This window comes from Streptomyces sp. NPDC046303, from assembly GCF_055588085.1.
This window is the reverse complement of sequence record NZ_JBVJFA010000027.1, coordinates 56767-105416: the sequence shown is the minus strand read 5'-3', so window position 1 is coordinate 105416 and position 48650 is coordinate 56767. Positions and strand designations below refer to the sequence as shown.

40 protein-coding genes (1 of these 40 running past the window's edge) are annotated in these 48650 nt (G+C 72.4%); 11 read left to right on the top strand and 29 right to left on the bottom strand.

The genetic code is table 11. The features are described from left to right. Window positions 1-409 precede the first annotated feature (409 nt). The 3 genes from ACZ6I1_RS25935 to thyX form a co-directional block, all read right to left on the bottom strand. A complete protein-coding gene (locus ACZ6I1_RS25935; RefSeq protein WP_469290989.1) occupies window positions 410-2095 on the bottom strand; it encodes a ribonuclease J in 1686 nt (561 codons plus the stop codon). Window positions 2096-2207: 112 nt separating this feature from the next. Continuing rightward, window positions 2208-3107: a 4-hydroxy-tetrahydrodipicolinate synthase gene (gene dapA / locus ACZ6I1_RS25930; protein ID WP_469290987.1), complete on the bottom strand. Its 900-nt coding sequence runs from the start codon at window positions 3105-3107 to the stop codon at window positions 2208-2210. 200 nt (window positions 3108-3307) lie between these two features. After that, window positions 3308-4048 (bottom strand): FAD-dependent thymidylate synthase, encoded by a 741-nt coding sequence (gene thyX / locus ACZ6I1_RS25925; protein WP_469290985.1) that lies wholly within the window; start codon window positions 4046-4048, stop codon window positions 3308-3310. Between the two features lie 165 nt (window positions 4049-4213). On the opposite strand from thyX, the gene ACZ6I1_RS25920 reads away from it, so the two are divergent. Next, a complete protein-coding gene (locus ACZ6I1_RS25920; protein WP_469290984.1) occupies window positions 4214-4453 on the top strand; it encodes a hypothetical protein in 240 nt (79 codons plus the stop codon). Between the two features lie 48 nt (window positions 4454-4501). Beyond that, window positions 4502-5062, top strand: a complete 561-nt coding sequence (locus tag ACZ6I1_RS25915; protein WP_469290982.1) for a PH domain-containing protein — start codon at window positions 4502-4504, stop codon at window positions 5060-5062. A gap of 57 nt (window positions 5063-5119) precedes the next feature. Here ACZ6I1_RS25915 and ACZ6I1_RS25910 read toward each other — a convergent pair whose 3' ends face one another. The 6 genes from ACZ6I1_RS25910 to eccD all read right to left on the bottom strand — a co-directional run bounded on the left by ACZ6I1_RS25910 (window position 5120) and on the right by eccD (window position 12250). Then, a complete protein-coding gene (locus ACZ6I1_RS25910) occupies window positions 5120-5566 on the bottom strand; it encodes a hypothetical protein (protein WP_469290981.1) in 447 nt (148 codons plus the stop codon). Between the two features lie 15 nt (window positions 5567-5581). Continuing rightward, window positions 5582-6334: a 4-hydroxy-tetrahydrodipicolinate reductase gene (gene dapB, locus ACZ6I1_RS25905; RefSeq protein WP_469290979.1), complete on the bottom strand. Its 753-nt coding sequence runs from the start codon at window positions 6332-6334 to the stop codon at window positions 5582-5584. A 28-nt stretch (window positions 6335-6362) separates the two neighbouring features. Further along, window positions 6363-7742, bottom strand: a complete 1380-nt coding sequence (locus ACZ6I1_RS25900) for a M16 family metallopeptidase (protein WP_469290977.1) — start codon at window positions 7740-7742, stop codon at window positions 6363-6365. Further along, entirely contained in the window at window positions 7739-9970 is a 2232-nt protein-coding gene (locus ACZ6I1_RS25895; protein WP_469291000.1) for a polyribonucleotide nucleotidyltransferase, read from the bottom strand. Before ACZ6I1_RS25895 ends, ACZ6I1_RS25900 begins: the two co-directional genes overlap by 4 nt. A gap of 303 nt (window positions 9971-10273) precedes the next feature. After that, window positions 10274-10561, bottom strand: coding sequence for a 30S ribosomal protein S15 (gene rpsO / locus ACZ6I1_RS25890; RefSeq protein ID WP_007266917.1), 288 nt, complete (start codon window positions 10559-10561; stop codon window positions 10274-10276). A gap of 171 nt (window positions 10562-10732) precedes the next feature. Then, window positions 10733-12250, bottom strand: a complete 1518-nt coding sequence (eccD, locus tag ACZ6I1_RS25885; protein ID WP_469290975.1) for a type VII secretion integral membrane protein EccD — start codon at window positions 12248-12250, stop codon at window positions 10733-10735. Between the two features lie 196 nt (window positions 12251-12446). Between eccD and eccCa the strand changes: the two genes are divergently transcribed. Further along, window positions 12447-16415: a type VII secretion protein EccCa gene (gene eccCa / locus ACZ6I1_RS25880; protein ID WP_469290973.1), complete on the top strand. Its 3969-nt coding sequence runs from the start codon at window positions 12447-12449 to the stop codon at window positions 16413-16415. Window positions 16416-16492: 77 nt separating this feature from the next. Further along, on the top strand, window positions 16493-16738 hold the full coding sequence (locus ACZ6I1_RS25875) for a DUF397 domain-containing protein (protein WP_351288755.1): 246 nt from the start codon (window positions 16493-16495) through the stop codon (window positions 16736-16738). Window positions 16739-16825: 87 nt separating this feature from the next. Here ACZ6I1_RS25875 and ACZ6I1_RS25870 read toward each other — a convergent pair whose 3' ends face one another. The 4 genes from ACZ6I1_RS25870 to eccB form a co-directional block, all read right to left on the bottom strand. After that, window positions 16826-17134: a WXG100 family type VII secretion target gene (locus tag ACZ6I1_RS25870; RefSeq protein WP_469290971.1), complete on the bottom strand. Its 309-nt coding sequence runs from the start codon at window positions 17132-17134 to the stop codon at window positions 16826-16828. 42 nt (window positions 17135-17176) lie between these two features. Continuing rightward, the gene (locus ACZ6I1_RS25865; protein ID WP_469290969.1) at window positions 17177-17527 is read right to left on the bottom strand and encodes a WXG100 family type VII secretion target; all 351 of its coding nucleotides are present in this window, start codon (window positions 17525-17527) and stop codon (window positions 17177-17179) included. A gap of 213 nt (window positions 17528-17740) precedes the next feature. Next, complete coding sequence (gene mycP / locus ACZ6I1_RS25860; RefSeq protein WP_469290998.1) at window positions 17741-18982, bottom strand: type VII secretion-associated serine protease mycosin; 1242 nt, start codon at window positions 18980-18982, stop codon at window positions 17741-17743. Window positions 18983-19002: 20 nt separating this feature from the next. Then, complete coding sequence (eccB, locus tag ACZ6I1_RS25855; RefSeq protein WP_469290967.1) at window positions 19003-20592, bottom strand: type VII secretion protein EccB; 1590 nt, start codon at window positions 20590-20592, stop codon at window positions 19003-19005. Between the two features lie 276 nt (window positions 20593-20868). Between eccB and eccE the strand changes: the two genes are divergently transcribed. The 3 genes from eccE to ACZ6I1_RS25840 all read left to right on the top strand — a co-directional run bounded on the left by eccE (window position 20869) and on the right by ACZ6I1_RS25840 (window position 25058). Next, window positions 20869-22143, top strand: coding sequence for a type VII secretion protein EccE (eccE, locus tag ACZ6I1_RS25850; protein ID WP_469290965.1), 1275 nt, complete (start codon window positions 20869-20871; stop codon window positions 22141-22143). Continuing rightward, window positions 22140-22838: a hypothetical protein gene (locus ACZ6I1_RS25845; RefSeq protein WP_469290963.1), complete on the top strand. Its 699-nt coding sequence runs from the start codon at window positions 22140-22142 to the stop codon at window positions 22836-22838. Before eccE ends, ACZ6I1_RS25845 begins: the two co-directional genes overlap by 4 nt. 111 nt (window positions 22839-22949) lie before the next feature. Further along, window positions 22950-25058 carry an SCO5717 family growth-regulating ATPase gene (locus ACZ6I1_RS25840; RefSeq protein ID WP_469290961.1) on the top strand — a complete coding sequence of 703 codons (2109 nt, stop codon included), beginning with the start codon at window positions 22950-22952 and terminating at the stop codon, window positions 25056-25058. Window positions 25059-25137: 79 nt separating this feature from the next. Here ACZ6I1_RS25840 and ACZ6I1_RS25835 read toward each other — a convergent pair whose 3' ends face one another. The 9 genes from ACZ6I1_RS25835 to rimP all read right to left on the bottom strand — a co-directional run bounded on the left by ACZ6I1_RS25835 (window position 25138) and on the right by rimP (window position 37007). Continuing rightward, on the bottom strand, window positions 25138-26094 hold the full coding sequence (locus ACZ6I1_RS25835; protein WP_469290959.1) for a bifunctional riboflavin kinase/FAD synthetase: 957 nt from the start codon (window positions 26092-26094) through the stop codon (window positions 25138-25140). A gap of 137 nt (window positions 26095-26231) precedes the next feature. Continuing rightward, window positions 26232-29696: a serine protease gene (locus ACZ6I1_RS25830; RefSeq protein ID WP_469290957.1), complete on the bottom strand. Its 3465-nt coding sequence runs from the start codon at window positions 29694-29696 to the stop codon at window positions 26232-26234. Between the two features lie 257 nt (window positions 29697-29953). Next, complete coding sequence (truB, locus tag ACZ6I1_RS25825) at window positions 29954-30862, bottom strand: tRNA pseudouridine(55) synthase TruB (RefSeq protein ID WP_469290955.1); 909 nt, start codon at window positions 30860-30862, stop codon at window positions 29954-29956. After that, the gene (rbfA, locus tag ACZ6I1_RS25820; protein WP_469290953.1) at window positions 30859-31311 is read right to left on the bottom strand and encodes a 30S ribosome-binding factor RbfA; all 453 of its coding nucleotides are present in this window, start codon (window positions 31309-31311) and stop codon (window positions 30859-30861) included. Before rbfA ends, truB begins: the two co-directional genes overlap by 4 nt. Window positions 31312-31345: 34 nt before the next feature. Beyond that, window positions 31346-31639 (bottom strand): DUF503 domain-containing protein, encoded by a 294-nt coding sequence (locus tag ACZ6I1_RS25815; RefSeq protein WP_030651158.1) that lies wholly within the window; start codon window positions 31637-31639, stop codon window positions 31346-31348. Between the two features lie 159 nt (window positions 31640-31798). Beyond that, window positions 31799-34909: a translation initiation factor IF-2 gene (gene infB, locus ACZ6I1_RS25810; RefSeq protein ID WP_469290951.1), complete on the bottom strand. Its 3111-nt coding sequence runs from the start codon at window positions 34907-34909 to the stop codon at window positions 31799-31801. A 151-nt stretch (window positions 34910-35060) separates the two neighbouring features. After that, entirely contained in the window at window positions 35061-35348 is a 288-nt protein-coding gene (locus ACZ6I1_RS25805) for a YlxR family protein (RefSeq protein WP_469290949.1), read from the bottom strand. Between the two features lie 148 nt (window positions 35349-35496). Then, on the bottom strand, window positions 35497-36507 hold the full coding sequence (gene nusA / locus ACZ6I1_RS25800; RefSeq protein ID WP_469290947.1) for a transcription termination factor NusA: 1011 nt from the start codon (window positions 36505-36507) through the stop codon (window positions 35497-35499). Between the two features lie 2 nt (window positions 36508-36509). Next, the gene (rimP, locus tag ACZ6I1_RS25795; RefSeq protein ID WP_469290945.1) at window positions 36510-37007 is read right to left on the bottom strand and encodes a ribosome maturation factor RimP; all 498 of its coding nucleotides are present in this window, start codon (window positions 37005-37007) and stop codon (window positions 36510-36512) included. Window positions 37008-37162: 155 nt separating this feature from the next. On the opposite strand from rimP, the gene ACZ6I1_RS25790 reads away from it, so the two are divergent. The 4 genes from ACZ6I1_RS25790 to ACZ6I1_RS25775 are packed head-to-tail and all read left to right on the top strand — an operon-like array spanning window position 37163 to window position 40161. Beyond that, complete coding sequence (locus tag ACZ6I1_RS25790; RefSeq protein WP_469290943.1) at window positions 37163-37711, top strand: hypothetical protein; 549 nt, start codon at window positions 37163-37165, stop codon at window positions 37709-37711. Further along, on the top strand, window positions 37708-38148 hold the full coding sequence (locus ACZ6I1_RS25785) for a ferritin-like domain-containing protein (RefSeq protein WP_469290941.1): 441 nt from the start codon (window positions 37708-37710) through the stop codon (window positions 38146-38148). The genes ACZ6I1_RS25790 and ACZ6I1_RS25785 overlap by 4 nt, the downstream gene beginning before the upstream one ends. Before the next feature lie 44 nt (window positions 38149-38192). After that, entirely contained in the window at window positions 38193-39095 is a 903-nt protein-coding gene (locus tag ACZ6I1_RS25780; RefSeq protein WP_469290939.1) for an aminoglycoside phosphotransferase family protein, read from the top strand. Between the two features lie 43 nt (window positions 39096-39138). Next, complete coding sequence (locus ACZ6I1_RS25775) at window positions 39139-40161, top strand: slipin family protein (protein ID WP_469290937.1); 1023 nt, start codon at window positions 39139-39141, stop codon at window positions 40159-40161. 26 nt (window positions 40162-40187) lie between these two features. On the opposite strand, the gene ACZ6I1_RS25770 is transcribed toward ACZ6I1_RS25775, so the two are convergent. The 7 genes from ACZ6I1_RS25770 to ACZ6I1_RS25740 form a co-directional block, all read right to left on the bottom strand. Next, complete coding sequence (locus tag ACZ6I1_RS25770; protein ID WP_469290935.1) at window positions 40188-41882, bottom strand: proline--tRNA ligase; 1695 nt, start codon at window positions 41880-41882, stop codon at window positions 40188-40190. Between the two features lie 45 nt (window positions 41883-41927). Beyond that, window positions 41928-42470: a GNAT family N-acetyltransferase gene (locus tag ACZ6I1_RS25765; protein ID WP_469290933.1), complete on the bottom strand. Its 543-nt coding sequence runs from the start codon at window positions 42468-42470 to the stop codon at window positions 41928-41930. Between the two features lie 50 nt (window positions 42471-42520). Continuing rightward, on the bottom strand, window positions 42521-43366 hold the full coding sequence (locus ACZ6I1_RS25760; RefSeq protein ID WP_469290931.1) for a GNAT family N-acetyltransferase: 846 nt from the start codon (window positions 43364-43366) through the stop codon (window positions 42521-42523). A 139-nt stretch (window positions 43367-43505) separates the two neighbouring features. Next, window positions 43506-44663, bottom strand: coding sequence for a flavodoxin-dependent (E)-4-hydroxy-3-methylbut-2-enyl-diphosphate synthase (ispG, locus tag ACZ6I1_RS25755; RefSeq protein WP_469290929.1), 1158 nt, complete (start codon window positions 44661-44663; stop codon window positions 43506-43508). 178 nt (window positions 44664-44841) lie between these two features. Further along, window positions 44842-46143 carry a M50 family metallopeptidase gene (locus tag ACZ6I1_RS25750; RefSeq protein ID WP_469290927.1) on the bottom strand — a complete coding sequence of 434 codons (1302 nt, stop codon included), beginning with the start codon at window positions 46141-46143 and terminating at the stop codon, window positions 44842-44844. After that, a complete protein-coding gene (gene dxr, locus ACZ6I1_RS25745; RefSeq protein WP_469290924.1) occupies window positions 46140-47393 on the bottom strand; it encodes a 1-deoxy-D-xylulose-5-phosphate reductoisomerase in 1254 nt (417 codons plus the stop codon). The genes ACZ6I1_RS25750 and dxr overlap by 4 nt, the downstream gene beginning before the upstream one ends. A gap of 21 nt (window positions 47394-47414) precedes the next feature. After that, window positions 47415-48650, bottom strand: partial view of a hypothetical protein gene (locus ACZ6I1_RS25740; RefSeq protein ID WP_469290922.1) — the 3' portion only. 78 nt of this gene lie beyond the right edge of the window; 1236 of the gene's 1314 nt are visible here — the last part of the coding sequence; its start codon lies off the right edge, out of view; the stop codon is at window positions 47415-47417.

Sequence of the window (48650 nt, the reverse complement as noted above, 5' to 3'; positions counted from 1 at the left end):
GGAACGGACGCTTCCTTTGTACTCACCCTCTCGGGCTTTCCTCCGGGCTTTCGTTCTGTTCTTGCGTTTCCGACTCTATCAGACTCTTTCGGGCCCGATTTCCTCGGTGCTTTCCAGGTCCAGACGCTTTCGCGCTTTTCCTTTTCGGCGGTTCCGACTCTATCAGATTCATTTCCCTGCCGTTTCCGGCTGGATTGGAATTCCGATGGCCTTCGGGGGGCCTTTCCCTTTCGGGTGGACCAGACTTTATCAGGTCTCCTTGGTCTGGATTCCCACGCGCCCGCATGACGCGGCCGGACACACGTGTGCGCCCGGTTGTCGTGCTGGGGTGGAGACGTAAACGTACTGGAGCGGGGCCCCCGGATGCAAATCCGGTTGCCCCGCTCCGGTGACGTCGCTACGGCGGGGGTCAGACCTCGACGACGACGGGGAGGATCATCGGGCGGCGGCGGTAGCTGTCCGACACCCACTTGCCCATCGTGCGGCGGATGAGCTGCTGGATCTGGTGCGGCTCGGCCACGCCGTCGGCGGCGGCCCTGGCGATGGCTTCCTCGATCTTCGCGACGACCGGGCCGAAGGCCGAGTCCTCGATGCCGGAGCCGCGGGCCTGGATGTTCGGGCCGCTGACGACCTTGCCCGTGGTGCTGTCGACCACGACGTAGACCGAGACGATGCCCTCGTCGCCGAGGATCCGGCGGTCCTTGAGCGAGGCCTCGGTGACGTCGCCGACCGAGAGGCCGTCCACGTACACGTAGCCGGCCTGCACCTTGCCGGAGATCCGGGCCTTGCCGTCGATCAGGTCGACGACCACGCCGTCCTCGGCGATGACGATGCGGTCCTTCGGGACGCCCGTCATGGCACCGAGCTCGGCGTTGGCGCGCAGGTGGCGCCATTCGCCGTGGACCGGCATCAGGTTCCGCGGCTTGCAGATGTTGTAGAAGTACAGCAGCTCGCCCGCGGAGGCGTGGCCGGAAACGTGCACCTTGGCGTTGCCCTTGTGCACGACGTTGGCGCCCCAGCGGGTCAGGCCGTTGATCACGCGGTAGACCGCGTTCTCGTTGCCCGGGATCAGGGACGACGCCAGGATCACGGTGTCGCCGGGGACGATCCGGATCTGGTGGTCGCGGTTGGCCATGCGGGACAGGGCCGCCATCGGCTCGCCCTGGGAACCCGTGCAGACCAGGACGACCTCGTGGGCCGGCAGGTCGTCGAGGGTCTTGACGTCCACGACGAGACCCGGCGGGACCTTCAGGTAACCCAGGTCGCGGGCGATGCCCATGTTGCGGACCATCGAGCGCCCGACGAAGGCGACCCGGCGGCCGTACTCGTGGGCCGCGTCGAGGATCTGCTGGATGCGGTGCACGTGGCTGGCGAAGCTGGCCACGATGATCCGGTTGTGGGCGTTCGCGAAGACCGTGCGCAGGACGTTGGAGATCTCCCGCTCCGGCGGGACGAAGCCCGGGACCTCGGCGTTCGTCGAGTCGGAGAGGAGGAGGTCGATGCCCTCCTCGCTCAGACGCGCGAAGGCGTGCAGGTCGGTGAGGCGCTTGTCCAGCGGAAGCTGGTCCATCTTGAAGTCGCCGGTGGCCACGACCAGGCCCGCGGGCGTCCGGATCGCGACGGCCAGGGCGTCGGGGATGGAGTGGTTGACGGCGATGAACTCGCAGTCGAAGGGGCCCAGGTTCTCGCGCTCGCCTTCCTTCACCTCGAGGGTGTAGGGGCGGATGCGGTGCTCCTGGAGCTTCGCCTCGATGAGGGCCAGCGTCAGCTTGGAGCCGATCAGCGGGATGTCCGGCTTCTCCCGCAGGAGGTAGGGGACGGCCCCGATGTGGTCCTCGTGACCGTGCGTGAGCACGATGCCGTCGATGTCGTCGAGACGGTCCCGGATGGACGTGAAGTCCGGCAGGATCAGGTCGATGCCCGGCTGCTCCTCCTCGGGGAAGAGGACGCCGCAGTCGACGATCAGCAGACGGCCGTCGAACTCGAAGACGGTCATGTTGCGGCCGATCTCGCCGAGGCCGCCCAGGGGGGTGACCCGCAGGCCGCCCTTGGGCAGCTTCGGCGGCGGACCGAGTTCAGGATGCGGATGGCTCAAAAGTCTCTCCTCACCACACGCGCCACGTGCCTGAAGGCACGTGGCGCGCATGACATTCGTGCACTTGCTGTTGTCTGTTTCGGTCGTGCTTGTTCAGTTGTGAAGTCTGTTGTCAGAGCTGTACCCCGCCGGCGGCGAGATCGCGCTTGAGCTGCTCCGTCTCCTCGGCGGTCAGCTCGATCAGCGGGAGCCGCAGCGGGCCCGCGGGCAGGCCCTGCAGGTTCAGCGCACTCTTGGTGGTCATCACGCCCTGGGTGCGGAACATGCCGGTGAAGACCGGGAGCAGCTTCTGGTGGATCTCGGTGGCCTTCTGGACGTCTCCGCCCAGGTGGGCCTCCAGCATGGCGCGCAGCTCGGGGGTGACCACGTGGCCGACCACGGAGACGAAGCCGGCCGCGCCGATCGACAGGAGCGGCAGGTTCAGCATGTCGTCGCCGGAGTACCAGGCCAGGCCGCTCTGCGCGATGGCCCAGCCGGCTCGGCCGAGGTCGCCCTTGGCGTCCTTGTTGGCAACGATACGGGGGTGCTCGGCCAGCCGGACGAGAGTTTCCGTCTCGATCGGGACACCGCTGCGGCCGGGGATGTCGTAGAGCATGACCGGCAGGCCGGTGGCGTCCGCGATCGCCGTGAAATGCCGGTAGAGGCCCTCCTGCGGCGGCTTGCTGTAGTACGGGGTGACGGCGAGCAGGCCGTGGGCGCCGGTGCGCTCCGCCTGGCGGGCGAGCTCGAGGGTGTGGCGGGTGTCGTTCGTGCCGATGCCGGCGACCACGTGGGCGCGGTCTCCGACGGCTTCGAGGACGGCTCGTACGAGGTCGTTTTTCTCCGCGTCGGTGGTGGTCGGCGACTCACCGGTGGTGCCGTTGATGATCAGGCCGTCGTTGCCTGCGTCCACCAAGTGGACGGCGAGCTGCTGCGCGCCGTCGAGGTCGAGTGCGCCATCCGCCGTGAACGGCGTGATCATGGCGGTGAGGACCCGCCCGAAGGGGGTCTGCGGAGTCGAGATCGGAGCCATGGGTAACACGCTACTCGCTGCCATGCTCGCAGTGTCCCCTCGGGGGACGTGGGTCCGAGTGTTGGACACCGGCACTGCCTGCTCGGGGGTTCAAGCAGTGCCGGGTCCGTTTGATCAGCCTAGATGAACTTTACGAAACGCCGCAATACGGACACTTAGGACTTGAGTCGCACATGCGTGCGTTACGCATGTATCAGGCCTTACGGGGCAACGCGACCGTTGGCGTTGAAGGCCGCGTACGTGAGCGGCATGAGCTTCGCCCAGTGCCGCTCCATCTTCTCGCCGACCATCTCGATCTCCCGCTGCGGGAAGGACGGCACCTTCGCGAGCTCGTGCTGGGTCCGCAGGCCGAGGAAGTGCATGAGCGAGCGGGCGTTGCAGGTGGCGTACATCGAGGAGAAAAGCCCGACCGGCAGGACCGAACGGGCAACCTCGCGGGCCACGCCCGCGGCGAGCATCTCCTGGTAGGCCTCGTAGGCCTGCCGGTACGAGTCCTCCATGACCCGGCCGGTCAGCTCCTGCTGCGCCTCGGTGCCCTCGACGAAGACGTACTTGCCCGGGCGGCCCTCCTGGACGAGCTTGCGCTCGGCGTCCGGGACGTAGAAGACCGGCTCGAGCTCCCTGTAGCGACCGGATTCCTCGTTGTAGGACCAGCCGACGCGGTGCCTCATGAACTCCCTGAACACGAAGATCGGGGCGCTGATGAAGAAGGTCATCGAGTTGTGCTCGAAGGGGCTGCCGTGGCGGTCCCGCATCAGGTAGTTGATCAGGCCCTTGGAGCGCTCCGGATCCTTCTGCAGCTCCTCGAGGGACTGCTCGCCGGCCGTGGAGACGCGGGCGGCCCAGAGCACGTCGGAGTCGGCGGCGGAGTGCTTCACCAGCTCCACCGTCACCTCGCTGCGGAAGCTGGGTTTCAGATCTGAAGCGGTGGTCTCGCTCACCGGGGGTCCTTCCAAACGTGCGTCCTGGGGCGCGCCCACTCTACGTCGCCGCCTGCGGCCCTCGGTGCCATGGATTTTCGTTAATGTGCCCAAACCCGGCACCGATTGGGCCTCTGGGACGTCCTACGTAAGAGAACGCACACCGATCGTGAGGAGAGTGGCCCCATGTTCCGCCGACGGGAAGCCGTCCCGTTCGCCTTCGTCGCCGAGGCCGACCGCTTCCGCAGCAACGTCACTCCGCCGCCGCGCGAGCGCCTGAGCAAGACCCAGCTCGCCGCCCGTAGTCTGGTCGGGCTGACCGTGGTTGCCGGGCTGGCCGGCTCGCTGGTCTTCGGCATGCCCGCACTGCAGCCGAGCAAGGCACCGGAGAAGTCGCAGCAGTCGGAGGCCTCCCAGGGGCGGTAGCCTCACGGTCACAGCCCAACCGAACGTGCATGTGAGTGAGGTCCAGCCGTGCCCCTGCCCTTCCTGACGGCCGACGGTGTGTCCCAGACGGACGACTACGGCGATGAGGTGCCGGACCATGCCGACCACGACCGCTGGCGGCGCCCCTACCGGCCGGGCCCCTGGCGGGTGGGCGTCGCCGCGCTGCTGCTCCTGCTGTCGGCGTTCATGCTGCTGTCGACGATGATCGTCGCCTTCGCCGGCGCCTGGGGCGGGGCCACGGTCTGCCTCGTCGCCGCTCTCGCCGTCATCGGTTCGGCGCTGCGGCTGCTGCGCGCGGGCGTCTGGGTGAGCCGTACGGGACTGCGCCGGGTGGGGTTCTTCGGGACCCGCTCGATCGCGTGGAGCGAGATCACCGAGCTGCGCACGGTGCAGCAGCCGGTGCGCTGGCTGGGTCTGCCGCGGACCGTGCAGGGGCAGGCCCTGACCGTGGCCACGCGCGGGGGCTCGGAGCTGCCGGCGCTGCTGACCGACCACAACGCCGATTTCCTGTCGCGGGCCGAGGCCTTCGACCGGGCCGCCGACACGGTCGGGGCCTGGGCCGACGAGTACCGGCCCGCGCTCGCCTGATCCGACGCCCCACGCGCACGGGAAGCCCGTACGGCCGTCAGGCCCGTACGGGCGGACTCACCGGGCCGGGCTGTCATGCAGGGCGATCGCGCGCTGCATGGCCTTGCGGGCCCGCGGGGTGTCACGGGCGTCGTGGTAGGCGACGGCGAGCCGGAACCAGCTGCGCCAGTCCCCCGGCGCATCCTCGGTCTCGGCCTTGCGGCGCGCGAAGACCTCGTCGGCGGAGTCCCGCAGGATCCGCCCGTACTGGTCCCGCTCCAGCTCGTCCACGGGCAGCCCGCCCTCGGCCTCCAGCTCGGTCGCGAGCTGGTTGGCCCTGGTGACGAACTGGGTGTTCTTCCAGAGGAACCAGACGCCGATGACCGGCAGGACCAGCACGGCCGCACCGAAGGTGACGGTGAGCCAGGTGCCCTGCCGGATCAGCATCAGGCCCCGGCTGCCGACCAGGACGAAGTAGACGACCAGGACGGCGGCCGTGAGGAAGTACGTGATCTTCGCGCGCATGGGAGGACTACCGGATCAGCCGAGGTCGAGGAAGTGTTCCAGGCCGAAGGTGAGGCCCGGGGTCTGCGTCACACGGCGGGCGCCGAGCAGGATGCCCGGCATGAAGCTGCTGTGGTGCAGGGAGTCGTGACGGATGGTCAGGGTTTCGCCCTCGCCGCCGAGCAGCACCTCCTGGTGGGCCAGCAGGCCGCGCAGGCGGACCGCGTGCACCGGGACGCCGTCGACGTCCGCGCCGCGGGCGCCGTCGAGTGCGGTGGCGGTGGCGTCGGGCTGGGCGCCGAGGCCGGCCTCGGCCCGGGCGGCCGCGATGAGCTGCGCCGTGCGGGTCGCGGTGCCCGAGGGGGCGTCGACCTTGTTCGGGTGGTGCAGCTCGACGACCTCGACGGACTCGAAGTAGCGGGCGGCCTGGGCGGCGAACTTCATGGTGAGGACCGCGCCGATGGAGAAGTTCGGCGCGATGAGCACACCGGTGCCGGGCGAAGCGGCGAGCCAGGTGTCCAGCTGGGCGAGGCGGTCCTCGGTCCATCCGGTGGTGCCGACCACTCCGTGGATGCCGTGGCGGATGAGGAAGTCCAGGTTCTCCATCACCGAGGCGGGGGTGGTCAGCTCGACGGCGACCTGGGCGCCGGCCTCGGCCAGCGTCTCCAGTTTGTCGCCGCGGCCGAGGGCGGCCACCAGTTCCATGTCGTCCGCGGCCTCGACCGCCTTGACCGCTTCGGAGCCGATGCGGCCCTGTGCGCCGAGGACTGCCACGCGCAGCTTGCTCATGTTGCTTGCTTCCTTACGTGCGTACGGACTAGGCGACCGCTTCGTCGAGACGGGCCGCCTGCTTCTCCTTCAGCGGGCCGATCGCCGCGAGCGAGGGCCGTTGGGCCAGTACATCCTGTGCGACCGCGCGGACGTCGTCCGGGGTCACGGAGGCGATCCGGGCCAGCATGTCGTCGACCGACATCTGGTCGCCCCAGCAGAGCTCGCTCTTGCCGATCCGGTTCATGATCGCGCCGGTGTCCTCCAGGCCGAGGACGGTCCCGCCGGAGAGCTGGCCGATGGCCCGCTTGATCTCCTCGTCGCCGAGTCCGTCGGAGGCGACCTTGTCGAGCTCGTCTCGGCAGATCCGGAGCACGTCGTGGACCTGGTTGGGGCGGCAGCCCGCGTAGACGCCGAAGAGGCCGGTGTCGGCGAAGGCCGAGGTGTACGAGTACACGCTGTAGGCCAGGCCCCGCTTCTCCCGGACCTCCTGGAAGAGGCGGGAGGACATGCCGCCGCCCAGGGCGGTGTTCAGCACGCCCATCGCCCAGCGCCGCTCGTCGGTGCGGGCGAGGCCGGGCATGCCGAGGACCACGTGGGCCTGCTCGGTCTTGCGGCCCACCAGCTCCACGCGGCCGGAGGTGCGGATGCGCCGGGTGCCGGTGCGCGGGCCGATCGGCTCGGCGTCGGTGCGGGTCAGTGCGCCGGCCTTCTCGAAGGCGGCGCGGACCTGGCGCACCACCTTGTTGTGGTCGACGTTGCCGGCGGCGGCCACCACGAGGTGGGTCGGGTCGTAGTGCTTCTTGTAGAAGCGGCGGATCCGGTCGGCGCCCAGGGCGTTGATCGTGTCCACGGTTCCGAGGACGGGCCGGCCCAGGGGGGTGTCCCCGTACATGGTCTGCGCGAACAGGTCGTGGACCATGTCGCCCGGGTCGTCCTCGGTCATCGCGATCTCTTCGAGGATGACGCCGCGCTCGGCGTCGACGTCCTCCTCGCGGATCAGCGAGCCGGTGAGCATGTCGCAGACCACGTCGATGGCCAGCGGCAGGTCGGTGTCGAGCACCCGGGCGTAGTAGCAGGTGTACTCCTTCGCCGTGAAGGCGTTCATCTCGCCGCCGACCGCGTCGATCGCGGAGGAGATGTCGAGGGCGCTGCGCTGGGCGGTGCCCTTGAAGAGGAGGTGCTCCAGGTAGTGCGTGGCGCCGTTCAGGGTGGGCGTCTCGTCACGGGAGCCGACGTGCGCCCAGATGCCGAAGGTGGCGGAGCGGACGGAGGGCAGCGTCTCGGTGACGATGCGCAGTCCGCCGGGCAGGACGGTGCGCCGGACGGTGCCGATGCCGTTCTGCCCCTTGAGAAGGGTTTGGGTACGGGCGACGGCCCGCCCCTCCGAAGAGGGGCGGGCCGTCACACGGGAACTACGCGACATCACTTGTCGGAGTCGTCCTTGTCAGCGTCATTGTCGGCGTCACCTGCAGATTCGCCGTCGATCACGGGGATCAGGGAGAGCTTGCCGCGCTGGTCGATCTCGGCGATCTCCACCTGGACCTTGGAGCCGACCGCGAGCACGTCCTCGACGTTCTCCACGCGCTTGCCACCGGCGAGCTTGCGGATCTGCGAGATGTGCAGCAGGCCGTCCTTGCCCGGGAGCAGGGAGACGAAGGCACCGAAGGTGGTGGTCTTGACGACCGTACCCAGGTAGCGCTCGCCGACCTCCGGCATGGTCGGGTTGGCGATGCTGTTGATCGTGGCGCGGGCGGCCTCGGCGGCCGGGCCGTCGGAGGCACCGATGTAGATGGTGCCGTCGTCCTCGATCGTGATCTCGGCGCCGGTGTCCTCCTGGATCTGGTTGATCATCTTGCCCTTGGGGCCGATGACCTCACCGATCTTGTCCACCGGGATCTTGACGGTGATGATCCGGGGGGCGAACGGGGACATGGCGTCCGGGGTGTCGATCGCTTCCATCATCACGTCGAGGATGTGGAGGCGGGCGTCGCGGGCCTGCTTGAGGGCCGCGGCCAGGACGGAGGCCGGGATGCCGTCCAGCTTGGTGTCGAGCTGGAGCGCGGTGACGAACTCCTTGGTGCCGGCGACCTTGAAGTCCATGTCGCCGAAGGCGTCCTCCGCACCGAGGATGTCGGTGAGGGCGACGTAGTGGGTCTTGCCGTCGATCTCCTGGGAGATCAGGCCCATGGCGATGCCGGCGACGGGGGCCTTGAGGGGCACACCGGCGTTCAGCAGCGACATGGTGGAGGCGCAGACCGAGCCCATGGACGTCGAACCGTTGGAGCCGAGGGCCTCGGACACCTGGCGGATCGCGTACGGGAACTCCTCGCGGGTCGGGAGGACCGGCACGATCGCGCGCTCGGCGAGCGCGCCGTGGCCGATCTCGCGGCGCTTCGGCGAACCGACGCGGCCGGTCTCACCGACGGAGTACGGCGGGAAGTTGTAGTTGTGCATGTAGCGCTTGCGGGTCACCGGGGAGAGGGTGTCCAGCTGCTGCTCCATGCGGAGCATGTTGAGGGTGGTGACGCCCAGGATCTGGGTCTCGCCACGCTCGAACAGCGCCGAGCCGTGCACGCGCGGGATGGCCTCGACCTCGGCGGCGAGGGTACGGATGTCCGTGATCCCGCGGCCGTCGATGCGGACCTTGTCCTTGATGACGCGCTCGCGCACCAGGGCCTTGGTCAGGCTGCGGTAGGCGGCGGAGATCTCCTTCTCGCGGCCCTCGAAGGCCGGGAGGAGCTTCTCGGCGGCGATCTCCTTGACGCGGTCCAGCTCGGTCTCGCGGTCCTGCTTGCCCGCGATGGTCAGCGCCTGGGAGAGCTCGCCCTTGACGGCGGCCGCGAGGGCCTCGTACACGTCGTCCTGGTAGTCCAGGAAAACCGGGAACTCGCCCTCGGGCTTGGCGGCCTTGGCGGCCAGGTCGGCCTGGGCCTTGCAGAGGACCTTGATGAACGGCTTCGCGGCGTCGAGACCCGCGGCCACGACCTCCTCCGTCGGCGCCTCGGCGCCGCCCTTGACGAGGGCGATGGTCTTCTCGGTGGCCTCGGCCTCGACCATCATGATCGCGACGTCGCCGTCCTCCAGGACGCGGCCCGCGACGACCATGTCGAAGACGGCGTCCTCGAGCTCGGTGTGCGTCGGGAAGGCCACCCACTGGCCGCGGATCAGCGCGACGCGGACGCCGCCGATCGGGCCGGAGAAGGGCAGGCCGGCCAGCTGGGTGGACGCGGACGCGGCGTTGATCGCGATGACGTCGTACAGGTGGTCCGGGTTGAGCGCCATGATCGTGGCGACGACCTGGATCTCGTTGCGCAGGCCCTTCTTGAAGGACGGGCGCAGCGGGCGGTCGATCAGGCGGCAGGTGAGGATCGCGTCCTCGGAGGGCCGGCCCTCGCGGCGGAAGAAGGAGCCGGGGATCTTGCCGGCGGCGTACTGCCGCTCCTCGACGTCCACCGTCAGGGGGAAGAAGTCGAGCTGGTCCTTGGGCTTCTTCGACGCGGTGGTCGCGGAAAGCACCATCGTGTCGTCGTCCAGGTAGGCAACGGCGGAGCCAGCGGCCTGGCGGGCCAGACGGCCCGTCTCGAAGCGGATGGTGCGGGTGCCGAAGGTGCCGTTGTCAATGACGGCCTCGGCGTAGTGGGTCTCGTTCTCCACTAGCGTTTTCTCCATATTCGTCGTCTCCGTCCGCCGCCCGTGTGGCGGTGGACGGTGCGGAGAAGCGCGCCTTGGGTGCGGGCCGGTCTTCGATCGAAGCACCCGGTTCGGTGCCCGTGGGGCATTCCGGGTGCCACTACCGAGGACCGGCGGCGTAGGGAGGGCGCTCCTCCTCTTCAGTTGTGCGCGTCTGACTCAGACGCGCACGTGCGTCGTTTCCAGACTACAAAGGGTCCGGTGCGGTCCGCACGTACAGCAAAGGGAGCGGCCCCCGGATGTGGGAACCGCTCCCTTCACAGCGCTTTACTTGGCGCCGGCCGCACCGCGGCGGATGCCGAGGCGCTCGACCAGCGTACGGAAGCGCTGGATGTCCTTCTTGGCCAGGTACTGCAGCAGGCGGCGACGCTGGCCGACCAGGATCAGCAGACCACGACGGGAGTGGTGGTCGTGCTTGTGCGTCTTGAGGTGCTCGGTCAGGTCAGAGATGCGGCGGGACAGCATCGCGACCTGGACCTCGGGGGAGCCGGTGTCGCCCTCCTTGGCACCAAACTCTGCGATGATCTGCTTCTTCGTAGCGGCGTCGAGCGGCACGCGTACTCCTCGTTTAGGTCTTCGTTGCCACCGAGTGCCCCAGGTCGAATTCTCTGGGGATCTTCCGTAACTCGGGAGGCGGGGTCCGCTGAGCGCAGCCTCCAGAGAGTTCCGGGGGCGCGTACACAAACGGCCGTCACACAGCGTACCAGGCTGCCGGGTCGCGGCGTCTCAGCTGGTGAGAGCGCGGGCCCGGGAGTAGACGTCCAGCACGGCCAGGGCCAGGGGGACCAGGCTGAGCAGGACCGCCGCCTCGGTGAGGTCGAGCAGCCTTCCCCAGAAGGGTGACAGGCCCTTGCGCGGGATGACAAGCGCAATTCCCGCGAGGAGGGCCGCACCGGCGGCGACGGCGGCGGTCAGCCAGATCGTGCGGAGCTCCAGGCCGCTGTGGTCCTGCTTCAGGACCAGGGCCTCCATCAGGTCGGCCGGCGGGTGCAGGGCCAGGCCCAGGATCAGCAGGGCTACGGCGACGATCCCGGCGGTCAGCGCGCACACCACCTGGGAGGTGTAGCGGAAGAGCCGGGCGCGCAGCAGCATGGCGAGGCCGGTGGCGAGGGCCAGCAGCCGGCCCCAGGTGTTGTCGGAGAAACCGAGGACGGCGGCGGCCCCCACGGCGACGGCGGCGCAGCCGCCGACCAGGCCGAGGAGCATCTCGTGGCCGCGGCGGGCCTGGGCGGCGATCGCCTCGGCGTCGAGCGGGGCGCCCTGGTCGTGCTGGTCGGGACCGGACTGGTCGCCGTACGGGTCGGCCTCGTAGCGGTCGGGGGTGCCTGCGTGGTCGACGTACTCCTCCGTGGCGCTCCGCGGGGCGGCGTAGCCGATCGGCAGGCGGGCGAAGCGGGCGGAGAGGCCGGGCAGGAAGGCGACGAGGCCGATCGCGACGGGTGCGCACGCGGCGGCGGTGGCGGTCGCGGAGGCCTCGGTGGCGATGGCCGTGAAGGTGGCCAGGGTGCCGGTGGCGGCGACGAAGGTGGCCGCGACGAAGGGGGCGTCGCCGCTGGGGGTGAGGGCGACCAGGGCCACGGAGGCGACGAGGACGCAGACGCAGCCGAGCAGGAACTGGAGGCGGCCCGGTCCCTGGCCGGCGGCGGGGGCGATGATCCCGCTGCCGGCGATCAGCAGGTGCGGGAGGGCGCTGAGGCCGAGGGCGACGGCGGAGCCGCGGTCGCGGTAGACGCGGGCGCGGACGCCGGCCACGGCGGTGAGCAGGACGCCGACGGCGGCCGCGATGATCCCGGGCAGGCCGTGCATGTCGTGGCGCAGGGGGTCGGCGTACCAGAGGACGAATCCGAGCATGACGAGGAGCAGTGCGGCTCCGGCGAGGCCGGCGCCGCGCAGCATGTCGTCGCTCCAGCGGTGCCGGTCGCGGACGACGGCCGAGGCGACGGCGTCGGAGACGTCGTCGAAGACGGCGGGCGGCAGGGACTCGGCGAAGGGGCGCAGGCTGAGCACCTCGCCGTCGAGGACCTGCTGGGCGGCGAGGGTGCGGGCGCCGTCGAGGACGGTGCCGGAGCGGCGTACGAGGTGGAAGCCGGTCGGTGCGCCGACGGGCTGGGTCTGGCCGGTGAGGCGCAGCAGCTCGGGGTAGACGTCGGCGACGGCGATGTCCTCGGGGAGGGCGACGTCGATCCGGCTGTCGGGAGCCACGACGGTGACCCTGCAAAAACCCGTCGCCCCGGCCGTACTCACCTGTGTGACCCCCCGTGTAGGTGCCCGCGGAGGCGGGCGATTCGCGGATGCGCATGCTGCGCGCGTCACCCTACCGGGCTCTTGCCCGACTGTCGGCAAGTAGGATCACCGTCGCGTGGAGGAGACCCCCTCCGCGCCCGGGACTTGGGGGCGCCGGATGCGGTGTCCCGTCCGTTTTCGAGGGATTGATGCTCCGGTGAGCCAGATCGTCGTCAAACGACCGCCGCGGTCCCTGCCGCCCGAAGTGCCTTCGGACGAGCTGCGGCTGGAGGCGCCGCCGGAGCTTCCCCGGGGGCAGCAGGAGGGCATGCTGATGCAGCTCCTGCCGATGCTCGGCATGGGCTCTTCCGCCGTGTTCTTCTTCATGCCGGGCGCCGCGCCGTTCATGCGCATCATGGGTGTGCTGATGCTCGCGTCGACGGTGGCGATGGTCGTGGCGCAGCTGGTGCGGCACCGCCGGGGTACGCAGGGGCAAATGGCCGATGTGCGCCGGGACTACCTCAAATACCTTGCGCAGACGCGCCGTCAGGTGCGCCGGACCGCGCGGGCGCAGCGCGACGCGCAGTTGTACCTGCACCCTGCTCCGGACCAGTTGTGGTCGGTGGTGGCCGAGGGGTCGCGGCTGTGGGAACGGCGGGTGGGCGACCCGGACTTCGGCCAGGCGCGGCTCGGGCTGGGCTCGCAGCGTCTGGCGACTCCGCTGGTGGCGCCGGACACGGCGCCGGTGGACGAGCTGGAGCCGTTGACGGCGGGCGCGATGCAGCGGTTCCTGAAGGTGCACTCCTCGCTGGACGGGCTGCCGATGGCGGTGTCGATCCGGGCGTTCTACCACGTGACCGTGTCGGGTGAGGCGGAGTCGGCGCGCGGTACGGCGCGGGCGCTGGTGGCGCAGCTGGCGACGCTGCACTCCCCCGAGGACCTGGTGGTGGCCGTGGTGGCCGCGCCGGGCGCGGTGCCGTCGTGGGACTGGACGAAGTGGCTGCCGCACACGCAGGTACCCGGGCAGGTGGACGGGGCCGGTACGAAGCGGCTGTTCGGCGACGACCTGGGTGAGCTGGAGGGGCTGCTGGCGCCCCGGCTGGAGGGGCGGCCGCGGTTCAGCCGTGAGGTGTCGCCGGTGCTGGACCAGCCGCACCTGGTGGTGGTCCTGGACACCAACTCGCCCCGCGGCGGTCTCGTGCCGCCGGACTCGGTGTTCGCGGCCGCGGAGGGTTTGCAGGGTGTGACCATCGTGGAGGTGGTCGCGGGCGAGCTGGACGAGCCGCGCGGGGGGCTGTCGGTCGTGGTGCGGCCGGGCCGGCTGCGCCTGGAGTCGGGCGCGGGCGTCGCGTACGAGGGCACGCCGGACACCCTGTCGCTGCCCGCGGCGGAGGCGCTGGCCCGCCAGCTGGCCCCGCTGCGCACGGGCGGCGGGGACGACGACGAGCCGCTGCTGGCCAACCTGGACTTCACGGACCTGCTGAACCTGGGCGACGCGGCCGCCGTGGACGTGGCCCGCACCTGGCGGCCGCGGTCGGCCGGCGAGCGGCTGCGCGTGCCGATCGGTGTCGGCGAGGACGGGACCCCGGTGATGCTGGACCTCAAGGAGGCCGCGCAGGAGGGCATGGGTCCGCACGGCCTGTGCGTGGGTGCGACGGGTTCCGGCAAGTCGGAACTGCTGCGCACCCTCGTGCTGGGTCTGGCGGTCACGCACACCTCGGAGACGCTGAACTTCGTCCTCGCCGACTTCAAGGGCGGTGCGACCTTCACCGGCATGGGGCAGATGCCGCACGTGGCGGCCGTCATCACCAACCTGGCGGACGATCTGACGCTCGTGGACCGGATGGGCGACTCGATCCGCGGCGAGCTGCAGCGCCGGCAGGAGCTGCTGCGCGCCGCGGGCAACTACGCGAACATCCACGACTATGAGAAGGCCCGCGCGGCCGGCGCCCCGCTGGAGCCGCTGGCCTCGCTGGTACTGGTCATCGACGAGTTCAGCGAGCTGCTGACGGCGAAGCCGGACTTCATCGACATGTTCATCCAGATCGGCCGGATCGGCCGGTCGCTGGGCGTGCACCTGCTGCTGGCCTCGCAGCGGCTGGAGGAGGGCAAGCTGCGCGGGCTGGACACGTACCTCTCGTACCGGATCGGTCTGCGGACCTTCTCGGCGGCGGAGTCGCGGACGGCGATCGGTGTGCCGGACGCCTACCACCTGCCGTCGGTGCCCGGTTCGGGCTATCTGAAGTTCGGTACGGACGAGATGACCCGCTTCAAGGCGGCGTACGTCTCGGGCACCTACCGCTCGGGCGGGCCGGACCTGTCGGTGGGCCTGTTCCCGGTGGAGCGGCGGCCCGCACTGTTCACCGCGGCGCCGGTGCCGGTGGTGTACGCGGCTCCCGATCCGGCGTACCTGGCGGCGCAGTCGGCGCGGGAGGACGACGCGCTCGCCGACACGGTGCTGGACGTGATCGTGAGCCGGCTGGAGGGGCAGGGCGTGCCGGCGCACCAGGTGTGGCTGCCGCCGCTGGACCAGGCTCCGCCGCTGGACCAGTTGCTGCCGGCGCTGGCGCCGAGCGCCGAGCGCGGGCTGCACGCGGAGGGGTACACGCGGCCCGGCGGGCTCGTCGTACCGCTCGGCCTCATCGACAAGCCGTTCGAGCAGCGGCGCGAGGTGCTGTACCGGGACTTCTCGGGTGCGGCGGGCCACATGATGGTGGTGGGCGGTCCGCAGTCGGGCAAGTCCACGCTGATGCGGACGCTGATCTCCTCGTTCGCGCTCACGCACACTCCGCGCGAAGTGCAGTTCTACGGCCTGGACTTCGGCGGTGGCAGCCTGTCGTCGGTCGCCGAGCTGCCGCACGTGGGCGGGATCGCCTCGCGGCTGGACCCGGAGCGGGTGCGCCGTACCGTCGCGGAGGTGGGGGGCATCCTCAACCGCCGCGAGGAGTTCTTCCGCGCGAACAACATCGACTCGATCGGTACGTACCGGCGCCGGCGGGCGGCGGGCGAGCTGCCCGGCGAGCCGTGGGGCGACGTGTTCCTGGTCGTGGACGGCTGGGGCGGTTTCCGCGGCGAGTACGAGGGCCTGGAGCAGGTGGTCACGGACATCGCCGCGCGCGGCCTGGGCTACGGCATCCACGTGGTGATCACCGCGGCGCGGTACATGGAGGTGCGCGCGGCGCTCAAGGACCAGATGCTCAGCCGCCTGGAGCTGCGGCTCGGCGACGTCATGGACTCGGAGTTCGACCGGAAGGTCGCGGCGAACGTCCCCACCGGGATGCCGGGCCGCGGCCAGGTCCCGGAGAAGCTGCACTTCCTGGGCGCGCTCCCGCGGATCGACGGCTCGCACGACCCGGCGGACCTGTCGGAGGCCACGGCCGCGTTCGTGGACGCGGTGAAACGGCACTGGGCGGGGGCCGCGGCCCCCGGGGTGCGGCTGCTGCCGCGGCTGCTCCATGCCGACCAGCTGCCCAGGGGCGGGGACCAGCCCGGCCGCGGGATCGCGATCGGCATCGACGAGACGGACCTGGAGCCGGTGTTCGTCGACTTCGACACCGACCCCTTCCTCCTCGTCTTCGGCGAGAGCGAGTCGGGCAAGACGAACCTGCTGCGGCTCATCGCCCGGCAGATCTCGGAGCGTTACACGCCGGAACAGGCGCGCCTGGTCGTGGGCGACTACCGGCGGGGCCTGCTCGGGGCGCTTCCGGAGGCGCATCTGCTGGAGTACGCGCCGATGGCGAGCTCGCTGCAGATGCACATGGAGGCGCTGGGCGGGGTGTTCTCCCGCCGGCAGCCGCCGAACGACGTCACTCCGCAGCAGTTGCGCGACCGCAGCTGGTGGACGGGTCCGGACGTGTTCATCCTCATCGACGACTTCGACCTGGTGGCCACGAGCCAGGGCAATCCGCTGGCACCGCTGGTGGAGTTCCTGCCCTTCGCCCGGGACACGGGCGTGCGCTTCGTCATCGCGCGGAACTCGGCGGGCGCCTCGCGGTCGATGTACGAGCCGTTCATGCAGCGGATCAAGGAGCTGGGCGCGCAGGGCGTCGTCCTGTCCGGCGATCCCTCCGAGGGCGATCTGATCGGCACCGTGCGGCCGCGTCCGATGCCGCCGGGCCGGGCGTACTTCTCCTCGCGCCGGCGCGGTACCTCGCTGGTGCAGCTCGGGCGGATGCCGGGGATGTGAGCAAAGCCGTCCCCCCGGGCGGCGCAGGGCCGATAATCGGCGGTGAAGACCGCGCCACCGAGGGGAAAGGCCGCACCATGGGCACCCAGCAGGAGAAGGACGAGCTGTACGCGCTCGACATCAGCGGCGTGGAGTGGGAGGGCCCGCCCGGGACCAGCCCCGACGAGGAGCGGGTCGAGATCGCCCGGCTGCCCGAGGGTGCGGTGGCCATGCGGTCCTCGCTGGACCGGGAGACGGTGCTGCGGTACACCGCGGCGGAGTGGGAGGCCTTCGTGCTCGGCGCCCGGGACGGCGAGTTCGACCTCGACCGCCACCGGCCCTGAGCGGCCCGGCGGGACGGCAGTGCACGGCGAAGGGGCGCGCCCGGTGCGGGCGCGCCCCTTCGGCGCGTACGGGCTCGGCGGCGAGGCTCAGTAGGCCTCGGTGAACAGGCGCGAGGCCTTCACGTCGGTGGCGCGGTAGTCGCCCTTGCCCTGCTCGATGAGCTTGGCGACCGTCTCGAGCTTCTTCTGCATCTCGTCGGCGATGCGCTTGTACTTGGTCTGGAGGGTGACGTACTCGCGGTGCGCCTCACCGTCCCAGGTGTCGGTGACCACCTTCACGGCCTGCTCCATCTCGGCCAGGTCCTTGATGATGTTGTTCGACACGACGCGGATGCGGTCCGCCATCTGCTGGACGGTTTCGTACCGTACCCGGGTGTTGCCGTCGTTTGCGGACATGCTCTTCTCCTTCGCTCGGGTGGTGGCTGGGAACGACGCCGGTCAGATGCCGTCGAGGCCGGAGCGGGCGCCGCCCGTGCCGCCGCCGGAGGGGGCCACGGCGCGGAAGGCCGCGCGCACGTCCTCGTCCTGGGCGTTGCTCAGGTTCTTGGTCTGCGAGACGGCGTTGTGCAGCACGCCGAGCAGCCGGCGGATCTCGTCGTGCTCGACGTTGAGGTCCGACTGGGCCTTGGCGAATCCGGCGGCGCCGACACCGGTCCAGCCGGCGCTGACGGTGGCGATGATGTCCGCCAGCTCGCGGGCCTGGGTGGTGACGGCGTTGGCCGTCTCGGAGATCCTGTTGGCCGCCTTGACGACCGGATCGTCCGCGAGACCGAAGGTGTTCATGGTCATCCGATGCTCCTCACTTCTCAATTCGCCGGCAGAACCGGCGGATTGCGTGGCGGAGCGGAGGTTCCCGGCACGGCGTTGAGTCACGCGCCCCGGACATCCCCCTCCGCTTCACGCGATCCCCCGATCACATTCGTGAAGCCTGCCGTCACTCTAGTCAGTTCAGCCTCACGGCCCAACACCAGTGGGTTGCTTCCGTAGACGAACTGTGACCGTTCACTGCAAACGGCGTCGGCGGTTCCGGGCATCCCGGACGACGGTCGCCGTCCCCGCGGTCACGGCGATCAGGACGGCGCCGATGCCCAGAGCGTACGTGCCCAACCGCTCCTCCCGCTCCTGGGCCGTCTCGGTGACCTGGAGCGCGGCCGCCTCCGGGGCGGCGGCCGGCGGCGGGCCGGGGTCCGGGACGGGCGCCTTGGGAGCCTCGCGGTCCTGGCTGAGCGCGCGCACCGGGTCGACGATCCCCCAGCCGACGTAGTCGTCGCGGCCCTTGACCGAGCGTTCGGCGGTGTTCTGGATCTGCCAGACGATCTGCTGCGCCGTCCAGTCCCCGTGCTTGGCGCGGAGCAGGGCGGCGACCCCGGCGACGTACGGGGCGGAGAAGCTGGTGCCGTTGTCGATGCACTGGCCGAAGCCCGGGACCGTGGAGACCATGTCGACGCCGGGCGCCGCCACCCCGATGAAGTCGCCCGGCTGGGAGAACGCGGCCCGCTCGTTGTTGCGGTCCGAGGCGCCCACGGCGAGCACGCCGGGGAAGGCCGCCGGGTAGGTCTTGCGCTTCTCGCCGCTCATTCCGTCGTTGCCCGCCGAGGCGATCACCACGACCTTGGCGTCGATGGCCTTCTGCACCGACTTGCCGAGCTCGGAGTCCGCGGTCAGCGGCACGTCGGTGTCCTGGGAGATGTTGATGACCTGGGCGCCCTTGGCGACCGCGTGGTCGATCGCCTGGCTCAGGGAGAGGGCGTTGCCCTTGCCCTGCCCGTCGTTCTGCCGGATCGGGATGATCGTGGCGTCCGGGGCCAGGCCGACGAAGCCGGTGCCCTCCTGGGGGCGGGCCGCGATCAGCCCGGCGACCTTGGTGCCGTGGCCGACGGTGTCGGTGGTGCCGTCGCCGCCCTTGGGGTCGATCAGGTCCTTGCCGGCGCCGATGTCGAGGGCGCCGCTCAGCTGCGGGTTCGCCCGGTCCACACCGGTGTCGATGACCGCGACGCGGACGCTGTTGCCGTTCTTGTCCTTGCCCTTGGTGTGGGCCCACAGCTCGTCGAGGAGGAGCCGCTGCAGGGCCCAGGGGCGGTCCGCGATCTGCTTCTTCATGGGGAAGGTGCACTCGCCGGCGCCGTCGGGGCGCAGGGTGTGCGGGGGCTCGGGCGGGGCGGCGGAGGCCGCGGGCGCGGCGGCGCAGACCCCGACGAGGGCGAAGGCTGCGGCGGCGAGCGGAGCGCGCCGCCGCCAGGGCATCCGGTTCATCGGCGGCTACCTCACGAACCCTGCGGCTGGCGGGCGGAGTTGGTGTCCAGCCGCGGGCCCTTGGAGAGGAACTCCGACCAGGCGATGGGCACCATGGCCGGGGTGACGCCCGCGTAGCCGAGCCGGATCTGCGCCTGGCTGGGCTCGGGGGCGCCGGGGGTGCCTCCCGCGGCGCCCTTCGCCTGCTGGTCGGGGGCGCCGATCTTCGACTGCTCGGCGTCGCTGTCGCCGTTGGCCTGGACGGCGTAGCGCAGGCCCGTGTCGGCGACCAGGAAGAGGGAGCCGCCGGCGGTGGTCTGCTTGCCCTGGATCTGCGTGTAGAGCAGCCCCGAGCCCGGGGTGACGTACGCGCTGGTGCCGCTGGCGGTGATGTCGATGGGGAAGCCGGTGCCGGCCCAGGTGCTCAGGGTCTGGTTGCCCTGGCCGTCGACGGTGCGCAGGACGTTGCAGACGGTGTCGCGGCCGCCGGGGCCGCCGGCCTGGGACGCGGCGGCCGGTGCGCTCTGGTTGACCCGCTCCGTCTTCCGCTGCGGCCACTTGAGGTCTCCGCCGAACGGGGCGGGGTCCGGGCTGAGGGCCTGGAGGTCGACCTCGCGGGCCTTGCCGTGCATGTTGAGGCCGTCGGTCGCGGGCGCGGAGATCAGCAGCCACGCGACGAACTCGGAGACCGGCGCGACCTTCCCGGGCAGGACGACGTAGTGCTGGGTGCCGGAGCCCGTCTGGGCGCTGAGCACCATGCCGACCTTGTTGTCCGCGGTGACCAGGCCCTTGACGTCGGCGTTGGCGCCGGCCTTGCCGGGCAGCTGCGGGAAGGACAGGTCGTCGCCGGAGTTGAGGGTGGCCAGCCACTGCTCGGTGACCGGCTGCGGGGTGGCGCCCGTACCGACGAGGGCGTTGGTCATCGTGCCCGCGGCCGGGGTGCCCTCGGGGAACTTGTACTTCGTGCCGGTCGCGTCGACGACGTAGCGCTCCTTGCCCGCGCCGGTGCTCTGCACGTACAGCATCTGGGTGTCGGTGAGCCTGCGCGGGTCGTCCGTCAGGTGCGCCTCGCGGTCGGCGAGCACGAACGTGGCGGTCTGCACTCCTCGGTTGTTGCCGCCCGGCTGCTGGCAGACGGCCCAGCGCTTGGGCTTGCCCGCGTCCTCCTTGGCGGGGAGCCGGTCGGGGGCGTACGGGATGCCGATGATGGGGCCGCGTGGCGGCTTGCCCGCGTCCAGGACCTTGTCGTCCACCTGGATCACCTTGAACTTCGAGGGATCCAGCAGCAGTCGGGCGGAGGCCAGGTTCAGGACCGGGTGCAGGCGGGTCTGGTCCTTGCCGTTCACCTTCGTCGTCAGGACCACGTAGCGGGTCGTCGACTGCTTGCCGACGATCACCTTGGTTCCGGGCTCCGCCCAGCCCTTGGGGGCCGTGGGCTTGAACATGCCCCAGGCGCCGAAGGCGGCGAGCAGGACGGCGGCGATGACCACGCCCGGGACGACCGCGCGCAGCGGGCGCGGAGCGCCCTCCTCGGTGCCCGTCGCGGACGGCTGGAGGAACGCCGCCACCGTGCGCCGCTTCGCAAAGGTGTACGCGTTGAGCTCATCACGTCGTGATGCCATGACCGTCTGCTTCTCCCCGCACGGCCCGGTCGGTGAGTACGGTCCCCGAGCCTCGTTTGTCGGACCGGGCACCTACTATGCCTCTTGACCGACGGTATGCAGGGGCCGGGTAGGGTGAGGTTGCCGCTCAGCGCCTTCCGCACCGCAGCATTCAGGGGTCATCAGGGCATCAGGGCTTGTTGGGGTGGATTGGGGAGGTTCCGGGGCCGTGCGGCTGCCGTCGCGCCGGGCCGGAACTCACGGGGTCTGGCCCTGGAAAGGGGAAGTGCGCGAGTGATGGCCACGGCAACGCAGCCGCAGACCGGCGCGGCCGCACCCGCACGCGGCGGAGTGACGCCGCATCCGAAGTCCAGCCCCGGCCGCTTCGGCCCGTTCCGATTGCAACAGCTCGTTCTGCTCCAGGTGGCCGCGGCCGTGCTGCTGGTGGCCTGGGTGGTCGAACCGGTGCTGCTGGTTCCCGCCGGCGCCCTCGCGCTCGTGCTGGTGATGCTCGCGGTCGTACGCCGGCACCAGCGCTCCCTGCCCGAGTGGATCGCCGGTGCGCTCGCCCTGCGCGCACGGCGCCGCCGGGCCGCGTCCCTCACCGTGCCCGCCGGTACGGAGCCCGGGCTGGCCCCGCTCGTCGAGGCCGATCCGGCGCTGCGCACCCTGACCTTCAGCGACCGCGACCGGCGGCCGGTCGGCATGATCGGCGACGGGACCTTCCTGACCGCGGTCGTCCAGGTGGACACGGACGCCACCGCGCTGCGGCCCGACCGCGGGGCGCGGCCGCTGCCGCTGGCCGTCGTACGGGACATCCTCGAAGTGGACGGGATCCGGCTGGAGTCCGCGCAGCTGGTGCAGCACACGCAGCCCGCGCCGGCCCCGCACCTGCCCGCCCAGTCGATGGCCACGCGCAACTACGCGCCGCTGCAGGCCCGGACCGGCACCCCGGCGGTGCGGCTCACCTGGATCGCGCTCAAGCTCGACCCGGAGCTGTGCCCCGAGGCGGTCACCGCGCGCGGCGGAGGGCTGGCGGGTGCCCAGCGGTGTGTGGTGCGGGCGGCCGACCAGTTGGCGAGCCGGCTGGCCGGGGCCGGTTTCACGGCCACCGTCCTGACCGAGCAGGAGCTCACCGCGGCGCTGGCCACCTCCTCGTGCGCGAACCCGATGGCCATCACCCAGGCAGGGCGCTCGGCCAGTACGGGACGGCGTACGGAGGAGACCCCGCGGACCTGGCGCTGCGACGACCGGCGGCACACCACGTACTGCATAGGCCGCTGGCCGCAGCTGGGCGGCGCGGGGGCGGCTCCGCTGCCGCAGTTCGTGGCGCTGCTGACCTCGCTGCCGGCCCTCGCGACGAACTTCAGCCTGACGCTGGCCCCGGCGGAGCGCCAGGGCGTGACGCTGACCGGGCACGTCCGGGTGACGGGACGCAGCGACGAGGAACTGGTCGCCGCCCGGCGCGAGTTGGAGCGGACGGCGCGGGGCGTGAAGACCGGGCTGGTCCGGCTCGACCGGGAACAGGTGCCGGGGCTGCTGGCTTCGCTGCCGCTGGGAGGTGCGCGATGAGGGGCGGTTTCGGGCTGGTCGGCCCGCGGCGGGAGCGCCATGTGGTGCCCGCGGTGGACCTCGACCTGCTCTCGCTGCCCGTCGGTGACGACGGGGTCGTCATCGGCGTGGACGCGGAGGGGCGGTCCGCGGTGCTCGGCGTCAACCGGCCCACACCGTACGAGGTGACGCTGATCGGCGGCCTGTGGACGGCGCAGGTGCTGGCGCTGCGCGCGGCGGCCACCGGTGCCCGGGTGGCGGTGGAGACCGGGCGCGCGCACGTATGGGCCGGACTGGCCCGCACGGCGGGCGGCGGGCAGCAGTGCGTGACCCTGCACGAGGTCGGCCGGGTGCCTCCGCAGGGCGCGTCGGCGGGCAGCCCGGTGCTGGTGATCCGGGACTGCGGGATGCGGCCGCCGCGCGGGCGCGTGGTGGCCGGGCCCTGGCAGTCGGTGCTGACGCTGCTGCCGTATCTGAGCCCGACGGCGCCCCGGCTGCTCCAGCAGTCCTCGCTGGTGGGCGTGCAGCGGGTGTCGCCGGACGAGGCGGAGCAGATCGGCCGGCTGATGAGCCTGCCGCGGCCCGCGGTGGATTCCCTGCCGACGCTCGGCGACGGGGTGACCCTGTGGTGCACGCCACGGGACCGGCAGTTCGTGATGACGCAGGGGACGGAAGCGGAGACGGGCTTGTTGGGCACGGCCCGGCGGATCGACTGAGCGCGGACAGGGCAGACGGGGGCGGACACCGGTACCGGGCCGCGATTAGGCTGAGCGTGGGCGCGGCGCGAGGTGGGCGCCGGACCAGTGTTCGACAGACCAGGAGGACCAGTGAACGGCGATCGGAACGAGAGGCGCGGCGGGACGTGGGACGTCCCGACGGACGATCAGTCCGACGCGGAGCCCGAGCTGACGGGCGAGTTCACCATCGACTACACCCCGCCGGCCTGGTACACGCAGGGCGCGGCTCCGGCCGCGCAGGTACCGGGGCTGCCCGAGGGCAGCGGCTTTGAGCCCCACCGCCCGTCGGACGTGGCCTCGCCCCCGACGATGCGGATGGCTCCGCCGGCTCCGCGGCCCCCGTCCGACGGTGCGGGCCTGCCCACCCCGGTGCCGCCTCAGGCCCCGGCCCCGGCCCCGGCCCCGGTCGAGCCTCCGGCTCCGGTCGACGCGGCCCCGCCGTTTCAGGCTCCGGCCATGACCCCGGTCGAGGTTCCGGCGTTCCGGGCCCCGGCCGAGGCCGAGGAGCCGGCACCGGCCGCTCCCCAGGCACCGGCGGAGGTCCCGGCCCGGATCGAGGCACCGGCGTACCCGGCGCTGGCGCTGCCTCAGGCCGAATCGCCCGCGCCCACGCCCGTCGAGGCCCCGGCCCCGGCCCCGGTCGAACCTCCGGCGTACCAGGCCCCGGCCCTTCCCCCGGCCGACGCACCCGCGCCCGTCGAGGCCCCGGCGCTGCCGCAGGCCGAGGCCGAGGCGCCCGCGCCCGCCGTGGAGCAGGCTGCGCCGGTCAGCCCTTCGGACGTACCGCACGCCGGTGCCGAGAACCCGTTCGGGGGACCCGGCGCTCAACTGCCGCCGCAGCCGCCCTCGTTCGCGGCCTCGGACGACTACACGTTCCAGCCGCCCGCTCCGGCTCCGGTCCCCCCGGCCCCGGCCCCGGTACCGCAGCACGATCCCCGCTCCGGCGTCCAGTGGCCCACGGGGGGACCGCAGCAACCACACCCGCAGCCCCCGCAGCCGCACGACCCCCGCTACTCCGGCCAGCCGGCCGGCGGGGCGCCGCTCGGCTACACGGCCGCCGTCGAGCTCTCCTCCGACCGCCTCCTGCGCAACAAGCAGAAGCCCAAGAGCAACAACAACAACGCCGGCGGCCGGTTCCGCTTCGGCGGCAAGGCGGCCGAAGCGGAGCGCCAGCGCAAGCTGGAGCTGATCCGCACCCCGGTCATGTCCTGCTACCGCATCGCCGTCATCAGCCTCAAGGGCGGCGTCGGCAAGACCACGACCACCACCGCCCTCGGCGCCACCCTCGCCACCGAGCGCCAGGACAAGATCCTGGCCATCGACGCGAACCCCGACGCCGGAACCCTCGGCCGTCGCGTGCGCCGCGAGACCGGGGCCACGATCCGGGACCTGGTCCAGGCGATCCCGTACCTGAACTCGTACATGGACATCCGCCGGTTCACCTCCCAGGCGCCCTCCGGCCTGGAGATCATCGCCAACGACGTGGACCCGGCCGTCTCGACGACCTTCAACGACGAGGACTACCGCCGCGTCATCGAGACGCTCGGCCGCCAGTACCCGATCATCCTCACCGACTCGGGCACCGGACTGCTCTACTCCGCCATGCGCGGGGTCCTGGACCTGGCCGACCAGCTCATCATCATCTCGACCCCGTCCGTGGACGGCGCCAGCAGCGCCAGCACCACCCTCGACTGGCTGTCCGCCCACGGGTACGCCGACCTCGTCTCCCGCTCGCTCACCGTCATCTCGGGGGTCCGCGAGACCGCCAAGATGATCAAGATCGAGGACATCGTGCAGCACTTCGAGACCCGCTGCCGCGGCGTCGTCGTCGTGCCGTTCGACGAGCACCTCGCGGCCGGGGCCGAAGTCGATCTGGACATGATGCGGCCCAAGACCCGCGAGGCCTACTTCAACCTCTCGGCCCTCGTGGCGGAGGACTTCCTGCGGGCCCAGCAGCAGGCCCCGCAGGGCCACTGGGGAGCCCCGCACCAGCAGCACCCGCAGCACCCCCAGCAGCCCCAACCGCAACAGCAGCCGCCGTACGGCCAGCCCCAGGCCCAGCCCCCGTACCAGCAGCCCCCGCAGCAGCCGTACCCGCAGCCCTACCCGCAGCCCGGCCAGCCCTGGCAGCAGCCCCCGGCCCCGCCGCAGCAGCAGCCTCAGCAGCCGCAGCAGCCTCGGGACCCGCGCCTCGGCTGACCGGCCGGCAGCAGGAAGGGCCCGTACCACCCCCGGAACCGGGGAGGTACGGGCCCTTGCCCGTCGCCACGTCGCGTCGTCAGTGCGCCGCGTCGTACGCGTCCGTCAGCACCCGCGCCCGCTTCACATCGTCCGCGATCGCCTCCAGCAGCCCGTCCAGCGACTCGAACCGGGCCATCCCCCGCACGTACGCGAGGAAGTCGACGGCCGCGTGCTTCCCGTACAGATCGAGCCCGATCCGGTCGATCGCGTACGCCTCCACGGTCCGCTCGGTCGCGTCGAACTGCACGTTGGTGCCCACCGAGATGGCCGCGGGCATCCGCTCGCCGTCGGCCGTCAGCCAGCCCGCGTACACCCCGTCCGCCGGGATCGCGGTGTGCGGAGCGGTCTCGATGTTCGCCGTCGGGTACCCGAGCTCGCGCCCGCGCTGCGCACCGCGCACGACCACGCCCTCGACCCGGTGCGGACGCCCCAGGATCTCGGCCGCGCCCTCCATGTCGCCCTCGGCGACCAGCCGGCGGGCCAGCGTCGAGGAGAACGGCACGCCGCCGCCCGCCTCGCCGCGCTCGACCAGGTCCACGACCTCGACCTCGTAGTCGTAGGTGGCGCCCAGCTCGCGCAGGAAGTCCACGTTCCCCGCGGCCCGGTGGCCGAAGCGGAAGTTGGGGCCCTCGATGACGGCCCGCGCGTGCAGCTTGTCGACGAGCACCTTCACGATGAAGTCGGCCGGGGACAGCTTCGAGAACTCCGCCGTGAACGGCAGGATCAGCAGCGCGTCCACGCCCAGCCCGGCCATCAGTTCGGCACGCCGGTCGTACGGGGCCAGGATCGGCGGGTGGCTGCCGGGCCGGACGACCTCGCTCGGGTGCGGGCTGAAGGTGACGACGACGGACGGCACGCCGAGGGCGCGCGCCCTGGCCACGGCCCGTCCGATGATCAGCTGATGACCCCGGTGCACGCCGTCGTAGGAGCCGATGGTGACGACGCTGCGTCCCCAGTCCTGGGGGATGTCCTCCAAGCCACGCCAGCGCTGCACTGTGACCGCTCCTCGCCCGAACCCGTGTAGGCCTTGTACTGATTGCCGATTACAGGTCTAAGACTGCCATGCCGCTGCCCCGGGCCCCGCATCGGCGTCCTCGTGGGACCGGCCGCCCCGCCACTGCGGCTCCGCGCTCACCGCTTGTCCGCGGCAGCCCTGATCAGCGTCTCCACCGTCCGCCGCGCGCTCGGGCCCAGCAGGGCCGCCGCCTCCCCTCGCGCCTCCGCCAGCCAGCGCGCCACGAGCGCCCCGAAGGCCGGTTCGGACCGGGCCAGCTCCACCGTCCGCCGCTCGAACACCGCGGGCCCGCCGGGCGAGCCCAGGAGCTGCCGCCCGGTGCGCCGCAGCAGCTCCCGCGTACGGTCCTCCGGACGCGCGGCGGCCCCGGCCGCGACGGCCCCGAGGAACGCGTCGAGCACCCGCGGGTCCGTCTCCTTGCGCAGCAGTACGTCGGCCAGCTCGTCCCGCAGCGCGTACGAGGGCTCCGAGCCCGGCGCGGCCAGTACGGCGGCCAGCTCGGCGCGTACCTCCGCCGGGGCGGTCCGCAGCAGGTCCAGGACCAGCGGGCGCAGCACCGGGCCGGCGGCCGGGCCCTGCTCCAGGCGCCGGTCGACGAAGGCGGCGGCGTGCGGTGCGTCCTCGGGACGGCGTGCGAGGTGCTCCCGTACGAGGTCCCCCGCGCGCCGGGCCAGCCCGGGCGTCGTCAGCGCGGCCAGGGCCCGCACCACCTCCCCGTCGGCCCGGACCCGCAGCGCGTCGAACACGGCGTCGGGGTCGGGCAGCACGGGCAGGGCCGCGACCAGCGCCGACGCGGGGAGCCGGGGGCCGTGCTCGGGGGCGCGGAAGCAGGCGAGGGCAGCGGGCAGGTAGCGGCCGCGCACCTGCGGGTCGCGGAGCAGTGTGGCCAGCGCGCTGCCGTGCAGGGCAGCGTCGGCGGGGCGGGCCAGCAGCGCCTGGGCGGCGTAGCGCAGCAGCTCGCGGTCGGCGGGGGTGCGCACGTGCGGGGCGGTGGCGAGACCGTACGCGGCGGCCGCGACCCGCCGCGCGGGCCGTTCGTCGTGGGCCCAGCGGTCCACGGCCCGGCACATCGCGGAGGGCTCCTCCTCGGCGAGTACGGTGAGCAGCTCGTCGGCGCGGGGGTGCGCGGCCGTGACGAGCGCCTCGGCGAGGTCGTCCAGGGCGAGGCGGCGGTGGGTGTACAGGAGGGCCTGGGCGGCGGTGGCGACGGTGGCCCCGGGCCTGCCGTGCAGCCGCCGCTCGTCGCTGAACCAGGCGCAGATCAGGGGCTGCGCGGAGCGGGCGTCGCGGGCGAGCCGGCGGGCCGCGGCGTCGAGGCAGCGGTCACCGGGCGCGGCCTCGGCGGGGTCGGCGGGCAGCAGGCGGCGCAGCAGGTCGAGGCGGTCGGGCTCGGGCAGCCGGAGCCGGTTCCAGAACCAGCCGCCGAACTCGCCCTGGCCGGCGCCGGCCAGGTGCTCGGCGAGGGCGTGCAGGACGGGCAGGTGGGGGCGGGCGTCGGGTGCCCGCAGCAGGGTCTCGCGCAGCAGCCGGGCGGCCCACCAGATCCGGTCGGGCCCGGTCGCGCCGGGCTCGTCCCCGGCGAAGGCGTCGAGACGGCGGACCAGGCGCTCGAGCTCGTTGCTCAGTGTCTCGGCGGGCAGTCGGCGCAGGGCTTCCAGGACGGGCCCGATCCGGTGCCGTGGCACGGGCAGGCCGGGCCCGGCGGGCCGGTGGACGAGGGAGGCGAGGGCGGTCGGTACGTCCAGGTGGAAGGCCTGGATCCAGTCGGAGAGCTCCTCGTGGGCGAAGCGGTAGCCGGGTCCGGCGGGCACCAGGAGGCCCTCGGTGAGCACGGCGGAGGCCCAGCCGGTGCGCCATGGGAACAGCTCCTCGAAGTCGTCCCGGGAGAGCGCGCCCTGTCCTGGTCCCAGGCAGCGCCGGGCGGCCTCGTGGACCCGGCCGGCCACCCGCGCGGCGAGCCGCCGCACTCCGGGGCCGTGCACCCGGGCGCCCCCGGTGCCCGCCGCCTGGTCGGCGGAGATCCGGACCGCGGCGCGCAGGCACAGCAGGTCCAGGTGGGCGGCGAAGACCTCGTCGCGGCCGGGGCGGCCGTCCGTGACCTCGGCGGCCCGGATCCCGGCGAGCAGCCGCAGGGTGAGCGGGTGCCGGGCGTCGGCGTCCCGGACGGCTCCCTCGGGGATGCCGAGGCGGGCCCGTACGGTCTCGGCCTCGGCGGCGGTGAGGTCTCCGAGCGGGAGCGCGGGCGGCAGCCGGCGGGCCGGGCGGGCGGGGGTATAGAGCACCTCGGGCGGGCAGAGGGCGCCGGCCCGCTCCCAGTGCTCGGGCCGGGCGGCGACGGCCAGCCGCGCCCCGGCCGCGCGCAGCCAGTCGACGGTGGCGCCGGTCCAGGACCCCAGGCGGTGGGCCAGCTCCGGCGGCATCTCCTCGGGGGCGTCGAGCACCACGAGCAGGGCCCGCCCGGCCGCTGCGGCCACCCGTGCGACCTGGTCGGCGTCGGCGGCCGCGGTGTCCGCGGCGGGGGCTGCCGCCGCGGATGTCCCGGATCCGGGGCCGGCTCCGGCGCCGGCGGACCGGCCGCCACCCCCGCCCGGTCCGGCGGCCGCCGCCGGTCCCGCCGCGGTGACGACCCGGCCCGCCGCGGCCAGTGCCCGCGTCACCGCGTCGGCCAGCGAGGTGTCCCGGCCGGTCAGGTCGGCGCCGCGCAGCCACAGCGTCGGGGAGGGCCGCGACCCGCGGGCCCGGCGCAGGGCCAGGGCCGCGAGCACGGTGGTGCGGCCCGTGCCCGGTGCGCCGACCAGGCCGAGGACGAGCCGGTCGCCCGCCGCGAAGGCCTCGAGTTCGGCGGTGGTCGCCGGTCGCTCCACGGGGTCAAGGCCGGGCCCGTCCCCGGACGGGGGAAAGGCCGCGCCCACGGTGGTACCGGTCAGCTCCAGGACCCCGGCGAGGTTCAGGTCGGGCCCGTACGCGGGCACGGTCGCGGCGTTGCGTGCGAGCAGCGCTGCCAGCGGACCGGCCGGGTCGGCGGCGGCCGCGGCGCGCAGGGCCACCGCGAAGCCCCCGGACCGGTGTTCCGCCCGCAGCGCGGTGCCCAGCACGGCGAGCACCGCTCCGGTCTCGGCGTCGAGGACCGGGCCGCCGCACGCCTCCCCGCCCTGGCTCAGCGCGTCGCGCCCGTCCGTTCCGATCGCCAGCTCCATCGCGGCGCACGCGGGCACGGCGTGCGGCCCGCCCGCCGCCGGATAGGTGACCTCCGCTCCGCCCAGGACCCGCGCCTGCCGCCATCCCCGCGCGGGCAGCCGTACGTACGTCCCCGGGGCGATGGCCTCGCGCATCGCGACCGGCAGCGGCCGCACCCCGAGCCCGTCGGTGCGTACGAGCGCCAGCGCGAGCCCCGGCAGCGCGGTCACGTCCCCGGCTTCGGCCAGCCAGGTCCGGCCGGCCGGGCCGGGCGCGTGCAGCACCACTCCGCCCAGTCCGTCGACCGCCTCGTGGCTGGTGACCACCGTCCCGCGGTCGTCGGCGACGAATCCACTGCCGCGTGACCGACCGGCGAGATCGCAGATCGTGACGAGCTCCGCCATGGCCGCACCACTCCCCCGCAACGCCCCGTGCTCATGACGGTAGGCAGGTGAAGATCAGCACGAAAAGCACGTGAGGCGAACGCGCCCCCTTGCGCTCCCTCGATTCACTCCGAGCGCCTGCTCGGACGGGTGAATTACGGGGTCCGGGTGGATAGAGACCTACCCGAGGGGGGTCGTGGAGCGGTGAGCGCCGGTGATCGTGCGCTCACCGCTCCACGTCGACAACCGCCCGCCGCTCCCCACGGAACGGCGGTGGGTCAGGCGAAGACCGCGAGGGACTTGGCTTTGCCGCCCTTGTTCTCGACGAGCCCGAGCAGCGTTCCGTCCGGTCCGAAGACCGCCACGGTCCGGCCGGGCCCGTACGCGTCCGGCATGTCGATCCGCACGCCGTTGGCGAGCAGCGAGGCGCGCCGGGCGTCCAGGTCCCAGCGCGGGAAGGCCGCGGCCGCCGCCTCGCCGATCGGCATGACGGTCAGCTCCTCCTGGAGCTGGTCCAGCGTGCGCGCCCGGTCGATCTTGTACGGGCCCACCCGGGTGCGCCGCAGCGCGGTCAGGTGTCCGCCCACGCCCAGGCCTGCGCCCAGGTCACGGGCGAGCGCCCGGATGTACGTGCCGCTGGAGCAGACGACGGAGACGACGAGGTCGACGACCTTGGTGCCGTCCTCGGCCTCCGCCTCGCGCATGTCGTACACCTGGAACGAGGAGACGGTCACCGGCCGGGCCGGGATCTCGAAGTCCTCGCCGTCCCGTGCGCGCTTGTAGGAGCGCACGCCCTTGATCTTGATGGCGCTGACCTTGGACGGGACCTGCATGATCTCGCCGGTCAGCTGGGCGATGCCCGCGTCCACGGCCTGCCGGGTGACCCCGGTGGCGTCCGTGGAGGAGGTGATCTCGCCTTCGGCGTCGTCCGTCAGGGTGTTCTGGCCCAGGCGGATCGTGCCGAGGTACTCCTTCTCCGTGAGCGCGAGGTGACCGAGGAGCTTGGTGGCCTTCTCGACGCCCAGGACCAGCACGCCCGTCGCCATCGGGTCGAGCGTGCCGGCGTGGCCGACGCGGCGGGTCCTGGCGATCCCGCGCATCTTGGCGACCACGTCGTGCGAAGTGAAGCCGGACGGCTTGTCGACAATGACAAGACCGTCCGGCGTCTTCCCTGCGTTGCTGCTCATTCCGCGGCTGCGTCCTCGTCGTCGTCCTCGCCCGGCTTCTTGTACGGGTCGGCTTCGCCGGCGTACTGGGCGCCGGAGGAGACCTCGCGCACCTGGGCGTCGGAGGCGCGCGCCTTGTCGAGGAGGTCCTCGATGGTCTTGGCGTTCTCCGGGAGGGCGTCCGCGACGAAGGTCAGGGTGGGCGTGAACTTGGTGCCCGCCGCCCGGCCGACCGCGGAGCGCAGTACGCCCTTGGCGCTCTCCAGGCCCGCTGCCGCGCTGGCCCGGTCCTCGTCGTCGCCGTAGACCGTGTAGAAGACCGTGGCCTCCCGCAGGTCGCCGGTGACGCGGGTGTCCGTGATGGTCACGTGCGTACCGAGGCGGGGGTCCTTGACACCACGCTGCAGCTTCTCCGCCACCACCTCCCGGATGAGGTCCGCCAGCTTCTTCGCCCGCGCATTGTCGGCCACTGGTCCGTCTCCTTCTTTTCTTGCAGACAAGCAATCAGTCTTCATCACCGTGGAGGCGCCGTCGTACCGACAGCAGCTCCACTTCCGGACGCGCCGCGACCAGCCGCTCGCAGCGGTCCAGTACGTCCGAGAGGAACCCCGCGTCCCCACTCACCAGAGCGACCCCTATGCGGGCCCTGCGGTGCAGGTCCTGGTCGCCCACTTCGGCCGCGCTCACGGAGAACTTGCGTTGGAGCTCGGCGACGATGGGCCGGACGACGGAGCGTTTCTCCTTCAGCGAGTGGACGTCGCCGAGGAGCAGATCGAAGGACAGAGTCCCCACGTACATGCAGTTCCGGATGTCCCGCCGGTGCGGGTTCGGTGGCCTGCCGGCCGTCGCTCGGCAGGGTCACCAGAACCGTACACGCAACGGCCGGGGCCGATCGACGGATATTCCGCCGACCGGCCCCGGTACTACGAGTTACGACACGGTGCGACCGCCTCGCGCTTACGCGCGGGGCTTCTCGCGCATCTCGTACGTCGCGATGACGTCGTCGATCTTGATGTCGTTGAAGGAGCCGAGGTTGATACCGCCCTCGAAGCCTTCGCGGATCTCGGTGACGTCGTCCTTGAAGCGGCGCAGACCGGAGATGGTGAGGTTCTCCGCGATGACCTTGCCATCGCGGATGAGCCGCGCCTTGGTGTTGCGCTTGACCTCGCCGGACCGGATGAGGACACCGGCGATGTTGCCCAGCTTGGACGAGCGGAAGATCTCGCGGACCTCCGCCGTACCGAGCTCGACCTCTTCGTACTCCGGCTTGAGGAGACCCTTCAGGGCCGCCTCGATCTCCTCGATGGCCTGGTAGATCACCGAGTAGTAGCGGACGTCGACGCCCTCGCGGTCCGCCATCTGCGCGGCACGGCCGGCCGCACGGACGTTGTAACCGATGACGATGGCGTCGGAGCCCATCGCCAGCGAGATGTCGGACTCGGTGACCGCACCCACACCGCGGTGCAGGACGCGGATGTCGACCTCTTCACCGACGTCGAGCTGGAGCAGCGAGGACTCGAGGGCCTCCACCGCACCGGACGCGTCGCCCTTGATGATGAGGTTGAGTTCCTGGACCAGACCGGCCTTGAGGACCGAGTCGAGGTCTTCCAGGGACACCCGGCGGACGCGCTTGGCGAAGTTGGCGTTGCGCTCGCGCGCAGCACGCTTCTCGGCGATCTGACGGGCCGTGCGGTCCTCGTCGACGACGAGGAAGTTGTCGCCGGCGCCGGGGACGTTGGTGAGACCCAGGACCAGGACGGGGGTCGACGGACCCGCTTCCTCGACGTTGTTGCCCTTGTCGTCGAGCATGGCGCGCACGCGGCCGTAGGCGTCGCCCACGACCATCGTGTCGCCGACGCGGAGAGTACCGCGCTGGACGAGGACGGTGGCAACGGCACCGCGGCCGCGGTCGAGGTGGGACTCGATCGCAATACCCTGAGCGTCCTGCTCCGGGTTGGCGCGGAGGTCGAGCGAGGCGTCGGCGGTGAGGACGACGGCCTCGAGCAGGGAGTCGATGTGCAGACCCTGCTTGGCGGAGATGTCGACGAACATCGTGTCGCCGCCGTACTCCTCGGCGACCAGACCGAACTCGGTGAGCTGACCGCGCACCTTGACCGGGTCGGCACCCTCGACGTCGATCTTGTTGACCGCGACGACGATCGGGACGCCGGCGGCCTTGGCGTGGTTGAGCGCCTCGATCGTCTGCGGCATGACGCCGTCGTTGGCCGCGACCACGAGGATCGCGATGTCGGTCGACTTGGCACCGCGGGCACGCATGGCGGTGAACGCCTCGTGACCCGGGGTGTCGATGAAGGTGATGCGACGCTCTTCGTCGTTGACCTCGGTGGAGACCTGGTACGCACCGATGTGCTGCGTGATGCCGCCGGCCTCGCCCGCAACGACGTTCGTCTTGCGGATGGCGTCGAGCAGTCGGGTCTTACCGTGGTCGACGTGACCCATGACGGTCACGACCGGCGGACGCGGCATGAGGTATTCCTCGCCGCCCTCGTCCTCGCCGAACTCGATGTCGAAGCCCTCGAGGAGCTCGCGGTCCTCTTCCTCCGGGCTGACGATCTGGACGACGTAGTTCATCTCGCCGGCCAGCATCTCGAGCGTCTCGTCGGAGACGGACTGCGTGGCAGTGACCATCTCGCCGAGGTTCATCATCACGGCGACGAGCGACGCCGGGTTGGCGTTGATCTTCTCCGCGAAGTCGGTGAGGGAGGCACCGCGCGACAGGCGAACGGTCTCGCCCTGGCCGCGCGGCAGCATCACGCCGCCGACGGACGGGGCCTGCATGGCCTCGTACTCCTGGCGCCTCTGACGCTTGGACTTGCGGCCGCGACGGGCCGGACCGCCGGGACGGCCGAAGGCACCCTGCGTGCCACCGCGGGCACCGGGACCGCCGGGACGGCCACCGAAGCCGGGACGACCGCCGCCACCGGCACCGGCCGGACCGCCGCCGAAGCCGCCGCCACCGGGACGGGGACCGCCGAAGCCGCCACCGCCGCCGGGACGCGAGCCCGGACCGGCCGGACGGCCGGCGAAGCCGCCGCCCGCGGGACGACCTGCGCCACCGGGACGCGGACCGCCCGCACCGGGACCACGGCCACCGGGGCCGCCGCCGGGACGGGGACCGGGACCACCGGCAGCGGGACGCTGCGGCATCATGCCCGGGTTGGGACGGTTACCACCGGGAGCACCACCCGGACGCGGGGCGCCGCCCTGCGGACGGGGCATGCCGCCGGGGGTCGGACGGCCTGCGCCCTGGCCCTGCGGACGCGGAGCGCCGCCGGGACCGCCCTGCGGGCGGGGAGCACCCTGGCCGCCGGCGCCGGGGGCACCGGGACGCGGAGCGCCGGCCGGACGGGGCGCCTGCGGGCGCGCCATGCCGGTCGAGCCACCGGAGGTGAAGGGGTTGTTGCCCGGACGGGGACCCGCCGGACGGGCGCCCTGCGGACGCGGCGCCTGGCCGCCGGGGGCGGGACGCTGCGCCTGGGCACCGGGAGTGGCGCCGGCCGGACGCGGCGCGCCGGGACGGGCGCCGGTCTGACCGCCCTGGGCGGCCGGACGCTGCTGCGCCGGACGGGGACCGGGGGCGGCGGGACGCTCGGTGCGCGTCGGGGCGGCGGGAGCCGCCGGAGGCGCGGAGAACTCGGTCGCCACGGGAGCCGCCGGAGCGGGCTTCGGGGCGGCCGGAGCCTTCGGGCCGGGACGCGGGCCGGATGCGGCCGGAGTCACCGGGGTGCCGGCAGCCGGAGCCTCTGCGACGGCCGGCTTGGGGGCCGGTGCGCCGGGCTTCGGGGCGGCAGGACGTGCCGCAGCGGCCGGGGAGGGCGCTGCGGGCTTGGCGGGCGCGGCCTTGCGGGGCGCGCCGGGCTTTGCAGCGGTCTTGCCGGCGTTGCCGCCGGGCCCCTGCAGTGCGTCAGTCAACTTGCGTACAACCGGCGCCTCGATCGTCGAGGACGCCGAACGGACGAATTCACCGAGTTCTTGGAGCTTGGCCATGACGACCTTGCTCTCCACCCCGAACTCCTTGGCGAGTTCGTATACCCGGACCTTAGCCACTTCGCTCCTTTTAGGTCCGGGTTACGCCGGACCGTCGCTACTTCATGGGCGTACTCATCGCGTACTCATCGAGTGCTCATCGCAATCTCGACCTACTTCCAACTCGCGAGGTACCTGACCGCACGGGGTATCCGTGCCGTACTACTTCTTCTTACGGTGTCGCCTCGGCCTCGGCGGCCAGGGCGTTGCGCAGTTCCGTCGTGTCGAGCGCTCCGGCGGACCGGAGGGCCCGGGGGAACGCCCGGCGGCGGACCGCCTGGTCGAGGCAGACCACGGCAGGGTGCACGTAGGCACCCCGGCCGGGCAGCGTACCGCGTCGATCGGGGACGCACTCGTCCTCGATCGCCACGATGCGCAGCAGATCGCTCTTGGCCGCTCGCTCCCGACACCCCACACAGGTGCGTTCGGGGCATGCGCGGGCTTGCGTCCGGCCAGACACGCCTAAGTCTACCTCCCCGCACCGACCCTCCCCCGACAAGTTCCGGGCGAAAATCGAACGGATGTTGTGTTGTGGTGATCCACGGGGCCGGTGTAGCGGCCTTCACGTGGTCCCTGTCTACCGCCCGGCAACGGCGGGCGGTACCGGTTTATTCCCCGTCGCGGTCCGTGCCGGCGTCCGGGGACGCCTCGGTGTCGGGACGGATGTCGATGCGCCAGCCGGTGAGCCGCGCGGCGAGGCGGGCGTTCTGGCCCTCCTTGCCGATGGCCAGCGACAGCTGGTAGTCGGGCACCGTCACCCGCGCGGAGCGGGTGTCCCAGTCCACGACCTCCACCTTGCTCACCCGGGCGGGTGACAGCGCGTTCGCGACCATCTCCGCCGGGTCGTCCGACCAGTCGACGATGTCGATCTTCTCGCCGTGCAGCTCGGCCATGACGTTGCGCACACGGCTGCCCATCGGGCCGATGCAGGCGCCCTTCGGGTTGAGGCCCGAGCGGGTGGACCGGACGGCGATCTTGGTGCGGTGACCGGCCTCACGGGCGATCGCCGAGATCTCGACGCTGCCGTCGGCGATCTCCGGGACCTCCAGCGAGAAGAGCTTCTTCACCAGGTTGGGGTGGGTGCGCGAGAGGGTCACGGACGGGCCGCGGACACCCTTCGCCACGCGCACGACGTACGCCTTCAGGCGCAGTCCGTGCGTGTACTCCTCGCCGGGGACCTGCTCCTGCACCGGCAGGATGGCCTCCAGCTTGCCGATGTCGACGAGGACGTTCTTGGGGTCCTTGCCCTGCTGGACGACGCCGGTGATGACATCGCCCTCCCGGCCGGCGAACTCGCCGAAGGTCAGGTCGTCCTCGGCGTCGCGCAGACGCTGCAGGATCACCTGCTTGGCGGTCGTCGCGGCGATGCGCCCGAAGTCCGACGGGGTGTCGTCGAACTCCTTGGGCTCCTGGCCCTCTTCGAGGTCCCTCGGGTCTTCCGTCGCCCACACGACCACGTGACCGTTGGTGCGGTCCAGCTCGACGCGTGCGCGGCGGAAGCTCCCCTCGGTCCGGTGGTACGCGATGAGGAGGGCCGACTCGATCGCCTCGACGAGCAGGTCGAAGGAGATCTCCTTCTCCCGGACCAGACCCCGCAGGGCACTCATGTCGATGTCCACGGCTACGCCTCCTCTTCCTTCTTGTCCTTGCGGCTGAACTCGATCTCGACACGCGCCTTGGCGATGTCGGTGAAAGCAATGCGGCGGGCGGTCGCCTTGCGGCCCTTCACGCCCGGGACCTCCAGGTCCATTCCCTCGTCGTCGACGCCGAGGATGCGGGCGATCAGTTCCCCGCCCTCGGCCAACTGGAACTTCACGAGGCGGCCGGTCGCCCGTACGTAGTGACGGTGTTCGCTGAGCGGGCGGTCCGCGCCGGGGGAGCTGACTTCGAGGACGTACTCGTCCTCGCCCATCACGTCGGTTTCGTCGAGCTTGTCGGAGACCTCACGGCTCAGCTCGGCACACGCGTCCAGCTCCACACCCTCATCGGAGTCCACGATGATCCGCAGCATCCGGCGCTTGCCCGCCTTGGACAGCTCGATCTCCTCGAGGTCCAGTCCCTTGGCGGCGACGAGCGGCTCCAGCAGCCCGCGCAGCCTGTCGCTCTGGGTGGTGCTCATCCGGGTGACTCCTCGGCCGCGTGTGCTGTTGTGGTTTCCGTCGTGCGTCAGGTCAAAGGGTATCCGGTCGCGGAGGGTGTTGCCGTCCGCCCTGGGGACGGGGCCCCGGGTACCGTGATCACACCTGCCCCGCCATCACCCCCGAGGACGTCGCCGTGCCCTGGACTCTGCCATCGAGGCCCTCGCGCAGGAGCCTGCTCACCGGTGCCGCCGGAGCGGCCGGCGCCGCCCTGCTCACGGGGTGCTCCGGCACCGGTTCCACCGGCATGGATTTCGGGATTCCGCTCGAACGGCGGATGCGGGAAGCGGCCGTTCGTGAGAGCGCGCGGCTGCTGGAACGTTACGACGCCACCGCCGCCGCCCATCCGGCGCTGGCGGCCCGGCTCGCACCGCTGCGCGCCTCCGTCGCCGCGCACGCGGACGCCCTGGCCCTCACCCCTCCGGACGCCGGGTCCCCGTCCGCTTCCGCCTCCCCGTCCGGCGGTACGGGGGCGGCCGCTCCCGCGCCGAGCGCGGAGCCGGTGCCGCCGAAGCCCGCCGACGCCCTGACCGCCCTCGCGGACGCCGAGCGCAGCCTGTCGGAGGCCCGCACCATCGACCTCGCCGCGGCGCCGGGCGAGCTGGCCCGGCTGCTGGCCTCGGTGGCCGCCTGCGGCGCCGTCCACGCGTACCTGCTGACCTCGACCCCCGGAGCCACGCCGTGAAGCCCGAACCCTCCCCCGCCGGCCGGGCCCTGGAGGCCGCACAGGCCGCACTCGCCGCCGAGCACGCGGCCGCGTACGGCTACGGGGTGATCGGCGCCCGGACGGCCGGGGCCCGCGCGACGGAAGCCCGCGAGGCGTACGGCGGCCACCTCGCGCGGCGCGACTCGCTGGCCCGCACCGTGCGGGAGCTGGGCGGGGCGCCGCGCCCGTCGGAGGCGGCGTACGCCCTGCCGTTCGAGGTGCGCACCCCCGCCGACGCGGAGCGGCTGGCCGCCGAGATCGAGGACCGGGTGGCGGGCGCGTACTCCGATCTGGTGCGGGCCGCGGAGGGGCCGCTGCGCCGTGAGGCGGCCGACGCGCTGAGCGCGGCGGCCCTGCGCGCGGCACGCTGGCGTGGGGTCGGCGTAGCCTTCCCTGGGCTCACCGAAAAGCGCTGAAGTGGCGAAACGGGCCCGGCACAGCTGAAAGGGACCACGCACGCATGGCTTTCGAACCGCCGCAGCGGCTTGTACGGGCGCTCGGCGAGATGCCGGAATCGGCGCAGGACGCGGAGTGGCTGGAGCAGCTGCCCAAGCTCACCGAGGCCGCGCTGTCACGGCGCGGGGTACGGGCCCAGCGGGTGCAGGCTCCGGGCGGCCGCAGCAGCCTGGTCGTCCTCGTCCAGTACGACGACGGGACGCCGGCCGCGCTGAAACTGGCGCCCCCGCACGCCCGGCCCGACCGGGAACTGGCCGCCCTGGCGCACTGGGGCGGTTTTGGGGCCGTACGGGTCCTCGACTCGCGCTACCACGAGGAGGACGGGGCGCTGCTGCTGGAGCGGCTGCACCCGGAGGTCTCGCTGCGGTCGCTGCCCGACGCCAAGGCGCTGCTGGAGGCCAGCGGCACGCTGCGCAGGCTGTGGGTGGCGCCGCCCGCCGGGCACGTCTGGGAGACGGTGGCGGAGCGGACGGAGCTGCAGTCGGCGGCGCTGCGGGCGGCTCCGGCGGAGGTCCGGGCGCTGGCCGACACGGCCCTGGCGATGCGTGACGAGCTGGTCGCGGCCGCGCCGGAGGAGCTGCTGCTGCACGGGAACTTCCGGCAGGGCAAGGTCCTCGCCGGCGAGCGCGCGCCGTGGCTGACGGTGGGCCCGGACCCGGTCGTCGGCGAGCGGGCGTACGACCTGGCGCGGCTGGTGCGGGACCGGCTGGAGGACCAGGTGGCCACCTCGGCGGGGGCCGCGGGCGCCCGGCGCCGGGTGCAGCGACTGGCCGACGCCCTGGAGGTGGACCGGGAGCGGCTGCGGGGCTGGACGGTGTTCCGGGCGGTGGAGTCGGGGAACAGGGCGCTGGCCGCCGGGCGGCGCCGGGACGCGGAGCTGCTGCTGGAGTTCGCCGCCTGGTTGTGAGGGCATACCGTAGGTAGGTGGGCATGCCCGGCAGGGGGCCGTCATGGTCGAAGAACTGCTGACAGCGGGAATCGCCGCCGCGACGGGTATCGCGGCGTATCTGGGCGCTGCCGCGCGCGTGGTGAAGCAGTACGAGCGGGGTTTGGTGTTCCGCTTCGGCCGGCTGCGGGAGGAGATCCGGCCGCCCGGCTTCACCCTGATCGTCCCGGGGATCGACCGGCTCCGGAAGGTCAACATGCAGATCGTGACGCTGCCGGTGCCGGCCCAGGAGGGCATCACGCGGGACAACGTCACGGTCCGGGTGGACGCCGTCGTGTACTTCAAGGTCGTCGATCCGGCGAACGCGATCGTGGCGGTGGAGGACTACCGCTTCGCCGTCTCGCAGATGGCGCAGACCTCGCTCCGGTCGATCATCGGCAAGTCGGACCTGGACGATCTGCTGTCCAACCGGGAGAAGCTGAACCAGGGCCTGGAGCTGATGATCGACAGCCCGGCGGTGGGCTGGGGCGTGCAGATCGACCGGGTCGAGATCAAGGACGTGTCCCTGCCGGAGACGATGAAGAGGTCGATGGCCCGGCAGGCGGAGGCCGACCGTGAGCGGCGCGCCCGTGTGATCAACGCGGATGCGGAGCTCCAGGCCTCGCACAAGCTGGCGGAGGCGGCCGGGGTCATGTCGGAGCAGCCGGCCGCGCTGCAGTTGCGGCTGCTGCAGACCGTGATCGCCGTGGCGGCGGAGAAGAACTCGACGCTGGTCCTCCCGTTCCCGGTCGAACTCCTCCGCTTCCTGGAACGCGCGGCCCCGCTCCCCCCGGGAACGCCCCCGCCCGGAGCCCCGCCCGCGCGTACGGCTCCGGCCGGCGACGCCGCGGGGGCCGAGGCCCCCGCCGTCACTGCGGCCGAGGCCCCGGCGCTCGACGAGGCGCCCGCTCCGGCCGACGGCACGGATACCGGCGCGGATACCGGCCCGGCTCTGGGCGAGGCGCCGGCCCCGCCGCCGGACGAGGGGCTGATGCTGGACGGGTCGCCGCCGCCCGCGACGGAGCGGAACGACCCCCGCGCCGAGTAGCTGCCGGTCCGGTCCGCCCCCGGCGGTCACGCCAGGCGGGACAGGGCCTCGGACAAGGGGAGTTCCTCGCGGTGGCCCGTGGCCCGGTGCTGGAGTTCGACGATGCCCTCGGCCGACCGGCGGCCGGCGACCAGGATCCACGGGACGCCGATCAGCTCCGCGTCGGTGAGCTTCACGCCGGGCGACAGCCCGGGCCGGTCGTCCAGCAGGACGCGTCGGCCCGCCTGTGCAAGGGCATCCGCCGCCTGCTCCGCCAGGGCCAGCGGCACGGCCTTGCCCGCCGCCACCACGTGCACGTCGGCCGGGGCCACGGCGGCCGGCCAGGACAGGCCCCGCTCGTCCGCCGTCTGCTCGGCCAGCGCCGCCACCGCCCGCGAGACGCCGATGCCGTACGAGCCCATCGTGACCCGCACCGGCTTGCCCTCCCTGCCGAGCACGTCCAGGCCGAAGGCGTCCGCGTACTTGCGGCCCAGCTGGAAGATGTGGCCGATCTCGATCGCGCGGTCCAGCCGCAGGCCCGCGCCGCAGCGCGGACAGGGGTCGCCCGGCTCCACGACCACCACGTCCAGGTACTGGTCCACTTCGAAGTCGCGCCCGCAGACCACGTTGCGGGCATGGGTGTCGGCCTTGTTGGCCCCCGTGACCCACGAAGTGCCCGGCGCCACCCGGGGATCGGCCAGGTAGCGGACCTTGTCCAGGCCCTGCGGCCCCACGTATCCGCGTACGAGGTCGGGCCGGCCCTCGAAGTCCTCGGCGGTGACGAGCTCGACGACGGCCGGGGCCAGGTGTTCGCCCAGCTTGCCGAGGTCCACCTCACGGTCGCCCGGCACGCCCACGGCCGTGATCTCCCCGTCCACCGTGACCAGGAGGTTCTTCAGGGTCGCCGAGGCCGGGACGCCGAGCAGCGCCGCCAGGGTCTCGATGGTCGGGGTGTCGGGGGTGTCCAGCTCCTCCACCGGGCCGTGCTCACCGGCGACCGGGGTCAGGGCGAAGGTCACCGCCTCGGTGTTCGCCGCGTAGTCGCAGGCGGGACAGTCCGCGAAGGTGTCCTCGCCCGCCTCCGCCGGCGCCAGGAACTCCTCGGAGGCCGATCCGCCCATCGCCCCCGACACCGCCGAGACGATCCGGTGGTCCAGGCCGAGACGGCTGAAGATGCGCTGGTAGGCGGCGCGGTGGAGCGCGTAGGACTCTGCCAGGCCCTCGTCGGAGACGTCGAAGGAGTACGAGTCCTTCATCTGGAACTCGCGCCCGCGCAGCACGCCCGACCGGGGCCGCGCCTCGTCCCGGTACTTGGTCTGGATCTGGTACAGCATGACCGGCAGGTCCTTGTACGAGGTGCACTGGTCCTTCACCACCAGCGTGAAGATCTCCTCGTGGGTGGGCCCGAGCAGGTAGTCCGCACCCTTGCGGTCCCTGAGCCGGAACAGCAGGTCCCCGTACTCCGACCAGCGTCCGCTGACCTCGTAGGGCTCCTTCGGCAGCAGCGCGGGGAGCAGTACCTCCTGGGCGCCGATCGCGTCCATCTCCTCGCGGACGATGCGCGAGACGTTGTCCAGGACCCGCTTGCCGAGCGGCAGCCAGGTCCACACGCCCGCCGAGGTGCGCCGGACGTAGCCGGCGCGGACCAGCAGCCGGTGGCTGAGGGTCTCGGCGTCCGCCGGGTCCTCGCGGAGGGTCTTGGCCATGAGCCGGGACATGCGCTGCACGTGATGAGTGGACATGCCGGGAGATTACCGGCGGCCGTGCGGCCGGGGGTACCGCGTTTTTCAGGGCCTCGGCAGCGGCAGCGGGGCTCCCATGACGGCGTACGGGAGGCTCGCGCTCGGGAAGTGGACCTGGCGGGCGAGGTCGACGTAGCCGAGGGCCCGGTAGAGGCCGCGGGCGGGGCTTTCGGTGTCGATGGCGGAGAGGATGGAGCGCGGTTCGGCGGCGCCGTCGGTGAGGGCGGTGATCAGGGCGCGGCCGACGCCGTGGCCCTGGAATCCGGGGTGGACGTGCAGTTCGGTGATCACGAAGGAGCCGTCGAGCCAGTCCTCGTGGCCGCCCGCCCGCAGATAGGGCTCGACGATGGTGGACCACCAGTGGGTGCGGTCGTTGGGCATCCCGTAGACGAATCCGGTGAGCGCGCCGTCCTCGGCGAAGGCCCCCAGTGCGCGGGCGCCGCGGCAGGTCATGTGGCGCTGCACGATGTAGCGCCGGATGCCGACCTCCTCCTCGCTGAGGCCGAAGGCGACGGCCTGCACGCGCAGGGCCTCGTCCACCCGTGCGGCGAGGTCGAGGGGGCCGATGCGGACTCCGGAAGGCAGCATGCGGCGACCTTACTTCGCGGTAGGGACCCGCCGGTACGGGTTCGGCCGGTTCAGAACAGGACGCTCATGAACGCGCCGACCTCGCGGAAGCCCACCCGCCGGTACGAGGCGCGGGCGGCGGTGTTGAAGTCGTTCACGTAGAGGCTGACCACGGGTGCCACGTCGCGCAGCGCGAACTCGACGACGGCGGCCATCCCGGTCTCGGAGTAGCCGCGGCCGCGGAACTCGGGGGCCACCCACACGCCCTGGATCTGGCAGGCGCCGGCGGTGGCGGCGCCGATCTCCGCCTTGAAGACGATCTTCCCGTCCTCGATGCGGGCGAAGGACCGGCCGCTGCCGACGAGTTCGGCGACCCGGGCCTGGTAGAGCAGCCCGCCGTCGCCGGCCATCGGCGAGATGCCGACCTCCTCGGTGAACATGGCCACGCAGGCGGGCATGATCAGGTCCATCTCGTCCTTGCGGACGCGGCGGACCAGCGGGTCGGCCTCGACCGTGGTGGAGGGGCTCTCGATGACCATGAGGGGCTGGTGGGACCGCACGTCGCGGGCGGGCCCCCAGCTCGGCTCCAGGAGCTGCCAGAGCAGCCGGGTGGGCTCGGCGGGGCCGACGATGGAGGAGCAGCGGCGGCCCGTACGGCGGGCCCGGTCGGCGAAGGCGCGTACGGCGTCGGGTCCCGCGCAGACGGGGACCAGGTTGGCGCCCGCGTAGCACAGGGAGCGGAGCTCGCCGTCGGCGTACCAGCCCCACATCTCGCCGCCCAGGCGCCAGGGGTCGAGCCCGGCGACCTGGACCCGGGAGGTGACGAACGCGTTCTCGACCGGCTCGCGTCCGAGGACGTCGAGCGCCGCGTCGAGATCACCGGGCTCTAGGACCCGGGTGGTGGTCTGCGTCAACACTGGGGCCTCACCGTACAAGTCTGCTGATCTCCGCACTGTACCCGCCGTGCCCGGCGGATGCCCGGTCTCCCAGGTCACGAAAAAGCCCCGGCCCCGCCCGCGAGCTGCGGGAACGGGGCCGGGGCACTGCTCGGGAGGATCAGACGCCGATCGCGACGGTCGGCTCGCCGGACATCACGCCGTCCTTCTCCATCTGCTCGGCGATCTTCATCGCCTCTTCGATGAGGGTCTCGACGATCTTCGACTCGGGGACGGTCTTGATGACCTCGCCCTTGACGAAGATCTGGCCCTTGCCGTTGCCGGAGGCCACGCCCAGGTCGGCCTCACGGGCCTCGCCGGGGCCGTTGACGACGCAGCCCATGACCGCGACGCGCAGCGGGACCTCCATGCCCTCCAGGCCCGCCGTGACCTCCTCGGCCAGCTTGTAGACGTCGACCTGGGCGCGCCCGCAGGACGGGCAGGAGACGATCTCCAGGCGGCGCGGCTTGAGGTTCAGCGACTCCAGGATCTGGTTGCCGACCTTGACCTCCTCGACCGGCGGAGCGGAGAGGGAGACGCGGATGGTGTCGCCGATGCCCTCGGAGAGCAGCGCGCCGAAGGCGACGGCGGACTTGATGGTGCCCTGGAAGGCGGGGCCGGCCTCGGTGACGCCGAGGTGCAGCGGGTAGTCGCACTGGGCGGCGAGCTGGCGGTAGGCGTTGACCATGACGACCGGGTCGTTGTGCTTGACCGAGATCTTGATGTCGCCGAAGCCGTGCTCCTCGAAGAGGGAGGCCTCCCACAGCGCGGACTCGACCAGCGCCTCGGGGGTGGCCTTGCCGTACTTCTTCAGCAGGCGCGCGTCGAGGGAACCGGCGTTGACGCCGATCCGGATCGGGGTGCCCGCGTCCTTGGCGGCGTGGGCGATCTCCTTGACCTTGTCGTCGAACTGCTTGATGTTGCCCGGGTTCACACGGACGGCGGCGCAGCCGGCGTCGATCGCGGCGAACACGTACTTCGGCTGGAAGTGGATGTCGGCGATGACCGGGATCTGCGACTTCTTCGCGATGACGGCGAGGGCGTCCGCGTCGTCCTGCGTGGGGCAGGCCACGCGGACGATCTGGCAGCCGGAGGCCGTCAGTTCGGCGATCTGCTGGAGCGTGGCGCCGATGTCGGAGGTGCGGGTCGTGGTCATCGACTGCACCGAGACGGGTGCGTCACCGCCGACGGCCACGGAACCGACCTGGATCTTGCGGCTGACCCGGCGGTCGGCAAGCTTCGTCGGCACGGACGGCATTCCGAGAGAGATGGCAGTCATCTGCTGTGCAACCCCAAGGTGTGGATCAAGGTCCCGAGATCGGCGCGGGCTCCAGCCTCCGAGATTACGCCAATGACGGTGCGGCCCTCGCATCCGAGGGGGCGCGCCACCCGAACGTAGGGAGCCGGGCACGATGCGTGCCCGGCTCCCGCGTTCCTCGGGTAGGTGCCCGCCCCCCTCAGGTGATCTTGATGGGGTTCACCACGTCCGCGACCATCACCAGCAGCGTGAAGCAGATGAAGAGCCCGGCCACCACGTACGCGACCGGCATCAGCTTGGCCACGTCGAACGGGCCGGGGTCGGGGCGCCGGAAGACGCGCGCCACGCCCCGCCGCACCGACTCCCACAGGGCGCCCGCGATGTGTCCGCCGTCGAGCGGGAGCAGCGGCAGCATGTTGAACAGGAACAGCGAGAGGTTGAAGCCGGCCAGCAGGTTGAGGAAGAACACGAGCTGGTGCTGGGCGGGGATGTCGAGGGTGAAGATCTCCCCGCTGACCCGCGCCGCTCCGACCACGCCCATGGGGCTGTCCTGGGCCCGCTCGGCGCCGTTGAAGGCCGCGTTCCACAGGTCGGGGACCTTGGACGGCAGGTCGATCAGCGACTGCACGCCGGCCGCCATCATGTCGCCCATCCGGTCGACGGACTGGCCGAAGGACTGGGGGACGTAGCCGGAGGCGGGGGCGAAGCCCAGGAAGCCGGCCGTGACGTACTGGTCCTTGACGTACCTGCCGTCGCCGTCGGTCTTGGCGACCTTGTTCTCGATCAGGTGCGCCGTGAGGCCGATCTTCTCGCCGGCCCGCTCCACGGTGATCGTGGCGGGGCCGACGGTGGCGCGGATGTCCTTCTGCAGGGCGGACCAGTCCTCGACCGGGCGGCCGTTGAAGGCGATGATCTTGTCGCCCGCCTTGAGGCCGGCCGCCTTGGCGGGGGCCGCCGGGTCACCGGGGGCGCACTTGTCGCGCTTCTCGCTCTGCTGGATGACGCAGTCCGAGACGGTGGCGACCGTCGTGGTCTGGGTGTTCAGCCCGAAGGTCATCAGCGTGGTGAGGAAGATCCCCACGGCCAGGACGAGGTTCATGAACGGGCCGGCGAACATCACGATGACGCGCTTCCACGGCTTGCGCGTGTAGAAGAGCCGGCTCTCGTCGCCGGGCTGGAGCTCCTCGTACGCGGCCGAGCGCGCGTCCTCGATCATCGACCGGAACGGCGAGGTCGAGCGGGCGGTGACCTTGCCGTCGTCGCCGGGCGGGAACATCCCGATCATGCGGATGTAGCCGCCCATGGGGATGGCCTTGATCCCGTACTCGGTCTCGCCCTTGTGCCGCGACCAGAGGGTCGGGCCGAAGCCCACCATGTACTGCGGCACCCGGATGCCGAAGAGCTTGGCCGTGGACAGGTGTCCGAGCTCGTGCCAGGCGATGGAGACCAGCAGGCCGACCGCGAAGATCACGACCCCGAGCACCGTCATCAGCATCGTCATGCGCCCGCCTCCACGGCGGCGCGAGCCGCCCTCTCCCTCGCCCGGGACCGGGCCCAGGCTTCTGCTTCGAGGACGTCCTGGACCGTCAGGGAAGTTCCCGCCTCCGGAGTCCCGTGCTCGTCGACCACGGCAGAGACGGTATCCATGATTGCCGTGAACGGCAGCCGACCGGCCAGGAACGCCTCCACGCACTCCTCGTTGGCCGCGTTGAACACGGCCGGGGCGGTGCCGCCGAGGGTGCCCACGTGCCGGGCCAGGTCCACCGCCGGGAAGGCCTCGGTGTCCAGCGGGAAGAACTCCCAGGAGGAGGCCTTGGTCCAGTCGAAGGCGGGGGCGGCGTCCGGGACCCGCTGGGGCCAGCCGAGGCCGATCGCGATGGGGCCGCGCATGTCGGGCGGGGTGGCCTGGGCGAGCGTGGAGCCGTCCGTGAACTCGACCATCGAGTGCACGTAGGACTGCGGGTGGACCACGACCTCGATGCGCTCGAAGGGGATGTCGTAGAGCAGGTGCGCCTCGATGACCTCGAGCCCCTTGTTGACGAGGGTGGCGCTGTTGACCGTGATCACCGGGCCCATGGCCCAGGTGGGGTGCGCGAGGGCGTCCTGCACGGTGACGGCGGCCAGCTCGGCGCGGGTGCGGCCGCGGAAGGGCCCGCCGGAGGCCGTGACCACCAGCTTGCGCACGTCGGCCCGGGTCCCGGCGGCGAGCGCCTGGAAGAGCGCCGCGTGCTCGGAGTCCACGGGGATGATCTGGCCGGGCTGCGCGAGGGCCTTCACCAGGGGGCCGCCGACGATCAGCGACTCCTTGTTGGCGAGGGCCAGGGTGCGGCCTGCCCGGAGCGCGGCGAGGGTCGGCGCGAGGCCGATGGAGCCGGTGATGCCGTTGAGGACGGTGTGGCACTCGGAGGCCGCGAGCTCGGCCGCCGCGTCCGGCCCGGCCAGGATCTCGGGCAGCGGCCCGGACGTCCCGTACTGGGCGCCCAGCGCCTCTTTCAGGGCCGGTACGACGTCCTCGCGGGCGACGGCCACCGCCCGGACCCGGAGCCTGCGGGCCTGCTCGGCCAGCAGGTCGACCCGCCCGCCGGCGGCGGACAGCGCGGTCACCCGGAACCGGTCCGGGTTGCGCAGGGCCAGGTCGATGGCCTGGGTGCCGATGGACCCGGTGGACCCGAGGATGACGATGTCCCGGGGGCCGGCCGCGGGGTCGAAGAGGAGGTGCGGATCGGCAAGGGGGGCTGGGCTGTCGCTCATGCCCCCCATTGTTGCCGGAACTCAGGAGCGGCCCGACACGGAGCCCCCTTCCGTGACCCGCAGGAGGAGGTGCGGAAGCGTTCCGCCGAAGTCGGGGAGGGTACGGGCCACGCGCCACCAGGCTTCGGGGTCCTCGCCGAGGGCCACGGCGAACAGCCGGTCGGCCTCGGCCCGGGCGGCGAGCACCGGCTCCGGCCGGTCGTGGCGGTCGGGGTGGTCGACGTCCCCGAGCCAGTGGTCCTCGTCCAGGGCCCAGCAGGCGGGCAGCTTGTGGCGGATCACGTCCTCGCCGGTGAGCAGCCCGCGGGCCAGGCAGTCCCGCACCCAGCGGATGTCCTCCTGGACGGATTCCATCGGTACCGCGAGGCTCGCCAGGGCCAGTTCGCGCTCCACGCCGCCGAACGGCTCGGCGGCCTTCGGGGCCAGCCCGCCCACCGCCGTGTCGAGCCCGGGGACCGGTGGTGCGGCGGCCGGCTCGGCCAGGGTGTCGCGGACGACCCCGGCCACGAGTTCGGGCAGGGCGCCACGGTAGGCATGGGCGTGCCGCAGCAGCTCGGCCCAGAGCCGGGGGTCGTCGCCCAGCGGGCGCAGGGCCCGCGCCACGGCCGACTGCATGCCCGCCCGTTCGGGCAGGGTCCAGCGCAGGCCGCTGGTCTCGGCGAGCGAGGCGAGCAGCAGGGTGCGATAGGCGGGGGCGACGTGGGCGACGAGCTCGTCGAAGGTGAGCAGCCCCATGCGGACGGCCCGGACGGCGGGCCGGTGCCAGGAGCGCCCGTAGGCGTCCTGCGCGCGGGTGTCGAGCAGCGCCTCGCAGGCCTCCAGGGGCAGGCCGCCGGCCAGCAGCAGGGCCTCGGCGGCGCCGGGCGGGAGCGGCGCGCGGGCGTGCTCGCGCAGCAGGGGCTCCGGGTCGAGGGGGTCGTGCGGCATGCGCAGCAGGGTGAGGGGGATCCGGGGGCGGCGGCCGTGCCGGCGCAGCAGCGCGAGGAGCTCGTCCTGGCCGAACGGGCCGGGGCCGACCTGCGCCAGCAGCTCCGGGGAGGGCCCGGGGCGGGCCGCGTAGCGCGCGGGGCCGGGCAGGCCCGGCAGCGGCCTGCCCACGACGCGCGGGTTGCGGGCGATGTAGTGCCGGTCCTGCGCGCTGCCGTCGCGCAGGAGCAGGGTGACGGCCGAGGCGGGCAGCCATTCGTCGCGGCACAGGTATTTGCGGGCCGCCGGGTCGTGGCGCTCGAGCCGGCCGAGGAGTCCGGCGGCCACGTG

What these genes read in the sequence shown, in the direction of transcription:
- ACZ6I1_RS25780 (WP_469290939.1), top strand. Translation starts at nt 38,193, where the DNA reads ATGGCTTTCGAACCGCCGCAGCGGCTTGTACGGGCGCTCGGCGAGATG.
- truB (WP_469290955.1), bottom strand. Translation starts at nt 30,862, where the DNA reads ATGAGCAGCAACGCAGGGAAGACGCCGGACGGTCTTGTCATTGTCGAC.
- eccB (WP_469290967.1), bottom strand. Translation starts at nt 20,592, where the DNA reads ATGGCATCACGACGTGATGAGCTCAACGCGTACACCTTTGCGAAGCGG.
- rimP (WP_469290945.1), bottom strand. Translation starts at nt 37,007, where the DNA reads ATGAGCACCACCCAGAGCGACAGGCTGCGCGGGCTGCTGGAGCCGCTC.
- ACZ6I1_RS25765 (WP_469290933.1), bottom strand. Translation starts at nt 42,470, where the DNA reads ATGCTGCCTTCCGGAGTCCGCATCGGCCCCCTCGACCTCGCCGCACGG.
- dapB (WP_469290979.1), bottom strand. Translation starts at nt 6,334, where the DNA reads ATGAGCAAGCTGCGCGTGGCAGTCCTCGGCGCACAGGGCCGCATCGGC.
- ACZ6I1_RS25870 (WP_469290971.1), bottom strand. Translation starts at nt 17,134, where the DNA reads ATGTCCGCAAACGACGGCAACACCCGGGTACGGTACGAAACCGTCCAG.
- mycP (WP_469290998.1), bottom strand. Translation starts at nt 18,982, where the DNA reads ATGCCCTGGCGGCGGCGCGCTCCGCTCGCCGCCGCAGCCTTCGCCCTC.
- ACZ6I1_RS25830 (WP_469290957.1), bottom strand. Translation starts at nt 29,696, where the DNA reads ATGGCGGAGCTCGTCACGATCTGCGATCTCGCCGGTCGGTCACGCGGC.
- ACZ6I1_RS25845 (WP_469290963.1), top strand. Translation starts at nt 22,140, where the DNA reads ATGAGGGGCGGTTTCGGGCTGGTCGGCCCGCGGCGGGAGCGCCATGTG.
- eccE (WP_469290965.1), top strand. Translation starts at nt 20,869, where the DNA reads ATGGCCACGGCAACGCAGCCGCAGACCGGCGCGGCCGCACCCGCACGC.
- ACZ6I1_RS25775 (WP_469290937.1), top strand. Translation starts at nt 39,139, where the DNA reads ATGGTCGAAGAACTGCTGACAGCGGGAATCGCCGCCGCGACGGGTATC.
- dxr (WP_469290924.1), bottom strand. Translation starts at nt 47,393, where the DNA reads ATGAGCGACAGCCCAGCCCCCCTTGCCGATCCGCACCTCCTCTTCGAC.
- ACZ6I1_RS25910 (WP_469290981.1), bottom strand. Translation starts at nt 5,566, where the DNA reads ATGCGCGCGAAGATCACGTACTTCCTCACGGCCGCCGTCCTGGTCGTC.
- ACZ6I1_RS25865 (WP_469290969.1), bottom strand. Translation starts at nt 17,527, where the DNA reads ATGACCATGAACACCTTCGGTCTCGCGGACGATCCGGTCGTCAAGGCG.
- dapA (WP_469290987.1), bottom strand. Translation starts at nt 3,107, where the DNA reads ATGGCTCCGATCTCGACTCCGCAGACCCCCTTCGGGCGGGTCCTCACC.
- ACZ6I1_RS25815 (WP_030651158.1), bottom strand. Translation starts at nt 31,639, where the DNA reads ATGTACGTGGGGACTCTGTCCTTCGATCTGCTCCTCGGCGACGTCCAC.
- ispG (WP_469290929.1), bottom strand. Translation starts at nt 44,663, where the DNA reads ATGACTGCCATCTCTCTCGGAATGCCGTCCGTGCCGACGAAGCTTGCC.
- ACZ6I1_RS25875 (WP_351288755.1), top strand. Translation starts at nt 16,493, where the DNA reads ATGGGCACCCAGCAGGAGAAGGACGAGCTGTACGCGCTCGACATCAGC.
- ACZ6I1_RS25920 (WP_469290984.1), top strand. Translation starts at nt 4,214, where the DNA reads ATGTTCCGCCGACGGGAAGCCGTCCCGTTCGCCTTCGTCGCCGAGGCC.
- ACZ6I1_RS25750 (WP_469290927.1), bottom strand. Translation starts at nt 46,143, where the DNA reads ATGACGATGCTGATGACGGTGCTCGGGGTCGTGATCTTCGCGGTCGGC.
- ACZ6I1_RS25770 (WP_469290935.1), bottom strand. Translation starts at nt 41,882, where the DNA reads ATGTCCACTCATCACGTGCAGCGCATGTCCCGGCTCATGGCCAAGACC.